39 protein-coding genes and 1 riboswitch (1 of these 40 running past the window's edge) are annotated in these 57,115 nt (G+C 37.6%); of the genes, 17 read left to right on the top strand and 22 right to left on the bottom strand.

All coding sequences use genetic code 11. From position 1 onward, the window contains the following. Nucleotides 1-107 precede the first annotated feature (107 nt). The 4 genes from hutI to hutH form a co-directional block, all read right to left on the bottom strand. A complete protein-coding gene (gene hutI, locus ACQKOG_RS18390; protein ID WP_427447822.1) occupies nt 108-1,394 on the bottom strand; it encodes an imidazolonepropionase in 1,287 nt (428 codons plus the stop codon). Continuing rightward, on the bottom strand, nt 1,391-3,061 hold the full coding sequence (gene hutU / locus ACQKOG_RS18385; RefSeq protein ID WP_370079682.1) for a urocanate hydratase: 1,671 nt from the start codon (nt 3,059-3,061) through the stop codon (nt 1,391-1,393). The genes hutI and hutU overlap by 4 nt, the downstream gene beginning before the upstream one ends. A 15-nt stretch (nt 3,062-3,076) precedes the next feature. Continuing rightward, the gene (locus ACQKOG_RS18380) at nt 3,077-4,405 is read right to left on the bottom strand and encodes a YjiH family protein (protein ID WP_370079680.1); all 1,329 of its coding nucleotides are present in this window, start codon (nt 4,403-4,405) and stop codon (nt 3,077-3,079) included. 102 nt (nt 4,406-4,507) lie between these two features. After that, nucleotides 4,508-6,022, bottom strand: a complete 1,515-nt coding sequence (hutH, locus tag ACQKOG_RS18375; protein WP_427447819.1) for a histidine ammonia-lyase — start codon at nt 6,020-6,022, stop codon at nt 4,508-4,510. A 229-nt stretch (nt 6,023-6,251) separates the two neighbouring features. Between hutH and ACQKOG_RS18370 the strand changes: the two genes are divergently transcribed. Continuing rightward, nucleotides 6,252-7,697, top strand: coding sequence for a helix-turn-helix domain-containing protein (locus ACQKOG_RS18370; protein ID WP_427447817.1), 1,446 nt, complete (start codon nt 6,252-6,254; stop codon nt 7,695-7,697). Nucleotides 7,698-8,154: 457 nt separating this feature from the next. After that, on the top strand, nt 8,155-9,660 hold the full coding sequence (locus tag ACQKOG_RS18365) for a catalase (protein ID WP_370079674.1): 1,506 nt from the start codon (nt 8,155-8,157) through the stop codon (nt 9,658-9,660). A gap of 169 nt (nt 9,661-9,829) precedes the next feature. Here the strand turns inward: ACQKOG_RS18365 and thiC are convergent, their stop codons facing one another. Both thiC and ACQKOG_RS18355 read right to left on the bottom strand, forming a co-directional pair. Beyond that, on the bottom strand, nt 9,830-11,608 hold the full coding sequence (gene thiC, locus ACQKOG_RS18360) for a phosphomethylpyrimidine synthase ThiC (RefSeq protein ID WP_402873902.1): 1,779 nt from the start codon (nt 11,606-11,608) through the stop codon (nt 9,830-9,832). Nucleotides 11,609-11,741: 133 nt separating this feature from the next. Then, nucleotides 11,742-11,856: riboswitch (TPP riboswitch) on the bottom strand. 414 nt (nt 11,857-12,270) lie between these two features. Continuing rightward, nucleotides 12,271-13,200: an AEC family transporter gene (locus tag ACQKOG_RS18355; protein WP_370079670.1), complete on the bottom strand. Its 930-nt coding sequence runs from the start codon at nt 13,198-13,200 to the stop codon at nt 12,271-12,273. A gap of 394 nt (nt 13,201-13,594) precedes the next feature. Between ACQKOG_RS18355 and ACQKOG_RS18350 the strand changes: the two genes are divergently transcribed. Further along, nucleotides 13,595-15,499, top strand: coding sequence for an S-layer protein (locus ACQKOG_RS18350; protein ID WP_427447813.1), 1,905 nt, complete (start codon nt 13,595-13,597; stop codon nt 15,497-15,499). Between the two features lie 125 nt (nt 15,500-15,624). Here the strand turns inward: ACQKOG_RS18350 and ACQKOG_RS18345 are convergent, their stop codons facing one another. Next, complete coding sequence (locus tag ACQKOG_RS18345; RefSeq protein WP_370079667.1) at nt 15,625-16,785, bottom strand: response regulator; 1,161 nt, start codon at nt 16,783-16,785, stop codon at nt 15,625-15,627. A gap of 209 nt (nt 16,786-16,994) precedes the next feature. Between ACQKOG_RS18345 and ACQKOG_RS18340 the strand changes: the two genes are divergently transcribed. After that, nucleotides 16,995-19,958 carry a hybrid sensor histidine kinase/response regulator gene (locus ACQKOG_RS18340; protein ID WP_370079665.1) on the top strand — a complete coding sequence of 988 codons (2,964 nt, stop codon included), beginning with the start codon at nt 16,995-16,997 and terminating at the stop codon, nt 19,956-19,958. Between the two features lie 76 nt (nt 19,959-20,034). Here ACQKOG_RS18340 and hepT read toward each other — a convergent pair whose 3' ends face one another. Then, on the bottom strand, nt 20,035-20,439 hold the full coding sequence (gene hepT, locus ACQKOG_RS18335; protein ID WP_370079698.1) for a type VII toxin-antitoxin system HepT family RNase toxin: 405 nt from the start codon (nt 20,437-20,439) through the stop codon (nt 20,035-20,037). Further along, complete coding sequence (gene mntA / locus ACQKOG_RS18330; protein ID WP_370079663.1) at nt 20,432-20,845, bottom strand: type VII toxin-antitoxin system MntA family adenylyltransferase antitoxin; 414 nt, start codon at nt 20,843-20,845, stop codon at nt 20,432-20,434. The genes hepT and mntA overlap by 8 nt, the downstream gene beginning before the upstream one ends. Before the next feature lie 717 nt (nt 20,846-21,562). Between mntA and ACQKOG_RS18325 the strand changes: the two genes are divergently transcribed. The 4 genes from ACQKOG_RS18325 (at nt 21,563) to ACQKOG_RS18310 (ending at nt 25,647) form a co-directional block, all read left to right on the top strand. Then, nucleotides 21,563-22,864, top strand: coding sequence for a hypothetical protein (locus ACQKOG_RS18325; RefSeq protein ID WP_427447810.1), 1,302 nt, complete (start codon nt 21,563-21,565; stop codon nt 22,862-22,864). Nucleotides 22,865-23,298: 434 nt separating this feature from the next. After that, entirely contained in the window at nt 23,299-23,559 is a 261-nt protein-coding gene (locus tag ACQKOG_RS18320) for a FeoA family protein (RefSeq protein ID WP_370079657.1), read from the top strand. Beyond that, nucleotides 23,556-24,281, top strand: coding sequence for a FeoB small GTPase domain-containing protein (locus ACQKOG_RS18315; RefSeq protein ID WP_427447808.1), 726 nt, complete (start codon nt 23,556-23,558; stop codon nt 24,279-24,281). The genes ACQKOG_RS18320 and ACQKOG_RS18315 overlap by 4 nt, the downstream gene beginning before the upstream one ends. Further along, a complete protein-coding gene (locus ACQKOG_RS18310; RefSeq protein WP_427447806.1) occupies nt 24,253-25,647 on the top strand; it encodes a nucleoside recognition domain-containing protein in 1,395 nt (464 codons plus the stop codon). Before ACQKOG_RS18315 ends, ACQKOG_RS18310 begins: the two co-directional genes overlap by 29 nt. 205 nt (nt 25,648-25,852) lie before the next feature. Here the strand turns inward: ACQKOG_RS18310 and ACQKOG_RS18305 are convergent, their stop codons facing one another. From ACQKOG_RS18305 to ACQKOG_RS18290, 4 genes are all read right to left on the bottom strand, one after another. Next, nucleotides 25,853-26,833, bottom strand: coding sequence for a helix-turn-helix transcriptional regulator (locus ACQKOG_RS18305; RefSeq protein ID WP_427447804.1), 981 nt, complete (start codon nt 26,831-26,833; stop codon nt 25,853-25,855). Nucleotides 26,834-26,903: 70 nt separating this feature from the next. Then, nucleotides 26,904-28,067, bottom strand: a complete 1,164-nt coding sequence (locus ACQKOG_RS18300; RefSeq protein ID WP_402873953.1) for an MFS transporter — start codon at nt 28,065-28,067, stop codon at nt 26,904-26,906. A 406-nt stretch (nt 28,068-28,473) separates the two neighbouring features. Further along, nucleotides 28,474-29,229: a DeoR/GlpR family DNA-binding transcription regulator gene (locus tag ACQKOG_RS18295; RefSeq protein WP_370079649.1), complete on the bottom strand. Its 756-nt coding sequence runs from the start codon at nt 29,227-29,229 to the stop codon at nt 28,474-28,476. Nucleotides 29,230-29,723: 494 nt separating this feature from the next. Beyond that, nucleotides 29,724-31,148 (bottom strand): rhamnulokinase, encoded by a 1,425-nt coding sequence (locus tag ACQKOG_RS18290; RefSeq protein ID WP_427447801.1) that lies wholly within the window; start codon nt 31,146-31,148, stop codon nt 29,724-29,726. 160 nt (nt 31,149-31,308) lie between these two features. Between ACQKOG_RS18290 and ACQKOG_RS18285 the strand changes: the two genes are divergently transcribed. The 5 genes from ACQKOG_RS18285 to ACQKOG_RS18265 all read left to right on the top strand — a co-directional run bounded on the left by ACQKOG_RS18285 (nt 31,309) and on the right by ACQKOG_RS18265 (nt 37,074). After that, entirely contained in the window at nt 31,309-31,998 is a 690-nt protein-coding gene (locus ACQKOG_RS18285; protein ID WP_370079645.1) for a class II aldolase/adducin family protein, read from the top strand. 71 nt (nt 31,999-32,069) lie between these two features. After that, nucleotides 32,070-33,518, top strand: coding sequence for an aldehyde dehydrogenase (gene aldA, locus ACQKOG_RS18280; protein ID WP_370079643.1), 1,449 nt, complete (start codon nt 32,070-32,072; stop codon nt 33,516-33,518). A gap of 80 nt (nt 33,519-33,598) precedes the next feature. After that, a complete protein-coding gene (locus ACQKOG_RS18275) occupies nt 33,599-34,654 on the top strand; it encodes an alcohol dehydrogenase catalytic domain-containing protein (RefSeq protein ID WP_370079696.1) in 1,056 nt (351 codons plus the stop codon). A gap of 298 nt (nt 34,655-34,952) precedes the next feature. Continuing rightward, nucleotides 34,953-36,239 carry an MFS transporter gene (locus ACQKOG_RS18270; protein WP_427447799.1) on the top strand — a complete coding sequence of 429 codons (1,287 nt, stop codon included), beginning with the start codon at nt 34,953-34,955 and terminating at the stop codon, nt 36,237-36,239. Between the two features lie 55 nt (nt 36,240-36,294). After that, nucleotides 36,295-37,074 (top strand): SDR family NAD(P)-dependent oxidoreductase, encoded by a 780-nt coding sequence (locus tag ACQKOG_RS18265; RefSeq protein WP_370079639.1) that lies wholly within the window; start codon nt 36,295-36,297, stop codon nt 37,072-37,074. 66 nt (nt 37,075-37,140) lie between these two features. Here ACQKOG_RS18265 and ACQKOG_RS18260 read toward each other — a convergent pair whose 3' ends face one another. From ACQKOG_RS18260 to ACQKOG_RS18250, 3 genes are all read right to left on the bottom strand, one after another. After that, a complete protein-coding gene (locus ACQKOG_RS18260; protein WP_427447796.1) occupies nt 37,141-41,550 on the bottom strand; it encodes an S-layer homology domain-containing protein in 4,410 nt (1,469 codons plus the stop codon). A 652-nt stretch (nt 41,551-42,202) separates the two neighbouring features. Then, a complete protein-coding gene (locus ACQKOG_RS18255) occupies nt 42,203-43,789 on the bottom strand; it encodes a diguanylate cyclase (protein WP_370079635.1) in 1,587 nt (528 codons plus the stop codon). An 82-nt stretch (nt 43,790-43,871) separates the two neighbouring features. Further along, nucleotides 43,872-44,156, bottom strand: a complete 285-nt coding sequence (locus tag ACQKOG_RS18250; RefSeq protein ID WP_427447794.1) for a hypothetical protein — start codon at nt 44,154-44,156, stop codon at nt 43,872-43,874. 230 nt (nt 44,157-44,386) lie between these two features. On the opposite strand from ACQKOG_RS18250, the gene ACQKOG_RS18245 reads away from it, so the two are divergent. Together ACQKOG_RS18245 and ACQKOG_RS18240 are read left to right on the top strand one after the other, a co-directional pair. Then, nucleotides 44,387-45,298 carry a CAP-associated domain-containing protein gene (locus ACQKOG_RS18245; protein ID WP_427447792.1) on the top strand — a complete coding sequence of 304 codons (912 nt, stop codon included), beginning with the start codon at nt 44,387-44,389 and terminating at the stop codon, nt 45,296-45,298. A 446-nt stretch (nt 45,299-45,744) separates the two neighbouring features. Beyond that, nucleotides 45,745-46,929 carry a CaiB/BaiF CoA transferase family protein gene (locus ACQKOG_RS18240; protein WP_370079631.1) on the top strand — a complete coding sequence of 395 codons (1,185 nt, stop codon included), beginning with the start codon at nt 45,745-45,747 and terminating at the stop codon, nt 46,927-46,929. Between the two features lie 378 nt (nt 46,930-47,307). On the opposite strand, the gene ACQKOG_RS18235 is transcribed toward ACQKOG_RS18240, so the two are convergent. From ACQKOG_RS18235 to ACQKOG_RS18220, 4 genes are all read right to left on the bottom strand, one after another. Beyond that, entirely contained in the window at nt 47,308-48,753 is a 1,446-nt protein-coding gene (locus ACQKOG_RS18235) for a hypothetical protein (RefSeq protein WP_370079629.1), read from the bottom strand. Nucleotides 48,754-49,384: 631 nt separating this feature from the next. Beyond that, complete coding sequence (locus ACQKOG_RS18230) at nt 49,385-50,725, bottom strand: acetamidase/formamidase family protein (RefSeq protein WP_370079695.1); 1,341 nt, start codon at nt 50,723-50,725, stop codon at nt 49,385-49,387. Nucleotides 50,726-51,216: 491 nt separating this feature from the next. Beyond that, a complete protein-coding gene (locus ACQKOG_RS18225) occupies nt 51,217-52,251 on the bottom strand; it encodes a DUF4179 domain-containing protein (RefSeq protein ID WP_427447789.1) in 1,035 nt (344 codons plus the stop codon). Next, nucleotides 52,248-52,814 carry a sigma-70 family RNA polymerase sigma factor gene (locus ACQKOG_RS18220; protein WP_427447787.1) on the bottom strand — a complete coding sequence of 189 codons (567 nt, stop codon included), beginning with the start codon at nt 52,812-52,814 and terminating at the stop codon, nt 52,248-52,250. The genes ACQKOG_RS18225 and ACQKOG_RS18220 overlap by 4 nt, the downstream gene beginning before the upstream one ends. A 615-nt stretch (nt 52,815-53,429) precedes the next feature. Here ACQKOG_RS18220 and ACQKOG_RS18215 point away from each other — a divergent pair. Together ACQKOG_RS18215 and ACQKOG_RS18210 are read left to right on the top strand one after the other, a co-directional pair. Beyond that, nucleotides 53,430-54,152 (top strand): response regulator transcription factor, encoded by a 723-nt coding sequence (locus tag ACQKOG_RS18215; RefSeq protein WP_370079624.1) that lies wholly within the window; start codon nt 53,430-53,432, stop codon nt 54,150-54,152. Next, nucleotides 54,149-55,540: a sensor histidine kinase gene (locus tag ACQKOG_RS18210; protein WP_427447785.1), complete on the top strand. Its 1,392-nt coding sequence runs from the start codon at nt 54,149-54,151 to the stop codon at nt 55,538-55,540. The genes ACQKOG_RS18215 and ACQKOG_RS18210 overlap by 4 nt, the downstream gene beginning before the upstream one ends. A gap of 27 nt (nt 55,541-55,567) precedes the next feature. Here ACQKOG_RS18210 and ACQKOG_RS18205 read toward each other — a convergent pair whose 3' ends face one another. Together ACQKOG_RS18205 and ACQKOG_RS18200 are read right to left on the bottom strand one after the other, a co-directional pair. Continuing rightward, the gene (locus tag ACQKOG_RS18205; protein WP_427447783.1) at nt 55,568-55,930 is read right to left on the bottom strand and encodes a YxeA family protein; all 363 of its coding nucleotides are present in this window, start codon (nt 55,928-55,930) and stop codon (nt 55,568-55,570) included. A 1-nt stretch (nt 55,931) separates the two neighbouring features. Continuing rightward, nucleotides 55,932-57,115, bottom strand: partial view of an ABC transporter permease gene (locus tag ACQKOG_RS18200; RefSeq protein ID WP_427447781.1) — the 3' portion only. 685 nt of this gene lie beyond the right edge of the window; the window shows 1,184 of its 1,869 coding nt (coding positions 686-1,869); the start codon falls outside the window, past its right edge — the gene reads right to left on this strand; the stop codon is at nt 55,932-55,934.

The raw sequence follows: 57,115 nt of genomic DNA, 5'->3' as shown, positions 1-57,115 counted from the left end.
TATTTTTTATGAAAAAAATTGAAAGCCGGTGAAATTTTACTGATCGTAAAATTTCGCCGGCTTTTTAGTTTAGAGATGGGTTTTGTCCCAGCCTCCTTTCATATTATTTAATTTACTAGTTGATTTTTCAAAAGAATTCCATCCTGTACGACAACTCGCCCATTTTTAATGACAGTATTCGTATGATTCATGCCATAGAAATATTGTAACTGCTTGTAGTTGGCAACATCCAATACAATGACATCAGCTTGTTTGCCTGCTTCAAGAGAGCCGATTTGATGTCCACGGTTAAGTGCATATGCTGCATTAATAGTTGTCGCCGTTAACACTTCCTCTAATGTCATCCCCATATGCATACAAGCTAAATTCATGATAAATGGCAGACTCAGCGTTGGGGATGAGCCAGGGTTAAAGTCAGTTGAAATGGCTACAGGTACCCCTTCATCAATCATTAGGCGTCCCCTTGCAAATGGCGCACGTAGGAAGAATGCTGTTCCAGGTAGCAATACCGCAATCGTGCCGGCTTCAGCCATTTTTTGTATACCCTCATCAGAAGCGACTAGTAAATGCTCCGCCGAAATTGCCCCTACTTCCGCAGCAAGCTCTGCTCCCTTATAAGGCTCAATTTCATCTGCATGAATTTTCGGTGTTAACCCTAACGCTTTCCCGGCCTCTAAAATGCGTCGTGATTGCTCTGGCGTAAATACACCTTTTTCACAAAATACATCATTGAATTCGGCAAGGTTTAGCTCAGCTACTTTCGGCAGCATGTCATGAATGACTACATCGACAAATTCATCCTCACGTCCCTTAAAGTCACGCGGCACCGCATGCGCCCCCATAAAGGTACTAACGACATCAATGTCATGTGTAGCTTGTAATTCCTTAGCTACCTCAAGCTGTTTCTTTTCAGTTTCCCAATCTAAACCATAGCCTGATTTTGCCTCAACCGTTGTAACACCATGCTTTAAAAACACATCTAAATGATTCATCGTTTTTCCATATAAATCACCAAAGCTAGTTTCTCGTGTCCGGTTTGTTGTGGCATGAATCCCGCCACCCGCATTCATAATTTCCATGTATGTGGCACCATTGAGTCGCATATTAAACTCCTGCTCACGTGTACCGCCATGAACTAAATGCGTATGGCAATCGACGAGACCCGGCATAACAATCTTACCCGAGGCGTCAATAACCTCAGCCACCTTTACTAGATCAGGAAAATCCGCTTCTAGTTGTGCAATTGACCCTACCGCTATAATGCTATTGCCCTCCATTAAAACACTGCCATTTTCCACTACTGCGATGTCACGCATTTGTTCCTTTGTACGAGGACCTTGTACGGCACTTTTTAACGTGATCACTTCATTGGCGTTTTTGATTAAAATTGTCACTTCGCATCATCCTTTAACATTGGTATACGCACACCTTTGTTCTTTGCTGTATTAATAGCAATTTCATAACCCGCATCTGCGTGACGCACAACACCCATTCCTGGATCCGAAATTAACACTCGTGCAATCTTCTCTGCGGCTAGCTCAGAACCATCCGCTACTAGCACTTGGCCAGCATGCTGAGAATAACCCATACCTACACCACCACCGTGATGCACACTTACCCAACTGGCACCACTTGCTGTATTAACAAGTGCATTTAGAATTGGCCAATCTGATACTGCGTCAGAGCCATCCATCATACCCTCTGTTTCACGATTTGGCGATGCAACTGAACCTGAGTCTAGATGATCTCGACCAAAGACAATCGGTCCTGAAAGCTCACCATTGGCAACCATTTCATTAACCTTCAATGCAAAACGATGACGATCACCATAGCCTAACCAGCAAATTCGTGCCGGTAACCCCTGCCATTTAACCATTTTTTGCGCCATATCAATCCAATTCACAAGACCTTCATCTTCAGCAAACATTTCTTTGGCAAGTGCATCTGTTTTATAAATGTCCTCAGGGTCACCCGAAAGCGCAGCCCAACGGAATGGACCTTTCCCCTCACAGAATAAAGGACGAATATACGCCGGAACAAAACCAGGGAAATCAAAGGCATTCGTTACACCCATCTCTTTCGCATAAGCACGAATATTATTACCGTAATCAAATACTTCTGCACCTGCCTGTTGGAATTCAAGCATTGTACGAACATGCTCAGCCATCGTCTCTTTTGCTCTTCGCTCATATGTTTTTACGTCACTTTTACGCAGTTCAAGTGCTTCCTCAAACGTCAAACCATTTGGAACATAGCCATTGATTGGATCATGGGCAGATGTTTGGTCAGTAACAAAATCAGGGATAATTCCTCGGTTCAATAGCTCACGATTAACATCTGCACAGTTGCCAACAAGACCAATTGACGCAGGCTCTTTTTTATCACGTAGTTTATTAACCAATTCAATCGCTTCATCTACCGTTTCCACAAGGTAATCACAGTAGCCCTCTTTTATTTTACGTTCAATTCGAGCACGCTCTACTTCGACTACTAAAATGACAGCGCCAGCCATTTTCCCCGCTAAAGGCTGAGCACCACTCATACCACCCATACCACCTGTAAGGATGAACTTACCACGTAAATCCGCTGTGCCGAATACTTTTTTACCGGCCTCTACGAATGATAAATACGTTCCTTGTAAAATGCCTTGTGCGCCAATATAAATCCAGCTACCAGCTGTCATTTGACCGTACATCATTAAATCACGGTCCTCTAACTCATAGAAATGCTCCCAATTCGCCCACGACGGTACTAAATTAGAATTCGCAATTAATACACGTGGTGCATGTTCATGCGTACGGAATACAGCTACTGGTTTCCCTGATTGAATCAGAAGTGTTTCATCATTCTCTAATTCTTTTAATGACGCAATAATTTGCTCATAGCTCTCCCAATTACGCGCCGCTTTACCGATTCCACCATAGACGATTAGCTCGTCTGGATTTTCTGCTACTTCAGGATCTAGATTGTTCATTAACATACGCATTGCAGCTTCTTGCGTCCAACCTTTACAAGATAATTCATTTCCACGTGGTGCACGAATATTTGTTTTGACTACCATAAAAAACACGCTCCTTTAAAATAGTAAAAATGCTATTGGCGTTACGATGATTAAAGTTAATACGACACGTTCAAACCAAATAAGTATAATTTGGCGCAATGTCAATGGAATTTCAGATGATAAAATAAGTGGTATAACGGCCGAAAAGAACAAAATTGCCGATATCGATACGACCGCCACAATAAATTTCGTTACAAGTGTTGCTTGTGTGACAACAAGCGCTGGTAAAAATACTTCTGCTAATGATAATGACAGCGCTTTTGCAGCTAAATACGGTTCTGGAACTTGTAACAAATATGTGAATGGTACAAAAATATACGAAAGCCAATCAAAAATCGGTGTATATGTTGCAAGTACAAGCCCTAGCAAACCAATTGATAGAATCGACGGAATAACACCCATCGCCATGATGAAGCCATCCTTTAAATTCATCCATAAAATTTTAGATAACGGCGGATTTTGCTCAACTGCATCCATCGCTTGACGCCATGCTTCTTTAAAACGGTCCTTCTTAACAATCTTTTCTGGCATCGGCGTCGTGCCCTTGTAGTACTCATCCTTCATCGAACGAAGTGGATAAATACGCGCCGTTAACGCAGTGACCACGAATGTTACAACGAGAGACACCCAGAAAAACGCATTCCAATGCTGCATAATATCCAGCGTACTTGCAATGACAACCATAAACGTTGCAGAAACAGTCGAGAAACCCGTTGCAATAATCGCGGCTTCCTTTGCTGTGTAGCGACCTTCCATATATACACGGTTCGTTAACAGTAACCCAACCGAATAACTACCGACAAACGAGGCAACAGCATCCACTGCTGAACGTCCCGGCGTTTTAAAAATAGGCTTCATAAACGGTTGTGTTAAAACACCGATATACTCAAGCAACCCATAGCTTACTAGAAGTGCTAAAAACAAAGATCCGATTGGAATTAGAATCCCTACTGGCTTAACAAGCTTCTCCAGTAAATACGGGCCGATACTTTCATCCGCTAACCATGCAGGAGCTACATTGAAAATTAACATAATCCCCGCAATCATACCGCCCACTTTAAAGATTGACATCACGATATTGACGATTGACTTATTCCATTTCTTAGTAAGGAATGGATGAATCGCTCCACCTACCAGCATTATGAGTACATATGCAGTTACAAGCAGTGGTGCTTCGGCACGGATAAAGTTCACAATGTGATCAATTAAAATTGTATTCTTACCTTGCCATTCAAACGAGATAAAAAAACTAAATATTCCGACTAAGCTGCAGATAATCATCTTGAAAGCAGAGGAGACTCGAAAATCCGAGTCTTGCCTCAGCTCTTGTTGTTGAATTTCCATCCTATCCCCCCATGCAAGTGCTCTTTTTGAAAGAAATCCACATCACCCGACCAAGCTGAAGCATTTTTTAGATTTTCTTCTAGGAAGTTAACGTCTTATGGTTTACACATACTCATTCAACAGAACATCACTCGTTAATAAATACTCTGAAAGCGCTTCAATTTCATCACCAATTGGCTGATCCGCTAACAACGGCGGGCAAAATTCGCGCACTTTTTCTAAAAACTTTCGCGTCGTTGGAGATAACTGCTCTTCTGCCTTGTCTAAATGGATAGCCTGCGAAGCACAAATCATTTCTATCGCAATAACACGAGCAGCATTGTGTACGATTTGACGTACTTGGCGAGCAGATGTTGTACCCATGCTCACATGATCCTCCTGGTTACCTGACGTCGGTATAGAATCCACACTTGAAGGATGTGCCAATACTTTGTTTTCAGATACGATAGAGGCTGCTGTATATTGAGCGATCATTAGTCCACATTCAATACCAGGATTTGTCGCTAAAAATGGTGGCAAACCTTCGTTAAGCTGCGGATTTACCATGCGTTCTGTACGTCTCTCTGAAATATTAGCCCACTCACATACACCAACTTTTAAAAAGTCCATGGCTAATGCAATTGGTTGACCGTGGAAATGCCCACCAGACAATACTTCTCCATTTTCTAAAACAATCGGATTATCTGTCGTTGCATTCATTTCAATTTGCACACGGTCCTCCGCATAGAAAAATGACTGCCATGAAGCACCATGTACTTGCGGAATGCAACGTAGTGAATAGGCATCCTGCATCCGGATTTCACCTTGCTTTGTCACACGTTTACTTCCATCAAGCCACTTACGGATTCGTCCACCAACAAGCTCTAATTCCGGGTGTGGCCTTACCGCCAAAAGCGCTGGATCAAATGCGGAAGTAATACCCTTCAGTGACTCCAGCGTTAAACTTGCTGCCATATCTGCCGCTAGCCCAATACGCTCTGCCTCGTTCACTGTTAAAACCCCAATACCTGTCATTGCTTGTGTACCATTAACAAGCGCTAGCCCTTCCTTAGCTTGTAGTCGGACAGGCGTTAGCCCAGCTTGCTGTAACGCCGCACTGCCGCTCATAACCTCTCCATTAAACTCCGCCTTACCTTCACCTACTAGCACTAAAGCCAAATGTGACAACGGCGCTAAATCTCCGCTAGCTCCAACTGAACCTTGAGACGGTACAATCGGATGGACTCCCTTATTTATAAGATTCAATAGCAGCTGCACTGTTTCTAGGCGAATCCCCGAAAAACCACGTGCTAAAGCATTGGTACGTAAAACCATCATTGCACGTACAACATCTGTTGGGAACGGCGCACCAACACCAGTTGCATCTGATCGTAATAAATTTAACTGTAAAAGCTCAATGTCTTCTTCTTCAATCTTTATATTACTTAGCTTTCCAAAGCCTGTATTCACACCATAAATGGTTTGTCCCTCAGCTAAGCGTTTTTCAATTCGTTCCCTACTTAAACGGATACGCTCCACACTGTCTGTAGATAGCGCAACCGTAGCAAGACCGTTCACAATTTCCCCTATTTGCTGTCTCGTTAACGTCTTGCCATCAAGCTCGATAATAGACTTCATAATGCCATCCCCCTGTTCCCTCTATAACTATGTAAAAATGCGCGTAATCAATTTAGTTATCGCTACAAAAGATAAATAACAATTACTCTATCTACATTGTACTAACTACTTTTTTCAGAAAATAGGGAATTTTAAAAGAGAAAACATGAATTATTTCAGAATTTTTGTTATTTTAATAATATAACAGTATTTTTTTACGAAACTAGATAATTTTAAGGGGGTTGCAGTTGTGAAATTGTTATTAATTGATAGGGATTCCACTGATCTTTCAGGCATTCAATGGTTTTTACATACATATTTCCCCGGCGATGTAACTATCGAAATAAGTACCACTATTAATGAGGCACTTCAAAGTATCCAGCAATTCGAGCCTGAGGTGATACTACTCAATATCGACCTATTCTCGAATAATCGTTTAACTGCGCTTTATCGTGCTTTACAAAAACATTCAGGGACTATATTAGCTATGACGACAGAGCCATTGTTTAAAAATGCATTAAAAGCAATCGATTTACAGGTCGCACACCTTTTCGTCAAACCAATTGATTTAGAAGTATTAAAGCAAAAGCTCACTACCATCTCCCTTCGGACACCAAAAGAAGAAGCAGCGTATCAAGAAACTACAGATGAATCCTTTTACTATCAACTATTTTTAGATAGTAAAACAAGTTCCCTAGAGTCAAATATACATTTCGCAATGATCGAGCCTGAGCATTCCGAAATGTTTAACAAACTATACAACTGGCTTCAGCAAACTCCTATTTATTCTAGTATGAGGATTTATCCTTTATCGGAAAAAATCGTATGTTTATTCCAAACAAATGATTTAGAGAAGGATGTTCGTACATTAATGAAGGAATGGAGATTAACAAATAATAGTTCTTTAAATATCGGGGTTTATGATGGAGAGCCGACCACCATGAAGAATATGTATACCTTAACGAAACGTGCACTTCATCAAAGCTTTTACGAAGGCTATGGACATATTTTTTATGCGAGCAAACAATTGGAGACACAGCCATTCGATCCATTACTAACACCTGAAGAGCAGCAATTGCTAATAAGTAGCTTAGAGGATGGGAATATCGAAGCCGTCAAAACATTTTTATATCGACTATCTAATGAAGGAATTTATTACAAGCAAGATGATTTACGTATTCATCTAACGAGTGTTTTGGCGCAAATTAGGCGCTTTATGCTGAAGTATAAATTACATGAGAAAGCTGCAATTGAGCAAAATTATCGTCAGCTTTTTCATTTAATTATTGAATATCCAATATTTTATACCATTCTAAATGGCATCATATCATTTACACAAAGACTAATTGAATTAGCTCGTGAAGCACGAATGGAAAAACGGGCTGACTATGTAGAACTGGCCATAGAAATTATCGACCAACAATTTCAGGATAGCGGGTTATCTTTACCTTACGTTGCTCATAAATTAGGGATTAGCCCTAATTATTTAAGTACGATTTTTTCAAAGAAGCAAGGCTTGCCATTGAAACGCTACCTACAGCAGGTCCGAATTCAAAATGCCACAAAAATGCTTGTAGAAACGGATTTTGCTATTAGTGAAATTGCCTATTTAAATGGTTTTGATGATTCGAATTACTTCATTAAAATTTTCAAACAACACATCGGAATTACTCCTCATCGTTATCGAAAAGCTTAAAGTTTCATTAAGTAACATGGAGTTGATTTTGTTCCAACTGGGAACTTGTGCGTAAGCGTAGCGGAGATGAAGGCTTTATCCTCGCGAGATCACATCGATATCTGATTATCAAGAGGTGGCCAAGCCTTCACTGCAATCAAGTATTATTTTCAATTATCATATCCTATTTTCAATAAGAATAAATAAACAAAGGAGTTCATTTTAATTTCTTTTATTCTTAAGCTCCCTCTTCTTCATAACTTATTTTTAAGTAATTCTCGAAAATGTTTAAAAAACCTAAATTAGTGGTAAAGGTTAATCATAATCCTTTTAAGTCTAGCATATATTTATAATTTATATATTACTATAAAAATTCTTTAACAATAATGATTATAATTTACTAGCAATTCTAGTTTGCGTTTGTTATAGTTATTGATGAAGAGTTTGACTCACAATTTTTCTTAGGAGGTAAACTAATATGACAAATGAAAATAATCGTAGCCGTCGTTTTACAACAGCAGGTGGTGCTCCAGTAGTAAGCAACCACGATTCTATGTCAGCAGGTCCTCGTGGTCCTCTATTACTTCAGGATGTATGGCTAATTGAAAAATTAGCGAACTTCAACCGTGAAGTTATTCCTGAACGTCGTATGCACGCTAAAGGTTCAGGTGCATTCGGTACTCTCACTGTAACGCATGATATTACTAAATATACAAAAGCAAAAATCTTCTCAGAAGTTGGAAAAAAGACTGAGATGTTTGCACGCTTCTCAACAGTTGCAGGTGAGCGTGGTGCAGCGGATGCTGAGCGCGATATTCGTGGCTTCGCACTTAAGTTCTATACTGAAGAAGGTAACTGGGATTTAGTTGGTAACAACACACCTGTATTCTTCTTCCGTGATCCTTTACACTTCACAGATTTAAACCACGTGGTAAAACGCGACCCACGCACAAATATGAAAAACGCTAATTCAAACTGGGATTTCTGGACTTCATTACCAGAGGCGCTTCACCAAGTAACAATTGTTATGTCTGACCGTGGTATTCCGACTGGATACCGCAATATGCATGGTTTCGGTTCTCACACTTATAGCTTTATTAATGCTGAAAATGAGCGCGTATGGGTTAAATTCCACTTCCGTACAGAGCAAGACATTAAAAACTTCACTGGTGCTGAGGCTGCTGAAGTAATCAGTAACGACCGCGAATCTTCACAACGCGATCTATATGAGGCAATTGAAAAAGGCGATTTCCCTAAATGGAAAATGTACATTCAAGTAATGACAGAGGAACAAGCTCGTGAGTTACCATATAACCCATTTGATTTAACAAAAGTATGGTATAAAAAAGACTTCCCATTAATTCCTGTGGGTGAATTCGAGTTAAACAAAAATGCGGACAACTACTTCGCGGAAGTTGAGCAAGCTGCCTTTGCACCATCTAACATTATCCCTGGTATTAGCTTCTCGCCAGACAAAATGTTACAAGCTCGTATCTTTGCGTATGCAGATGCACAACGCTACCGTTTAGGTGTGAACCACTACGCGCTTCCTGTAAATGCACCAAAATGTCCATTCCGTACGTTCCACCGCGACGGTGCTATGCGTTTCGATGGCAATCTTGGTTCAACTTTGGGCTATGAACCAAATAGCTATGGTGAATGGGAGCATAATTTAGACTATAAAGAGCCTGAATTACGTATTGACGGTAATGCCGGTATCCACGACTTCCGTGAAGACGACAACAACTACTTCGAGCAGCCGGGTAAATTATTCCGCCTAATGACTGCCGAAGAACAACAACGCCTATTCGAAAATACTGCTAATGATATGGCACCAGTTGAAGAGTTCATCAAACGTCGTCATATCCTGCACTGCTATTTAGCTGATCCAGCATATGGTGAAGGTGTAGCAAAAGCTATGGGTCTTTCATTGGAAGGTATGGATCTTTCAAACCCATACGAAAAACAACCAACAAACGTTTAATTTATTTCAGCAAACAAACATTTGCTGAGGCATAATTGATTTTTTCCACTTATTATTGATATCCAAATCCAACTTTTTACTCCATGTGAAGGGCAACTTCACATGGAGCTTTTTTATCTTAATGACCAAAAAAGGCTTGTGTCTAGTAGACACAAGCCCGCTCTAATAATTATTGATAAATTTGACTGCCTGCCTTTTTAAATTCCTTTGCCTTTTCCTGCATACCTTGGTGGATCGCTTCAGTCGTATTTAAATCTTGATCTTTTGCATAATTACGAATATCTTGTGAGATTCTCATACTACAAAACTTAGGTCCACACATTGAACAGAAGTGCGCAGTTTTCGCTCCTTCTGCAGGCAACGTTTCATCGTGGTATTCGACCGCACGCTCTGGATCTAACGAAAGATTGAATTGATCGCGCCAGCGGAATTCAAATCGTGCCTTAGATAGTGCATCGTCACGCTGCTGTGCTCCCGGATGCCCTTTCGCCAAATCTGCCGCGTGTGCAGCAATTTTATACGTAATAACCCCTACGCGAACATCCTCACGATTTGGTAAGCCGAGATGCTCTTTAGGCGTCACATAACATAGCATCGCTGTACCATACCAACCGATCATCGCAGCACCGATAGCTGATGTAATATGGTCATAGCCAGGAGCAATATCTGTTGTTAACGGCCCTAAAGTATAGAAAGGTGCTTCCTTACACACCTCTAACTGCTTATCCATATTTTCTTTAATAAGATGCATTGGAACATGTCCCGGTCCTTCTACCATCACCTGTACATCATGCTTCCAGGCAATTTGCGTTAATTCCCCTAGCGTATCTAGCTCCGCAAATTGAGCCTCATCATTTGCATCTGCTATAGAACCCGGACGTAAACCATCACCTAAAGAGAAGGCTACATCATAGGTTTTCATAATTTCACAGATTTCTTCAAAATGAGTATATAAAAAGCTCTCTTGATGGTGATATAAACACCACTGCGCCATAATCGAGCCTCCACGGGACACTATGCCTGTTACACGATTAGCCGTTAATGGCACATAGCGCAGTAATACCCCTGCATGAATCGTGAAGTAATCAACACCTTGCTCAGCCTGTTCGATTAACGTATCACGATACACTTCCCACGTTAAATCCTCTGCCACACCATTTACTTTTTCTAGCGCTTGATAAATCGGCACCGTTCCTACTGGCACCGCGGCATTACGGATAATCCATTCACGTGTCGTATGAATATGCTTACCAGTAGATAAATCCATAATGTTATCAGCACCCCAGCGTGTAGCCCACGTCATTTTTTCTACCTCTTCTGCAATAGAGGATGACACTGCTGAATTGCCAATATTGGCGTTAATTTTCACGTGGAAGTTACGTCCAATAATCATCGGCTCTGCCTCAGGGTGATTAATATTAGATGGCAAAATAGCACGTCCTGCAGCGATTTCTGAGCGCACAAATTCCGGGTCCATATTTTCACGTATCGCTACAAATTCCATTTCTGGAGTAATAATTCCCTTTCGTGCATAGTGAAGCTGTGTTACATTTTTACCTTTCTTCGCGCGTAAAGGCTTTCTAGATAATTCCGGAAAAACATTTTCATTCATTCGCGGATCATCAGCTTTACGGAATCCATTATCTTCTGGCTTGATAGTACGACCTTCGTATTCTTCAACATCACCGCGTTCTTTGATCCATGCACTACATAAAGCTGGCAATCCTTTCGTAATATCCACCTTATACGCAGGATCAGTGTACGGGCCGCTCGTATCATAAACACGTACTGGCGCATTTTCCTCTTCACCAAAGCTTCCTGTCGTTGGACTTAGAGCAATTTCACGCATTGGCACTAAAATATCTGATTGAGATCCTTCTACGTAAACTTTTTTACTTCCTTCAAAACTGGACATAATCGTAATATTCTTGTCGCTAACTGTTGTCATAAACTACTTCGCTCCCTTTTACATTTATATAAGGACCGAATCTAGCTCACCCAAACAAAGACAAAAGCCGAATCCAAAAAATTTTGGATCCGGCTAAGAATGTAAAGGTATAGTTATTGCAAATAACATTGAGTGCAATAATGGTTAACTTTCCCACGCTGGTATGAGCCAGATCAGGTCCAAAGGGTCAAGAAACCTCTATGCGTTTCCCTCTCAGCCTGACTCATCAGACTCCCCTAGTTAATGCTATTAAGTTTGATGATAGTGTAGCAGATATTGCTAATAGATGGAAGCTTCATTTGATTATTTTTGGCACATTCATCAAGAATCAGCTTCTGATTAGACTTCGGAGCGTATGCGAAACAGCTCATCGGACGCCCCCAGGAAGCTTTGCTCTGCGCAAAAGCGAAGCGTCAGCTACAAATGTTTTCTGTAGCGAAAGCAAAGCGTCAGCTACAAAGCGCACAGCCGGAACGGAATTCAACTTCACGTTATTCGATGAATTCATATACTTTGAAGATTTATCGGAACAAAATCTCATTTTATCGGAACAATTTTAACTTTTATCGGAATATTATCTTGTTTTATCGGAACAATTTTAACTTTTATCAGAACAATTTCAGTTTTTATCAACTATGGGCAATCAAATGAGCACCTAGCCATTAGGTAAACAACAGTTCCGCTACATAAATCACGATTGTCACTGTAATACAGCTTACAATCGTTGAAAATAAAACTGTTTGTGCAGCAGTTGCCGATTCTACGTCATATTCTAATGCCAAACTTGAGCTATTTCGCGACGTCGGGAACGAACTAGCTATAAAAAGTGATTGTGCCACGACACCGTCAAGACCAAGCGCAAAAATGATAAACAATGCTACGGTTGGCCCTATGACTAGTCGCGTAAAACAGCTAATGAATACCACTTTATTGAACATGGATTTGATTTCAAGCTGGGATAGTTGTGCCCCTAAAGTTATTAATGCTACAGCGATAAAGCCATCTGCCACATGATCTATCGGAATTCTTACAAACTGTGGAATAGCAATATTAAAATAGTTCATTGCCACACCAATAATAAGTGCATGAATAATAGGCATTTTGAGGAAGTCTTTCACAATAGACATGCCCGATTTTGTTGAAGAGATTAAATTATACAAGCCGTAAGTGTAGGTCGTCATATTTTGAAATATTACAAGAATGACCTGAATTGCTACTCCAATCGGCTGGGTCACAAAAATCATCTGTGCAACCGGAATACCATAGTTACCTGAATTAATTAGGACAACACTATTTTTAAACACTGCCGCCTCTGTTTTTACTAAACCGAGTCCCTTTGCTAGAAAGTGACTAAGCACCATTTGGCTTCCGATAAAGAGTAGGATAAATAACGCAACTTCCCCAAGTACAGACAGCTCTATACTCGTTTCATATAAATTCACAAAAACAGCTGCTGGCATGAAACAATATGTAATAAGTTGGGATAACGCCTTTAAATTAAAGCGAAATTTCTTTTGTAAAACTGCGCCAAGTACTAGAAGCACTAAAATCGGAGCTACAATTTGAAAAAATATCATACCGAGATACACCATAGTGATGTCCCCCTTCCCTCTCCTATAGTAGTGCTGTTTTTATGCTTGGTCAATGTACTTCAAAATCAACTCACCGCTCATATCAAGGCATTTTTTCTGAACACACTGAACTAATACAGTGTCTTTAATAGATGGTAAAAGTTATCTTTCGGAACGTTATAGCGCTTGAAATGAGCGTGATTTCCGCACCAAATTACCAAGTTTCGCGCAAAAAAAAACCGCACTTCACTTTCAGATTTTCTGAAATAATTAAGGATTCTTAAAAACGAACGATACAGAAAAAGGGACTACATTTCATTTAAGAATAATAAATAGTAAAATATACCCTTTATGTACTAAATTAGAGAAATATATGATATATTATCCATTAAATACGATGATCGGAGTGACTAAAATGAAGAATAAAGTATTAACGACTTTTATGGCAACTGCTATTACAGCAACCCTAGTATCACCAATGTCAACTGCAGATGCCGCTTCAAATGATTCATCTTTAAACCACTCAATTCAAATGGATGGGCAGGTAGCTGCAGCCAAAACAAAGGGGCAAACTGTTACCATTAACAACGTCACTAAAGAGAAAGTACTTACATCCAATGGCCAATTTAAAATTAGTCAGTCGCTGAAACCTCTCTTTAAAACAGCGAATAGCACTGCATTGAAGAATGCCCAAGCTACAATTGTAGTAAAAAACGGCGAAATTACGAGCATTACAGAACTAACATTAACTAAAGCTGGCACTGACAATAAAGCGGTATATTTTGATGGTGGTGACGCACAAATTGAAGGAAGCCTAACTGTAAATGCGGATTATGTAAAGGTTCAAAATGTAAACATTAAAGATAAGCTTATTGTAACTAATCTTGTGAAGAAGGCCATTACAATTGATAACGTTGCTATTGGGGATACAATTACTTTTAAGCCTTTATTGACTAGAAATATTAATTGGTTAAATGTTTCCCTAAAAGATATTAAATCTCCAAACATTAACTTGGAGCGCACTAAAGTAAATGTGACTTCTGACAAAGCTATTTCAAAAATCGATGTAGTTGGTAAAGTTGCAGCATTTGAAGTTACAGCCAATGTTGATAAGCTTACAATCGATGTTGAGAATGATTTTAGCCTTTACGGAGAAGGTAAAATTGAACAAGTGATCGTCAAACACGGGGCAAAGGTGGCATTAGATTCAGGACACCTAATTAACAAGGTGCAGGTGGATGATAAAAAAGCCTCTGTGATATTACCTGTGGTGAATAAAAATGAGCTTAGTAATTTAGTAGCTATACCTCCGTACGTTGCCGTATCCGTTAATGGATATGACGTTTTAACAACTGAAAGATGGACGACGCAGGCTGAACGTACAGCATTCGAATATGCCTTAAGCAGCGCAAGAGCAGTAGCTAATAATTCCAACGCCTCTCAGGAACAAGTAAACAATGCTATTACACAATACAGAATTGCATTAACCGTTTATCAAGCTGTGCAAAAAACTGGAACAAAATATGGTTATAGCGATAAGTCTTCATTACAATCAACGATTAATTCTATTCAGTATGTAACGGTTTCTTGGAACAATGGTAATGATATAGCATCATATGTACCTTGGACGACGCAAAGTGAGAAGGATGCTCTTACCTCTGCCGTTTCATCGGCTCAGTACGTTGTAAATAATAGCCATGCAACGCAGTCTGATATCACCAATGCTATTAGCAATTTAAACTACGCTATCACTGTTTATAAGAGCGCTCAAAAATATGGTACTTATCAATACAATGCCGATCGATCTGACCTTTTATCACTTATTAACTCTGTTCAGTATGTAACCGTCTCTGTGAATGGATCTGAACTATCCTCCAATGTAATTTGGACGACGCAAAGTGAAAAAGACGCTCTAGTTTCTGCTGTTTCATACGCACAAAGTACTGCAAATAATAGTTCTTCGTCTCAATCAGATATTTCGTATGCATATAGTTACTTATATAATGCCATTTCAACATATAGGGGTAATTATAAATCAGGTGCGAATTATGGGAATTACGTTGATAAATCTTGGCTAAAGTCACTCATTAATTCTGTTCAGTACGTAAAAGTTTCTGCGAATGGAGATGGCTCTGATATCCCCTATTATGAAAGGTGGACAACAGCACGAGAAAAACAGGACCTAGAAAAAGCAGTTGATTATGCCCAATCTGTTGTTAATAACTCCTATGCATCTTCGTACGAGGTGACAGATGCTATTAACAGTTTAGACAGGGCCATCAAAATCTATAAAGATGTCCAACGTTCAGGTAAACAATAAAAATTGAAAGGACTTGGCACAATGCCGAGTCCTTTCATGTTGAGGAAAAACAACTATTGTATGAATAAAATTAAGTTGTCCTATTAAATATAATATGGTTCTTCAATCTCATATAAAATCAAATCTCAACCCAAAATATCTACCGGCGAAATCATACTCATTTTTCTCCAGTCTTTATACCATTCTTCAATTTCCTCTCTAGGCTCCATCGCTAATTGCTCCTGCAGCATTTTTTTTAATAGCCAATATTGCTCCTCTACTGCAGCAACGTTGTTCAGTAAATCATAGAGCTTCATCAAGGTGAAATAGCTTTCTTCCTCATCAGGTGAAAATAATTGAACTTTTTCTTGCACCTTCACAGCAGCTTGATAGTCTTTATTTTTTATATAGAACTCACTTAATTGTTGAGCATGGCGCAACCACAATCGTCTTAGTCGCTCTTTTTCACTTTCTGACCATATATAACCGTCATCACCTAAATAATCGCCTGTATAAGCTTGGAATACACACTCATACTCCTCTATCGTTCCCTGATCAAGTGGAGGCAAAGATTTTAATTGAGTTAGCCATTGCTCTACATCAATTACCACATTTTCTAGCAATACTCTATAGCCTGAATTTAGTAATGGACTAGAGATCTTCACACCATCTAGTCCATAATTTTTTAAAGTTTGTCGGACGGTGTAAATAGCTGTATATAGCTGCTTGGAGGCCTTATCTATATCGGATTCTGGCCAAAACAACTCCAAAATGGTGTCTCGATAAATCATTTCATTGCGATGGCTAAGCATATAAGTAAACAATCCTTTTGCTTTCGATGTACGCCATTTCATTAATTGTGTATTACCATCAGGCGTAACTACCTTCAGGCCCCCTAATAGCTGAATCGTTTTTTTCTTAGTTGGAATTGGTGGATTTTTTTCGATAATCCGTTGTAATCGTTCCAATGCTTTATGCAAACGAGGCTTTTGCACAGGCTTTAATAAATAATCTATAGCATGCAAATTGAAAGCATCTATAGCATATTGGTCAAATCCTGTAGTAAAAACAATTTCTACGTTTGGCAATAGTTCTTGAATTTTTTCCCCGAGCGCAAGTCCATCCATATTAGGCATTACTATATCTAAAAATACAACATCAGGTTGTAAACTTTGTATTTGAGCAATCGCTTCTAAAGAATCTGTATAATCTCCAACTATGTCAATTTCCGGGATACTACTTTTTTCAATTAAGGTTTTTAGTCTCATTAATGGCAAATATTCATCATCGACTATTACAATTCTCATAACATCCCCTCCTAAAAAGCTAGTCATATATCATTAATATCGTTCATTTATATTAATTTTGATAAAAAATGTTACTTTTGAAGGAGTTTTTGAGAATCTGTCGAAAAATATCATCTATGATAAAAACAAAAACTCTTTCAAAAAAAATAAAAATTTTCCTGATTGCTAGTATATTCTTTACCTTGCTTACATTACTGCGATTCGCCTGGATGGATTTCATTAATGTCCCAGAAGGATTAGTTGCGAAACAAGGGACTATCGATTTAAGAGGTATTGAAACTAGTAAAGATTTTCAAAGAAAACTACAGGGTGAATGGGCGTTTTACCCAAATACCCTACTCGTTTCCAAAAACCAAAAACCATCTGAACAGAATGATCATGAAATTTATTCCGCTTTACCAGAATCTTGGGATCAATACTTTAACAACGGAAAAAACATTCATTTTGGTTCTTATCGCTTAACTATTTTGAAAGATCACAAAAAGCCTCAACTATATGGCATTACTATACCCGAAGGACTGTCACCATATGAGCTTTATGTTGATGGACAGCTTATTGGTGGTCTAGGAGACATGACATTAGATAATGAAAAAACTGCCCCCATCGGTAGACCTATCACCTATTATTTTACACTAGATTCCAGTGAGAGTGAGATCATCATACAAGGCTTCCAAACAAATCGCTATGCACAAGGTGGTTTTACAAAAGAAATAATTTTTGGCGATTTACAGTCTATGGAACAATCCAAGTTTTTTTCATTTACAACGCAAATTGTAGTTTGTCTAGTGTTTATAATTTACTTACTTTTCACGATTTTACTTTATGGAATAGGAATTCGAAGTAACTCACTTATTTACTTCACAATGCACATTATTTCGACATGTATAACTATTCTTGCTTCAAGCAATAGAATTTTATATATTTACATGCCCATTAACTGGATTTGGGCGAATAAAATATATTACTTCTTTTATATTAGTACCATGCTATTTCTCTTTTTATTTTTACGCGATCTGGTCAAGGAGTATTCCAAACCCAAAATATTAAATGTTATTCCAATACTATTAGCTGCATACTTACTGTTTATTGTCATAGCTCCTATCGAGTATATTGTTAGTACTAAAATTATTTTCATAATACTCCTTATTGTTTCACCTATTATTATAACCATTTTCATGCTAATTATAGTAATTAAAGGAGACAACGGAGTAACATTTTTATTATTAATGGGTGCTGCGGTTGTAAATAATTCGTTATTTTTCTCATTTGGCCAGAAAAATTACCCATTCGATATATTGATTGCTATCAATGCCTTATCAGCATTTTGGATTACTCGTTATTTCCAAACAACGCAGCAAACTGAAAAGCTTTCCGTGAAGCTGCAAAAAGAGATAAATACAAAGGATGATTTTCTTGCAAATACCTCACATGAGCTTCGCAATCCACTGCACGGCATGATGAGTATTGCACAAACACTCTTAGTGAAGCAGGATCATCAACTCGCTGAAAATAATAATGACGATTTAAAGCTTTTGCTAACAATCGGTAATCATATGTCCTATATGCTAGATGATTTACTTGATTTAGTAAATTTAAAGGAAAAAACTATTCGTCTTCAGCTAAAGCCGATCAATGCTTATAATCTAGCAAGCGGTGTAAGCAATATATTTCTTTTTATGTTAAAAGGTAAACCTGTAGAGGTAATAATAGACATCCCTAAAGATTTACCACCTGTGTTGGCAGACGAGACTCGGCTTATTCAAATTTTTACGAACTTACTTCATAATGCTATTAAATTTACCGAAAAAGGTTCTATTACTTTCGATGCCGAAGTGGTCGGCAAAAAACTATATATTTCTATTACGGATACAGGGATTGGCATTGAAAAGGACATGCAAGAAAAAATATTTGAGCCCTATGAGCAAGTTGATTCAAGTATGACATCTATCGGTGGTGGACTTGGTCTAGGATTAAGTATCTGCCAAGAACTCGTTACCTTACATGGAGGCACAATGTCGCTGTCATCCACTGTTGGCAAAGGCTCTACGTTTACTTTCTCATTACCGATAGCTAAAGACTTGGCGGTGGATGAAGCCGACTTAAACGCTGAACATGATGCTTCTCTTTCAAAATACGTTTCATTATTAAACAACCTTTCTATGATTGAAGGTGAAATTACTGCAGCTACTGAACAAGGGTCCCTTGTGACAAGTCATTCGCGTGTTTTAATTGTTGATGATGACGCTGTGAACTTACAGGTGCTTGTTAATGTGCTGTCAACGGAGCCATACGAAATTGAAACGGCAATAAGTGGTGCAGAGGCTCTAAAAAAACTACAGGAAAGCAACTTTGATTTAGTCATTTCTGATATTATGATGCCGTATATGTCAGGCTATGATTTAGCAAAATGGATTCGTGAGCGATTCTCTATTTCCGAGCTACCTATTCTTTTCTTAACAGCTCGTCAGCAAAGAGAGGATATACAGCTTGCTTTTTTAAGTGGTGCAAATGATTATGTAAAGAAACCAGTGGAATATGTGGAGCTTAAATCAAGGGTCCATGCACTCGTTCGTGTTAAGCAATCCAGTGAAGAACGTCTACGCATCGAAGCAGCATGGCTACAAGCTCAGATTCAGCCCCACTTTTTCTTTAACACACTTAACTCTATTATTTCTCTACACGGAGTAGACGATGAGCAAATGGAGGAATTACTGCTTGCTTTTAGTGATTATTTACAGATGAGCTTTGATTTCCAAAATGCTGACTTAGTTGTGCCTCTTAACTATGAATTAAAGCTGGTCCGCTCCTACATAGCCATAGAGCAAATACGCTTTGGCAATAGAGTTCAAGTAGAATGGGACATCCCTGAAATAATAGAGTTATCCGTCCCACCACTGTCGATTCAAACACTGGTTGAAAACGCCATCCAGCATGGGATTTTACCTAAACAACAAGGAGGAACCATCACAATTCGCATTATAGAGGTCGACGAGTACTTTACAATCTCCATTTCCGATAATGGCGTTGGCTTCGATAACACTGACCCTAAAAAGAAAGCAAGTATCGGTCTCGTTAATACTGAACAACGCCTAAAGCAATTATTTGGCGCGCAATTAACGATCGAAAGTGTGATTGGACAAGGCACGACCATCTCTTTCCCAATTCCTAAATAAGGGTAGGATCATCGGGTTCTATCCGTTCTACAAATTAAAAAACAACAGGCTAGATCCCTAAAGCCTGTTGTTTCTTTTATATAAGCAATATTGCCTCTGCATAGGTTTTAAAATCACCTAAATGATTCTCAATAATTGCTTGGAGTATATTTAATTCGATTGCTTGATAATCGCGCACAGCAATATTTCGGAACCCAATCATATTTATTAATGTTTTTGCTAATGCATGGTCTATAATGTTATTTTCCTCAAGAAACTTGAATGCTTCTCTACTCGTTTTAGGTAAACCAAGCTTTAAATCACTAACAATATGCATTGCCAAATCAATACTAGCTTCACACGCACGTTGAATATTCAAAACGATACTGTCCTGCTTCGTAAAATCTTGCAAATTTTCAGGATTACCACCATACACCTCGTTGACACGGCTCACACAGCGTTCAATTGTAGCAATCTTATTTAGAATAACATCATTATTCACCATAGACACTACCCCTCTCTTCAATTGCCTTCAGAATTCCCGCACGTTGTTCATTTAACGTCACATACATTGATAGAGCCCTCATTCGTTCTTTAACAAAGGCGTTTTCATCTTGGCAATCAATGACCATACCACTTGAAAAAATTTGTGCTGCAAACACTGTATCAACCGTCTTCATATCGACTAAATCAACATCAATATTACAAGCATGTGCAATTTCTCCGGCTAATAGAAAACGTTCATAACCCGAGAGAGGCTTATTTGCATAATACGCTATATCTAAATCACTATCTTCACGTGCCGAACCCCGCGCATAAGAACCAAAAACAATAACAAAGGCTGGATTAACAGCTGATGCTAGTTTTTCAACAACTACCTTCTGCCAGTTTTGTTGCAAATCAAACACCCCCGCTCCTTCTTAGGATCATTATAACAAAATCTATCTTTGTATGAGGGTTCTAACCGTTTGTTTCGGGATTCTATCTTGCAGTTTTGCAGTTCTATCCATCATTCTTACGATTCTATCCATCACTTTGCGGGTTCTACCCACCATTCTTGCGATTCTATCCATCTTATCCATCTCTATTGAAAAGCGACCCTTACCTGTCATATTCCCATAAGTACATAAGACACAAAATGTTTTAAAAGAATGCACTACCTATCTACCTATTCACTCAAAATATACATAAAATAATCCTAATATATGATAAAATTGGTTTATCTTACTCAGCAGAAGTCCCCACCTCAAAAGTTGTGGTATGAATCGGATGTAGTTCCATTTCAATAAGTGCCCAAGCACCTGCTGAAAATAGAGGAACTCAGTCTAAGAACGCCACGTCCTGTGGCAACGACTGAGTGACCAACATCATGCTGACGCTACGTTGCACTGCGCTTTCGCACAAAAAACATCATGTTGGCCTAAAGTTTCCGGCGGATGTCACTGATTTTGAAAGGAGTGAATTGTGCGGGCACGATTCAAAATCCGGACTCAATTACGCCAAGGCGAAATTGATCAACATATATTAGGATATTCTCAAGGCAATCAAAGATTTCATCTAGGACAAAAATCCCGATGAATTACTATGACACTTATGAAAAAACCAATTAGGAGGTTTCCCGTATTATGAAAAACAAAAGAAAACTAGCCTTCCTCGCCCTAGTTGCGGCCCCTTCACTAATCTATGCTGCACCTACTATGTCAGCATCGGCTGCTGATATTACAGGACAGGTAAAAACTGCTTACATATACGATAATACTTATTACTACAACTCTAAGGTTTCGAATGTTGTTCGACTTATTTCGAATATTAATGATACAACCGCTTCATTCCAAGCAAATTTAGAGACAGCTAGCAAAGCATACGATGAGTTGACTGCAACGGAACAACAGTACGTGACGAATTATTCAACGCTGTCCAATCATAAACAGACGAAAGTAGCGTATCGTAAGCTTGCTGATCAAATTGAAGAGAAATTAGCATCGGTGGAATCGACTTCCGTTAATTACTACCAAAATGTTATGGAAACGAAAGATTGGTACAATACGTTAAATGCAGCGCAAAAGACCTTTGTAAGTGCGGAATCACAAAGAATATTGACATCCTATATTTCACCAAACACATCTATCGATAAAGTGGTCAATAAAATCCAATTATTAAACTCTTCTCGCATTACCTTTCATCAAGATGTAGCTGATGCTAGAGCTGAGCTTAATGCACTACGCAGACATACAAACGTCTCATTACCTGCTGGTGTCGAAAAGATGTTGTTAGATGCTGAACAGCTTGTTGTAAAGGATAAGGCGGCAGCTAAGGAAGTAGAAAATGCCATTGCCGATTTATCGCCTAAAACGTCCACTGCCCAAGATGTACAGGCAGTGAAAACAGCCTTCGAAGCTTTAACACCTGTGCAACAGCAGCTTGTGCCAAACGTTTGGACTTTAGTAGACTTTGTAAATGGAAAATATGATCTACCGACTAAAGGAAACGGGACTAAAACTCCAGTTTTATCGGATACGACAGCCGTACCTGGTAAGATCACTGCTATGACTAGAAACAAAAATACCTATACAGCAAAAATAAACGTTGCAGACTCAGAAAATAGTACAGAGCGCTTCGTTTTAACAACAAAATCCAATATGACTGTTATTATTCCACCACTAGGAACTCTTCTTAATGAGGATACTGGTGTTATGGAAATTCAAATTACACGAAATTTGAATCGTATCACATTCCAGGCAACATTAAATAAAAAACCAGTTGAATTCGAAGGAGATATGGAAATCATTATCAATAACCTATCACCGAATGCCTCCATCGTTCGTACCTATGACTTTGGCGAACAAGAACCTGCTGATTACACAGTAGAAGGAAATCGTCATTTCATTCAAACAAAGACATCTGGTTCATTCCAAATTGTTAGATAGTAATCCACTAATGATCTTCAGTAAAAAAATCATAGCCCTCTGCCAATTTTATTATTTGCGGAGGGTTATGATTTTTTCTGCTCTGCTTTTGCTTCTTCACAGTCAACCTCTTCTTTCAAAAATTCAATGGGCACCTGTAACGAAATCCCTCTTATATTAATACATCATAAAGAGGACCTTTTCATATCATTACACCAACAACTTTGCTCTACTTGGTATTTCAAACAGCCCCCTTTATCAACATTTCTTGGTCCAACAACTGATTAGGCAATGCGCTTTCATTCCCTTCATAAGAACGCTCTTTTATCGCGTTCTTTCAAAGAAAAATCAGAAAACTATTGACAATTGTCATAAAACGGGGATAATCATTAATAAAGTTTCCTTAGAGAAACAATATGAAGTTCAGGAAATATTATTATAGAGAGGAATAAAAAATGCGTATGGAAAAAACATTGAAACCACTTTCTGAATGCTCATTTGGAGATTGCTTTTTAATAAAAGAAATTAATATTAAGGGTCCACTTAGAAGAAGATTATTAGATTTAGGCTTTGTGAAAGAAGCAGAAATCTCTGTTCTTCGTAAAAGTCCTTTAGGCGACCCTGTTGCTTATCGCGTAAGTAATACGACGATTGCATTACGTAATGATGAAAGCTCTATGATTTTAGGCGAAATTGTTAGGGGGAATACAAAATGAGCGTAAATAGAATAGCTTTAGCAGGAAATCCAAATACCGGTAAAAGTACATTGTTTAATACATTAACAGGATTGAAGCAACATACTGGGAACTGGCCAGGGAAAACGGTTGTTCATGCAGAAGGATCTTTTGAACACAAAGGAGAGCAATATGTACTCGTGGATTTACCCGGGACCTATTCTCTATTTTCCAATTCAGCAGATGAAGAAGTTGCAAGAGACCATATTGTTTTTGACCAACCGGATGCAACGATTGTTGTGCTTGATGCAACATCATTAGAGAGAAATTTAAATCTTGCGCTCCAAGTTTTAGAAATGACTGATAATGTCATCATTTGTATCAATTTAATTGATGAAGCGGAGAAAAAAGGTATCCGAATTGATGAAAAGAGATTAGCTCGTGAACTAGGAGTCCCAGTTGTAAAAATATCGGCAAGAAATAAAAAAGGCATTAATCGATTGCTGGATACATTAAATCAACTGGTGAATGGGACAATTGTGACAACTCCGTATCGCATGAAATACTCGAAAGATATAGAGGACGCCATTACAAAGATAGAATCGAAATTAGAAGGTTATTTTGATGAAAAATATCCATCGAGATGGGTTGCCCTTCGCTTACTTGATGGTGATGAGGAATTGATCTTAAAACTGCAAAATCATAAGAATAATAAACAGCACGAGGTGAGAACGAATGGAGTCCCAGTCAGTGTTAAATCATAATTCACTTAAGGGTATTTTAGCTAAAGTGAACGAGGTTTCGAATGAGGATATTCGAGATGAAATCGTTAGTGATATTTATACTAAAAGCAAATCTTTATGTAAAAAAGTAGTATCGCAGCAACCTGCAATGTACAGATCTGATAAATTAGATGAAATTTTCACATCCCGCATTTGGGGATTCCCTATTATGCTTATCTTGCTTGGGACTGTCTTTTACATTACTATTGCTGGCGCAAACGTACCATCAGATATGTTAGCAAACTTATTCGGCTATCTAGAAGGTAAGCTAACCATTCTTTTTGAAGCAATGCACGCACCAGAATGGCTACACGGTATTTTAATTCTTGGGCTATTTAGAGGTACCGGTTGGGTTATTAGTGTTATGCTACCTCCAATGGCTATATTCTTCCCTATGTTCGCTCTATTAGAAAACTACGGTTATCTACCACGTGTAGCATTTAATATGGACCGTTTATTTAAACGAGCAGGTGGACACGGAAAACAATCATTAACAATGGCAATGGGCTTTGGCTGTAATGCTGCTGCTATTCTGTCAACGAGAATTATAGAATCCCCTCGTGAACGAATGTTAGCCATTTTAACGAACAATTTTGTTCCTTGTAATGGGAGATGGCCAACACTTATTTTATTAGCATCCTTATTTATGGTAACTGGTTTTTCAGGTGCAACAAGTACACTTGTAACATCGGCCATTTTAATAGGATTTGTTATGTTGGGCGTCGTTGTAACATTATCTGTTTCATGGGTCCTTTCTAAAACAGCTTTAAAGGGTGTACCAACCCATTACACATTAGAGCTTCCACCATTCCGAAAACCAAAGTTCTGGGATACAATTTTAAGAGCAAGTATTGATAAAGCATGGAATGTACTAAAAAGAGCAGTTATCGTTGCAGCTCCTGCCTCTATTTTGACTTGGGTATTCGCCAATATTTACGTTGGTGATACAAGTATTCTAATGCACTTTATTAACTTTTTAGAGCCGTTTGGTCACGCTCTTGGTATGGATGGTTTTATTATGGCTGCATTTATTCTTGGGCTTCCAGCCAATGAAATTGTTATCCCTATCCTGATCATGGCGTATTTATCCCAAGGAGCTATGCTAGAAATTGAGGATTTATCGAAGCTAAAACAAGTGTTTATCGACCAAGGTTGGACATGGCTAACAGCTTTAAATATGATGTTATTCTCACTGCTACACTTCCCTTGTGGAACGACTTTAGTCAATATTTATAAAGAAACAAAAAGTGCAAAGTGGACATTTATGTCGTTTTTAATTCCAACGGTTATTGCCATTGGCGTAACATTGCTAACAGCAACAATTGCTCGAGCGTTTGGTTGGGTGTGATGATGAAAGGGCTGGTCTAAAACCAGATACCCCTTATTTGATATCACATACGTATTTACACCGCATAAGGGCTTAATTTTTCATAAAACGATAGAGCAAGAAACTATAAATGGAAAGGCAGCTTACAAGTTATCCTTTTGATATTCCCATAATAAACACCTTAAATTGATTTACTCAATTTAAGGTGTTTTTATAATCTAGGACGCTACATTCGACTATGGTCTCTTAATATTTCTCTAGGATTAATTCCAAATCTCTCTTTAAAAATCTCTGCAAAATAGCTAGGATTAGAATATCCCACTGCATTCGCAATGTCTGTTACATTCATAGTTCCCTCTTGTAATAAAAGAAATGCCTTCTCTAACCTTTTTTCTCGTAAATATCCAAACACTGTTTTTCCGAACATCTCTTTAAATCCCTTTTTTAATTTGTAATCGTTTAAACCAACTAAACGTGATAGTTCAATAAGTGTAGGAGGATTAGACATACGTTCTGTAATAATTGATTGAGCTTGCTGTATTTTGGTTCTATCACTTTTTGAAAACATAACAGGGCTAAGAGAATTATCAACTAGTTGAGAACGAAATGTCATTGATAATAGCTGTAATGCTCGACATTCTAGCTCTAAATTGGTCATGTTCTTACCTGCTATAGCATCTAACATTTGCTGAACAATAATTAAGGAAGATGCGTTAATTCTCTCTTGAAAGAGTCTATATCGTTTCCCACCAAGAATTTTAGAGAAATTTGGGGATTCCTCACTAGTTTTACTAGTTTCACTCATAAAATGATTAAAAGTTGAAACCGGAATACCAATTCCAACCATTTGATAGGATTGGTTTTTATGAAACATAAAATTTGCCCCCACCTGCTCTATAAATTGAAGCGAGCATGTTCCTGAAGAAATTTCATATTCTGAGCCTGAGATGTAAACACCTCTATTACCTTGTAAGCAAAGACTAAGCTCAACCATAGGCTGTTTTGTAACTATTTGCATTTGGTGCTCTCGATAAAATGAGTAATCAGATATAACCACTTCTAAATCTCGACGGGGAATAAAACGATGTATAGCTCCTTCCTGCATATTTGGTTGGAATACAAACGGGCATTCATGTACCTTTGATATTTCCAATGCATGAAAAAATTCATTAAAATTATCATGGAAATTAGTATTCAACGTGTTCATCACCACCCTTCAGTTTATTGAGAATGATTATCAATTATAACCAAAGTATAGCAAATGAACTGCGATTTAGCTATTCTTCTTTAGTTGTAAGTGCCATTGATAGCAGTAAACACAAAAAGAAGATAGTAGCTCCAAAACCATAAGCAGTAACATATCCCCCAGCATATTCTATAAGCCATCCTGCAAGTCCAGGCCCAATCATTTGACCGATAGCATAAAAGATAGAAATAAAGCCGATCGCTGATGCCACATATTTTACCGATACCTCCTGGCTTGCCTTCATTTGAATGAGCACAAGGACACCTCCAAGCGACGAGCCCCATATAATAGCAGACACGATAAATCCAACTACATTAGGAAATAGCATTGGAAAAACATCTCCAACAATTGATAAAAGCAACGCTGCCATTAATGCTTTTTTTACGCCTATCTTATCCGCTAGCATTCCCCATAATGGCGCACCACCAATAGAAACGATCCCTGCAACAGCATAAATTGAGCCTGCCACTGCATTAGAAAGCCCGATGTCTCTCATATAGCTTGTTTGATATAAATTCGGAATAAGATAAACAAGTCCAACGGCAAAATAAATTCCAGCTATGAGGTATAGCTCTTTACTTCTCCAGACTTTAGTTTTTTCTTGTACAGAACTCTTTTCTGCCGAGTGTGGTGTCTTTATCACAAAAAATGCCACTAATACGACTATGATTGTGATTACTTCAAATACTAACCACACTCCTCGCCAGCCAAGCTCAGGAAAATGCTGAAGCATAAAGGGCACGATTAATCCAGACAATAACATCCCTACTCCCGCACCACTCATTAGTAATCCCATCACCGTCCCTCTCTTCTTTGGGAATGAGATAACTGCTATTGATAGTAGTGGTGTATAGACGAGAGCACTACCAGCACCAGCTAAAAATAAAGCTATAGCAGCCCACCAAAAGTTCGGGCTAAATATAAGACCTCCTAAACCCGCAATAACTAAGCCTCCACCTACCAACAGCACATTTTTCGCCCCAATACGCATCGTCAGCATTCCAGACAGACCTACCGTAAGTAAATAACCTAAAAAGAGCATCGTACCTAATAAACCTGACTGTGATGTAGTTAATAACAGCCCTTCCTGCATAAAAGGTAATACAATTCCGTAAGCCATACGGGCAAATCCCGTAGTTGTAACGATTAATAGCATTCCAGTCATAACAAATGCCCAAAAATTTTTCATTTTTATTCCCCTTTCATTAATGAATGCCTATGACTCTTAAATTAAAGAAACTATTTAATATGTTTATCTAAGATCTCCTTTTTGATAATTTTTCTCATTTAGAAATATAGTTATCTTAATTTTTTTAGTCCTACTTCTCTACCAATAGACGGATAATAATGCGGTATAACGGATTTTATTTTCTTCTAAACATAAAAAGAGACATCTCAATTGAGACGTCTCTTTTGGGTACTGTATGTTTTATTAGTAATTCTATAAATTATTCGGCCAGCTCTTTATTGAAAAAATGGCAAGCTGAGCAGGCACTCCAAAATTAAAGAACATTAACTTTTGATGATGACTTACTATGAAGTCTTACTTCTCACATCTGGATTGATGATAGAATTCGTTTTATTTAATCAATATTAGTGATTCAATAAATTAGCTGTACATTATTTGCTTTCAGTCTCTCTATCCATTCAGCGGATGGTTTTTTATCTGTTACAAGAACATCGATATCACTAAAATCAAATAGCTTTAAAAATGCTGCTTTATCAAATTTAGTGTGATCTACTAGTAAGAGATTGACCTTAGAATTTTTAAGCATTATTTTTTTTAATTCCGCTTCTGGCTCATTAGATTCCATAATACCATGTTCTAGCGATATCCCCTTGCAGCTAAATACATGAATATCTGCAAAATATCTATTAACAGTAGCTTCTGCAGCAGGTCCAACTAAGGAAAGTGATTTTTTTCGTAATTCTCCCCCTGTTGAAATAATTTGAAAGTGCGAATCGCTAAATTCATTTAATATTTTTATGGAATTAGTGATTAACGTTAAATCTTGTTTATCATACAATGCTTTGACCAATTCAAAAGTTGTTGAACTAGGGTCAACCATTAATTTATCGCCATTTTTAATCAGATGATGTATTTTCGAAACTATTGATTTTTTCAATTCTATATTAAGAGATGTCCTTGTATTAAAAGGTAAATCCTCTGAGCTGTTCCGGTTTATTACAGCCCCTCCATAAGTTCTTGATACAATTCCCTTTTTATCTAATTTTTCAAGATCTCTTCGAATGGTTTCTTCTGTAACTGAAAATTTCTGGCTTAGTTCAGAGACATAAACTTTCTTTTCAATTTGGATTAAATCTATTATTTTTTGCAATCGTTCTTTTGGTAACATAATAAATCCCCATCTTCCTTTTATTTTCCCCTTCTAAAATCGAGACGATAATTCCCAAGCAAGAACAGAGGAAATATCCTCGTTTTGATATTAGTATCACCTCATAAGAAAACTGATAAAAAATCAATCAGATTTATAAGTGCTATCGCCCATTCTCTGGGAAGTAATAAAATTATTTCACAGTACATATGATGGTTTTCGCCTTGTATAACATTGTACTTAGAAAAAAAAATAATCACAAAAATTAGTAGCAGTAGTATCGATTATAAAAATGACAAGATCAAAGCGAAAACTCCTTATCGTGTTATTACCTAGTAACAATAACGATACGTGAGTTTTCGCTTTTTTCATAGTGTCTTCTCTTTAAACTATTCAATTTTCATTCTTCCGTAGATATTTTTGTTAGAGAAAGTGAATCTCCATACGAAGTCAAGCAGATTGGATGCTACTTGATTTAGAGGAAATATGCTAAGAACGGTGACTATTTACAACCTTCAAGATTGTGGTTCGTATACTTTTAAAGAAACAGACCTTTTTATGACCTGTCTTATTTCTGAAAGAGTTGAGACCTCTCCTAAAGCATATAGTTGAATCATAATATTTCCTAGAACACTAGATTCAACGGGACCAGCTACTACTTTCTTGCTTGTCACATTGGCAGCCATTTGGCATAATAATTCGTCTTGAATACCGCCTCCAACCATATGAATCTGCTTTATCTTTTTACCAGTAATACTCTCAAGGTTACGTAATTGATTTTTAAATTCATTTGTTAATCCGTTATAGATCGCAATTGCCCACTCACCTAGATTATCGGGTTTGCCTTGTTTTGTAGAAATGCAATAGGCATTAATAGACTCCAAAACATTATCTGGTGATAAGAATAAAGCATGATTTGGGTTAATATAAAAGTTTTTATTCGATAATTTTGCAGCATTAATAATATCAACAAAATCTATTTTTCTTGTAAACATTTCATTATAGTGCTTTTTTAATTGTTGCAATAAAAACATACCATTAATATTTTTAAGAAATCTGATAGTATTTAATACCCCACCCTCATTGCTGAAAGACTCTTTCAAAGATTGTTCATTAACTATAGGATTTTGAATTTCAAGTCCTAATAATGACCAAGATCCACAAATTAAATATGCACTATCTTCATGTTCTAAAGGTATTCCAGCAACAGCACTAGCAGTATCATGACTTCCTACTGAGATAACCGGAACTGAATTACTCATACCAATTTTTTTCATATGTTTTTTATCTAACATTCCGTAAATCTCGCCAGGAAAAATGATTTCCTGAAAAAGGTGTTTAGAAAATCCTAATCGCTTAATGATGTCAAAATCCCATTGCTTACTCTCTACATTCAATAGTTGACTAGTTGATGCAATTGTATATTCCGTCTTTTTGTTTCCTGTTAAAAAATGATTAAATAAATCAGGCATAAATAATAAGTGTTTTGCCTGTTGATTTAGATCTGGGTTATCTCGGAATCCAGCGAATAGTTGATAAACTGTATTAAAGGGTAAAAATTGTATGCCCGTTTTAGAATAGAATTCTTCAAATTGAATTGGCAATTGTGAAGAGATACCATCTGTCCTAGTATCCCGATAATGGAATGGCCAATGCATAGGTTTTCCTTCTTTATCTAAAAGACAATAATCAACTCCCCAAGTATCAATTCCGATACTATCAAATTCCACCTTATCCTTTGAAGCCACTTCTAACCCCATTAGTATGTGTTTATACAAAAGTTCAAGATTCCAATGTAAATGATTTTCTATTGTAACTGGTTCATTTTTAAAACGATAAACCTCTTCTAAAATGACCTTATCCCCATCATAAACCCCCGCTATTAGTCTTCCGCTTGATGCACCAAAATCAAAAGCTAGGCATTTTCTGTATTTAGTCATCGTAATCTCACCATCCCTATTTCATTTTACTCCACACTCTATCTCAAAAACAACATAAACAGACATTAATAAAGAAATTCATTTTTGTTTATGTTGACAAAGAAGAATTAAAGACATAGAATCTAAGCTAAGATTTGAAATTAGTAAGGAGAGATTTTTAATGAATATTTCAGAGCAAGTATTGAAAGAGCAAATATGCGATATAGGGAAAAGAATGTATACGAAAGACATGGGGGCTGCAAATGATGGAAACATTTCCGTTAAAATTTCAGAAAATTCTTTCTTATGCACCCCGACAGGAGTTTCTAAAGGGTTTATGACCCCCGATATGATATGCAAGATTAATAGTCAAGGAGAGGTAATTGAGGACAATCTATTAAACACAAAGCCATCCTCAGAAATTAAGATGCATTTACGTGTTTATAAGGAACGTCCCGATGTAACATCAGTTATCCATGCTCATCCCTTATATGCCACTGCCTTTGCTATTTGTGGCATGCCGCTTAAAAAACAAATAATGCCAGAATCGACTATTTTCTTAGGAGAGGTTCCTATAGCAGAATATGGGACGCCCTCCACTGAAGAATTACCTAATTCAATCGTTCCTTATCTTCAAAATCATGATGCCATTTTATTAGCTAACCATGGTGCACTAACTTGTGGGATTGATTTAATGAGCGCGTATTTCAAGATGGAGTCCATGGAATTTTATGCGAAGCTTCTTTATCTAACTTCAGTAATCGGAGAACCAAAGGAATTAACGAAAGAACAAGTAGCTACATTGGTTCAATTACGTGAGGAAAAATTCAAAGTTCCTGGTCGTTTTCCTGATTTAGGGGTACATGAATAACATCTTATTAAGTTATCAAATTTAATAAGATGTTATTTTTTAAAATACATTAGTGGGGAGATGTAAAAATCATGGCAACTATAAGAAAGTATCAAATGTACATTAATGGGCAATTTGTTAGTTCTAGCTCAGGTGAGCAAACACAAGTCATTAATCCAGCAACAGAAGAGATTATTTCAGAGGTTCCTAAAGGGACTGTGGAGGATGTACAACTAGCAATTCATTCTGCTGAAAAGGCTCAAAAAGATTGGGCAAAACTTCCTTCCGTTGAGAGAGGAAAGTACTTACAAGCAATTTCTAAAGAAATACGTGAAAATATTCCGATCTTAGCACGCACAATATCAGAGGAAATGGGAAAGACTCTTTCCCTTGCTGAAACAGAAGTTAACTTTACTGCTGACTATATTGATTATATGGCAGGTTGGGCAAGACGCTATGAAGGAGAAATCATACAAAGTGATCGACCAAATGAGCAAATTTTTATTCATAAAGAACCGATCGGTGTTATAGCTGGTATTTTACCATGGAATTTCCCATTTTTCTTAATTGCTCGTAAAGCAGCACCTGCTTTAATCACAGGTAATACCATTGTGCTAAAACCAAGTAATTTATCCCCTAACAATGCACTAGAGTTTGCAAAAATCATTGATAAAGTAGGCTTGCCTAAAGGAGTTATCAATATCGTAACGGGTAACGGAACGACCCTTGGACAAGAGTTGGCTGGCAGTTCAAAGGTAGGAATGATTAGTTTAACGGGAAGCTACAATGCTGGTGCCGCTGTTATGCGGGCAGCGGCAGAAAATATTACAAAGGTTTCCTTAGAGTTAGGAGGAAAAGCTCCAGCTATCGTAATGGATGATGCGGATATAGATTTAGCAGTCCGTTCAATTGTCGCCTCTCGTATCATTAATACAGGACAAGTATGCAACTGCACAGAACGTGTTTATGTTCATAAAGACATTGCAGACGATTTTATTACAAAGGTAACAAAGGCAATGTCCGAGGTAACCTATGGAGATCCATTAATTAAAAAAGAGATTGATATGGGACCCCTTTCTAGTAAAGAGGCACTTGAATCGGTAGAGAAGATGGTACAGGAAGCAGTTGCTAAAGGCGCAACTATTTTAACAGGTGGTAATCGCTCTTCCAAGGAAAAAGGTTATTTTTATGATCCAACAGTACTTGTAAATGTAAATAATGAAATGGAAATTATGCGTCAGGAAATTTTCGGTCCTGTACTTCCGATTGCTACTTTCAATGACTTAGATGAAGCACTTGAATTAGCAAATGATTGTGAGTACGGTCTAACATCCTCTATTTTCACCCAAAACTTAGATGTAACAATACGTGCAAGTAAGGAATTAGAGTTTGGAGAAACGTATGTTAATCGTGAAAATTTTGAAGCTATACAAGGTTTCCATGCTGGATGGAAAAAGTCAGGTATCGGTGGTGCCGATGGAAGACATGGTCTAGAAGAATATTTGCAAACCCATGTTGTCTATCTACAAAGTAACCTTTAAATATAGCTGTAGATGTTTAGTTTTCAGAAAATACAGATAACTATAAAGGAGGATAATTCGTGTTAAATGTAGCTAGTAAAATGAAAGCGGTTGTATGCCATGGTCCCGGCGAATATTTACTTGAAACTGTGGATGTACCATCTCCGGAAGCAGGTGAAGTCCTGATTAAAGTAGAAGCCTGTGGTATTTGTGCAGGCGATGTAAAGGCTTGGGATGGAGCACCAATGTTTTGGGGAGGAGAAGATGGTCAACCTAGTTATGTAAAAACTCCAGTCATCCCAGGCCATGAATTTGTAGGAACGGTTGTCAAGATTGGTCATGGCGTGACAGAATTTTCTATTGGAGACCGCCTTATTTCAGAACAAATTGTACCTTGTAATACTTGTCGATATTGTAAACGTGGTCAATACTGGATGTGCGAAAAGCATGATATATACGGTTTTCAGTTCAATGTGAATGGTGGAATGGCCGAATATATGAAATTTCCGGTAAATGCTATTAACCATAAAGTTCCTCATGATTTACCTATTGAAAAAGCTATTCTAATTGAACCTTATGCTTGTTCTATGCATGCAGTAAATCGAGGTAATATTCAAATAGGAGATTTTGTTGTCATCTCAGGTGCTGGAACGCTTGGACTAGGAATGGTAGCAGCTGCGAAACTACGAAGTCCTGGTACATTAGTAGTTTTAGATATACGAGATGATCGATTGGAACTTGCCAAACAATTTGGGGCAGATATTGTTCTCAACCCTTCAAAGGTCAATGTAGTGGAGGAAATTAAAAATATGACAGAGGGTTATGGATGTGATGTTTATATAGAAGCAACTGGTGCACCCACTAGTGTTATTCAGGGCTTACATGCCATCCGGAAGCTTGGGCGCTTTGTGGAGTTCAGTGTATTTTCAAGTCCGGTAACCGTCGATTGGAGTATTATAGGCGATCGTAAAGAGCTTGATATTTTAGGTGCACACTTAGGACCTTACTGTTATCCAAATGTTATTAATGGAATTGCATCTGGTGCACTCCCTACCGAGGGGGTAGTTACTCATAAACTTCCTCTAGAAGAGTTTAAGAAAGGCTTTGAAATGGTAAAAAGCGGAGACGGCTCTTTAAAGGTTATTTTAATACCGTAGATAAAAAAGGTTTCTTATTCAAATAAAATGTTTGACCAAAAAGAATTAGGAACCCTCTTAAAAAGCACTTCGAAGTTTGCAATTTAGCACATGCTCTTTGTTGCAGAATGTCGGCCATTATATAGATGGCTAAATAATATTTAGTAAACTAGAATGCCATGTCTTCTGGTCACGAGGGTAATTAATCTGTCTGAACAAATAGCTGACTCCCCTACACTTTGTAGGTTTTTAGCACATTCAAAACTGTAAGGCAATAATGTCAAAGCGTAATGATAAAAAGGATTAAGGAGGAAACATTATGAATCACAGCTTAACTGCATCTCCTTCAAAGCAAATTTTTGGTTTACCAATTGCATTAATTTGGGGATATATTGCTATTGCGTTCTTTATGACAGGCGATGGAATTGAACAAGCGTTTTTATCAAAATATATAGTTGATTTAGGGTTTTCTACTCAACAAGCCTCATTAGTCTTTACAGTATATGGACTCACTGTTGCCATAGCTTCTTGGCTTTCAGGAGTATTGGCAGAAATAACTGGGCCACGTCGTACTATGATCATCGGTTTTGTACTTTGGATTATTTTCCATATTGGCTTTTTAACATTAGGCCTTGAACCAAAAAACTATTCTATGATGCTAATCATGTATGGAATACGAGGAATTGCCTATCCGATGTTTATTTACGGCTTTGTAGTTTGGATTGCATATGCCGCTCCAAAACAAAGATTAGCTTCTGCAATGGGTTGGTTTTGGTGTATGTATTCTGTGGGGGTAGGAGTTTTTGGTACATACTTGCCAAGCTTTTCAATTCCTGCAATCGGGTTTATGGGTACATTATGGTCGGCAATTCTCTTTATTGCCATTGGTGGCTTGATGGCGATGTTTTTAATAAAAGATGACTTTAATAGTTATAAGCAAAATACGACAAATGAAGGACCACTTCGAGAATTACTAAGAGGGATTACAATCGCGAAAAACCCACAAATCGTAATAGCTTCAGCTGTACGTATTATTAACCAAATCTCCCTCTTTGGTTTTGTCGTTATACTACCAATTGTTTTTACAGAGCAAATCGGATTTACGATGTCCGAATGGCTACGCATTTGGGGAGCTGTCTATGCAACAACGATTTTCACAAACTTAATGTGGGGTATTCTTGGAGGTAAACTTGGATGGGTTAGACAAGTAAGATGGTTTGGCTGTATAGGTATGGCTATCGCTACATTAATTTTTTACTATTTACCAATATCCTATGGACCAAATATTTGGGTTGGCTTATTTGTAGCTATATTCTTTGGATTTGCCATTGCTGCGTTCGTACCAATGTCGGCTATTTTCCCAACACTGGAACCATCTCATAAAGGTGCAGCAGTGTCCATGCACAATTTATCAGCAGGTTTAAGTAACTTTGTTGGACCAGCAATTGTAACAGCAATTGTGCCGATCGCTGGTGTTGAAGGGGCTATATGGACACTTACTATATTATATATAGTTGGCTTTATACTGACATTCTTCATGAAGGTTGATCAAAACATCGGCAAATCATCTACAGATGACAGTCAAACAATCGAAATTGCACATTAAATTTAGATGTATCCCTATTTATGAAAGCGGTAACATCAAATAAGGAGTGTAAATAATGAGTATTTTAAATAGATTTAGTCTTAAAGATAAGGTTTCTATTGTGACTGGAGGTGCTATGGGATTAGGAAAAGCAATGGCTCTTGCTTTAGCACAAGCCGGCTCGCATATCGTCATAGCAGATGTAAATCTGGAGGCAGCTCAGAAAACAGCTGATCAATTCATGCGTAATGAAGGAATAGACGCTCTTGCGATCAAAATGGATGTAACCAATGAAAAGCAAGTCAATGATATGGTAACCAAGGTAATGGACCATTTCGGTAAAATTGATGTTCTATTCAATAACGCTGGCATCACAATTCATGAAAAAGCCGAAGAGATGTCATTTGAAAATTGGAATAAAGTAATCAATATCAATTTAAATGGAGTTTTTCTAGTATCAAAAGCTGTTGGCAAAGTAATGATTGACCAAAAACGAGGATCTATCGTGAATATCTCCTCTATGTCTGGCATCATTGCTAATACTCCACAATGCCAATCTTCTTATAACGCATCAAAAGCCGGTGTGATTATGCTTACGAAAAGTTTAGCAATGGAATGGGCAAAGCATCATATAAAAGTGAATACAATTGCTCCAGGATACATGAAAACAGAGCTGACAAAGCCCTATTTTGAACAAGGTGGAGACATGATTGATACTTGGATGAACCTAACCCCTATGAGCAGACCTGGGACACCAGATGAATTAGGTGGAATAGCGTTATACCTAGCTTCAGAGGCTTCTTCTTTTGTTACAGGAGGCGTGTTTACTGTGGATGGTGGGTATACTGCTTTGTAGTTGTTAATATTTGATGAAAAAAAGCTAGGGAATTCAACATAAGAATTCTCTAGCTTTTCCTCTTTTTTATGGTTTAGGTGAATACTGAATTTCCACATATTGTTGTGGGGTATGGCCTGTACCATTTGTCTCTTTTTGATAAGCCCAAACAATATTTCCATATTGATCTTTTGTGAATAAGAATACTCTTTGACCCGTTTTAAACACATTCTTAATCGCTGGATCAGTTGATGGATTAGCTACAAGAGGTAAAATTGCACTACCATCTGCTGCTTTTTTTACTGATCCTTTACCAAATGATAATATTCCATTATCGGCTGGTTTATTGTTTTTAACACTATCTAATATTAATTGTGGATCTAATGTTGTTTTATTCGCAGCAGTAACCGCATAGAAATATTCTTGGTTTAATTCAAGCAGTGTCAGAATATTTATAGAAACATCCATTGTTGTTGAATTATATTCTGATGGTACGCCGCCAATATTTCCTGTTAAGTTAGCATAACTCATCGTGTTATATGCATCTTTACCTTGATATACATACTTACCGAAGTCAGCTAAATCAAACTTATTACCTTTATCATTGAAAATGAAATCACGTGCTTCATCTTTCATCTTAACGGTAAATGTTTTATCCGCCGTACCTGAGGCAGTTGGTTTAATAATTAACTGGCTTTCATTAGTTGTTTTTTCACCTTGTGTATACTTAACAAACTGATATTGTGAAGTTATATCTTGACCGGACTCGTCAGTAATTGTTAATAAACTTAGATCTTTTATTGAAGAATCGCCTTTTTCATCACGCATGATAGCTTCACTGAATGAAATCGTAAATGTACTATCTGGATTACGATAGACAATATTTTTTTTCTTTTCTTTATCGACTGTCATTTCAAAACGTGGCGGTGTGCCATCGGAATAGAAATCTTGTCTCATCCAACCAGTATTCGTTTCATCATGATTGTCTCCGGTTGTATTGGCTTTATAAACAGTAAAGTTACCATACGTATCCTCTGCGCCTAAATAAACAACATATTCAGTATGTGGTGTTAAAGTAACTCCTGTCATATCTAAAGTTCCTGACTCGCCTTTTCCACTTTTTGTGACTGAAGGACTTGCTTTAAGTTTGTCTTCTAATGTTTTTCTTTCTGCTGCCGTGTCAATAGTTAAATTTGCATCTGGATTATCTGTTCCGTCAGCTTTTTTCTTAGGTACGAACCAATAATGAAGCTTTGTTGTCTCATCTGTACTGAAACTTACAGTAGCTTTCGTATCATCAGGACCTTCTTTTGCAGTCCCAGACTTCACTTCTAAACGAGAAATTAACGGTGCTTTCGTGTCACCAATAATTTCTTTCGACGTTATTTTCGAAATCTCTCCGCCACGATCCTTTAATACCATATAAACAGAATAGCTTGAAAATGGATTAAGCTTGTCTTTGGAAATAGTAATTGGGAATTTCTTTGTAGGTTCCTCTAAATCTGCCGGACCAGAGCCAATTTCAATATAAATATCTTTTCCACCTATTTGGAAGTAGCCTGATTTTAGCGCTGGATTAGATGCAAATTCATTAACAAAATCACGTTCTGTAATGCCTTTATCGTCTAGATATTGCTTAAACGTTTTTGTTTCTCCCGCGTCTACGACAGTATCAGGTAAAACCATATAATAATACGTACCAGCCTTATTTGGCTTGAATTCAACTTCAACTCGTTTAAAATTATCAGATTCGTCTGGTTTATTAATTACATTTTCAATCTTAATAACAGGCATATCAAGTTTTTCATGTAAGTATTCTGCATAGTTTCGAACATTTTTACCAGGTTCAACAGTATTGGCATTTTCAAATTCATTGTCTGCTAAGTCCTTAACACCTGGTAATACGGTTACACGTAATGTATCACCATAGACAAAACCTGTTTCAGATGGGATTGTTAATAATACTTTCTTATCGCCTTCTTTATACTCTACAGCAGAAGGTTTAATTTTATTCTGTCCTGTCGTATTGACGATAACTGTTCCTGATAAATCATAGTTATTTACATTTCGTGCGCTTTCAGGATCTAATGCTTCATTTAAATAAATGTAGAATTGATTTTCCTTTCCAGCAGGTTCAAGCTTTGTCTTTTCAACGTATGGATTGATATTATCAAGTAAGTCCGTTTTAAATTCCTTCACTGCAGCAGGATCTTTTGAATAGTTGCCTGAATCATCCTTCATCACTACATAAAGTTGATACTCTGTTTCAGCTTCTAAGCCTGTTAGAATTTCAGTAATTCCAAGTTTCCCTGCGACTGCCTTGCCCTTACCTGTTGGTTTAGCAACAATATCTGCTGTTGTTGGGTCAGCTGCAGTTGTCTTTTTACGTACATAGTAGTAATAGTCCCCTGGTTCACTCGCTGTAAATGTAAACTCTGCACGTTTACCACCGTGTAAAGGTGTAACTGTTAAAGATTTAACAACTGGCGGTGTTCCATCTTTCATTTGGAATGATTGTGATTTAATATCCGAAACATTTTTCGCCCCGTCAACAACCATCACATAAACGACATATTCTTTTTTCTCACCTAAATTAGTGATTTTAATAGTGTTTTTGCCATTCACCGCTGCGCCTGTTCCATTTGCCGCATTGTCAGTAGAAATACGATTCACCATTTCTTTTTTCGTTGGTGCTTCAGCGTCTTTTTCACGAACAATATAGTAGTAAGTTCCAACTTTATCTGAAGTGAAGTCTACCTGAACATCACTACCATTTAGAACTGTTACATTCGTAATGTCGATTAAAGGTTTTGTTTTATCAGCCGGTTTTTGATTATCGATATCGTCTTTATCGACTGGTTTACCGTCTTCATCTACAATATTGCCAATATTATCTTTATCCTCTAAGAAGTCGTCGAAGATATTATTCGGTCCCTCGCCCTTCGGTATAATCACTTTGTCAATATACGTGTAATCTCCAATATCAACCCAACCGTATACATTATCAACATACAGAACACCTACACGACCATCTAGATATAGCTCTAAATCTGTATAGCTATTGTAGTTAATCCAGTCGATGTTGCCGTCTCCGTAAATTGTCAGCTTCGTTTCTGTATCAAGGTTTAGTGTACCGATATTTCCTTGAATCTCAAATTCACGAACAGTCCCGATGATGTCTACACGTGGTAGCTTCATATTTGTTTCGATTTTTGTACCACTTTGAGAGACAACTAGGCGTGATACAGTGCTGTTATAAAATTCAATATGTTTTTCAACATTTTTCATCGTCACTTTATCTTTAGACCAGTTCACAAATGGTTTGTTTTTATCAGGATTCTTGTCGGAATTCTGATCTGTCCAATTTTGAAGATCTGTTGTCGGACCGTTATTGGACGAGGACGAGCCTTCATCAGTTGGATTATCTGGATTAGACCAATTGATAAATGCCGTATTTGTGCTTGCTATAGGGCCAAGCGATAATGGCTTATAGTAGGAAACGCCTAATTGTAAAGGTGGACGTACTGTTTCATTAACAAGCATTGTACCAGTCAATGTAACATTTGAAAATTCAATATAGTTCCCATTGACAACGATTGTCGCACCAAAGGACCCATGATTACCATCAAACTCTAGAAATCTTGAGCTTGTCCCGCTAGCGTTCAATGTTAGCTTCGAAACAGAGCGAATGGTTTTGCCTGAAAGATCCCCTTCAATAAGTGCACCTTTTAATACCGCGGCATTATCTTCGTTAAAAATATCCGAGAGACTTTTCGGTACTGAGTAAGGCTCACCATTTATGTAGACATAATCGTCTTCAACACCTGTAATTTTAAAAGATGTGGCATTGCCCTTTTTCTCTTGTGAACGCACAATAAAGGATGCAATTTGTCCACGTGTTACCGCATTATATGGTGAGAAAGTGACAGGTGTTGTCCCTTCTGTAATCTTTAAATCTACTAAAGTTTGAATATAAATAGCGTTGCTTGTTTGGCTAGTTACATCTTTGAAACTATGGTTGTAATTAGATGCTACTTCAAACTTAAAGCCAAGCACTAAAATTTTCGCTAATTGCCCACGCGTAATTACTTCATTAGGCATAAATGTACCATTTGAATATCCACCCATGATTCCTGCATTTTGTAATGCGGCTATATACTTGTAGTATTCACTGCTTTTTGGGACATCTTTAAAGTATGGATCTTGTACATTTTTTAAATCTAAGTTTAAAACAGTTGCCAGCATTTTTGCTGCTTGACCACGTGTTACATTTTGATCTGGCCGAAAGGTTTTATCTGCATACCCACTAATCGCACCTTGTGAGTATAATTTTAAAATATTGTCGTAATGGCTTGAATATTGGTCAATATCCGTGAATGGTGAATTAGCCGCAGCAGCTGCTTTTTGTGGTGGTGGCACTACAACAGCAATCCCACTAGTAGCAAACACAGTTGCTATAAGTGCTTTATTCACTTTTTGGACTTTTGTTTTATCCATTCCACTCTTCCTTTCATCTATGTATTTGATACGTTCAAAATATCATTTTCATCATACCCTTTATATCGACAGGTATATAGTGAACCTTCATAGATAATTCTAAAATTCTGGAAGAAAATCGTTAACAAAAATCGGTAATAAAAAGTTTGTTATCAAAGTTAGGAGTGAAGACTAGGCGACTCATTGGGGATATTAGACCCTGGAGCGCAGCGGATGTTTTCTGTGCGAAAGCGAAGCGACAGCAACAACGAAGCGACTCGGTCGGAACGTTATTGTGATGAATTCATTTTTATATGTATACTTTGAAGATTTATCGGAACAAAATATCATTTTATCGGAACAATTTTGGCTTTTATCGGAATAATTTCTCGTTTTATCGGAACAATTTCAGTTTTTATCCCCATATAAAAAAGCCAAGGAGCATCGGTGCTTACTTGGCCTTAACGATATATAGGCGTACATCTAGTCGTACTTGCGATGTCATAAGGGAAAGGGGGATAACCTTACATCTTGTCAAGTCGATCGAGAGATGTGTCCCGAGTTTACGTATCATTTGAACAGGAAATACAAGTCATATAGGGAATGACTTAAAAGTAGCTTGCCCAAATGATCGTTCCATTAATCATGTACCCCAAAAATTAGAAATGTATGCTTATTTTAAAACATTTTTTAATTTATTTTCTTGCTCTGCTACCATGACTCTATTCCGTCCAGCTTGTTTTGCAAGATACAGCGCATCGTCCGCTGCTTCAATTAACTTTTCTGTCGTGTCAGCCATTTGTGGATACACTGCAACTCCTGCTGATAATGTAACTGGGCGACCACAAGGACTTGTAGTATGTGCCAACATATCGCGGAGTTGTTCAGCCACCTGTGCCGCTTCCTCAGCAGTAGTGGTTGGCAATAACATCACAAATTCCTCACCACCGTATCGACAGCAAACATCTCCCTCACGAGCGACTGCTTTCATATTTTGAGCTAAAAATTGTAATACCTTATCACCTACTGCATGCCCATACGTATCATTGACACTTTTAAAATGGTCTAAATCAAGTAAAATTAGGGCATGTGGCAAATCGTTCTCAAGCCACTCAGCTAGCATCGCATCCATTGTGCGACGATTAGTTACACCCGTTAACGGATCTGTTGTAGATTGATCTTTAAAATAGGACACCTGGCCCTGTAAAAATGTTAAACTCCGAATGAGTGCACTTTTTAGATAGTGCGCTTCAAAATACCAACTACGTACAGATTTCAAGCCTTCTACATTTTTCGATTCCATGCTCTCCTCTGTTAAAGTAGCTAATTGCTGTAAGGGATTAGCTATACGTGCTGCCATCCAAAGGACAATAAAAACCGAAATTAGCATAAGCGGAATGGATTTTATAGCTACATCCTGCACTCTATCAAATGAAGGAGCCAATGCTACCTTTAACGGTCTTTGAGCAACTACTCCCCAGCTTGCTAAAGGTACAGCGCTATAACCCGCAAGCATTTCAACTCCTTTAGTATTCTTTACTTGCTGAGCCCCGCTTTTTCCAGAAACCACTGCTTGAACAACTTCATTATCAATAACGCTATCATTGATCCGACTTGGGTCCTGATGATAGATAACGCGCCCATCTGAATCAACTACGTACACATATGAACCATCATGATAATAATGCTCTCCGAGTAATTCATTAAAAACATTTCGTTCCTTTAAATAAATTGTCCCAGCTACCATTCCTAAATATTCATTTGTCCCTGAAAATATAGGATACGATATAAAAATAAGGAGACGCCCTGTAATTCCCTTATAAGGCTTCGAGACAAGAGGTTCCCTTTTAGATAAAGCCTCTTTCGCTCCAACTGAAGTTAATACTTTACCTTGAACCTCCTCAGATGGTGGTGAAATAGATAATACATGACCTTCTGCATTTGTAATAAGTACAGAGTTAAACATGTTATTTTGCTTTTTCAAACGCTCAGTTTCCTGAATCAATGCATTTTTATCATACATTTTCGTCTTTATCGTACTGGCACTATATCCTAAAGTCTGAAAAGCTTCTTCAAGATAGGAACTTGCGGTTGTTGCTAATTTTTGTGCATATACTCGATTCGTTTCAAGCGTATTTTCTTTAATCGAGTCAACATTCATACGGTAACCATTCCAAATACTACCGATTCCTGTTAAGAAAAAAGCAGCCATGGCAACACCCATGATTAAATACTTTAACTTTATTTGATTTGGCTTCATTTTCTATCTTTTACCCCTAGTTTATAATTTCCTCTATTATTCTATTAAAACACAAAAAAATTCCTTATTAAGAAAATTTCTTTTAATGAGAGAAAAGTATTTGTAAAAATAGTACTTTCATGGCCCTCTTATAACAAAAGCAATATAGTAGACTCAGCATAAAAATTCGAGAGAAAAATTTACCTTGTATATAAGTTGATTGGAGTGTCGGCTGGGCGACTCCTTGGGGATCAGCAAATTGAGGAACGAAGGCTAAAACCATCACGTTCTGTGATAACGCCTTCGTGACCAACATCGGTGCTGTTGCTGTCGCTTCGTTAGCACTACGCTTTCGCACAAAAAACATCTGTTGGCCCAACCGGCTCATCAGACGCCCCCAGGAAGCTTTGCTCTGTGTGAAAGCGTAGCGACGGCAACAACAAAGCGCCCAACCGGAACGGAAATCAACCCACGTTTAGATGGCAAGCCATATAGTAGGGAAAGTTCCAGGATTTTAGCATCGTTAACGAGACAAAAATATAGTATTTTATATCTATAGAACTTTTATTATTTTGATAGATTTTCATTATAAATTTATTATTAGAAGAGGGTTTAAATATGTTGTTACGTAAAGTAGCTCCAATAATGGTTGGTTTTAGTATGGCTCTATGGACGAATACTGCTCTCCATTCAAATAAGTCAGCTCGTACAAAAATAACAAATACACAAAAAACTTTGTCACTATCCAGCTTTCAAAGTGAATATAAAATGAAATGGCACCGAGTAGAGATGGACTACTCCCAATTTTCCCTCGTAGGAAGGCATAATTCCAACGAGGTCGGAGGATATGAAACACGCACTGGGCATAGCGTATTTGGTATTCCTATCGGTGCTAATCGAATAGATGTGAATAGAAAATACGGTCTTCCACTTAGAGCTATTCACTATCAAAATACAGGCTATTTGCTCGATTACAATGATTGCGACGGTAATACTACACACGGGACCTATTTGATAGCTGATCACTATGTTACTTTTTTCTATGATTTACACAAAAACAATATTGTTCGTTCTATTATTTGGATTAATGCCAAAACTGAAGTAAGTAAATATGGTTATTATGGTAAACCTTCCAATGAACTACGAACAGGACTTGAAGATTTAATGGTTGATCTTATTAACCATGAGCGGGTTATAGAAGGATTGCAACCACTCATTTATGATAAAAGATGTAACCCTATTGCACGGCAGCATAGTAGCAATATGATTACACACCAATTTTTTAGTCATGAAGATCATAAGGGTAATCATTCCAATGACCGCCTCACTGCTGGTAGAGTTAATCACTATTGGTATGGCGAAAATATAGCACAAGGTCAACCCAATAGTATATTTGCCCACGAAGCATTGATGAATTCAAAAGGACATCGTATAAATATTTTAAGAAAAGAATTTACACATATTTTTGTCGGTGTCTGCTTTAAGGATAACGGTGCACCCTATTATACAGTTAACTTTTATTCGAAGTAATTTGAATGATTGAAGTTGATTGACGATGACCAATATACACAAAAATCTCTATGCAGAAATCTATTGCATAGAGATTTTTTTAACTTTATCGCAGTCTGAAATTTGATAAAGATTTTCCATTCTCTCCAATTCCAAAAAATGAAAGTGAAATTTATTAAAACGTATGATTTTAGAATGAAAACTCCCCCTTATTATGGAGATATCCATACATTCTGAATTTTTTTACTTTTATTGTTATTCTGACATATGATTTTTCAACTAAATATTTTATAATAAAATTTAACATAGTCAAGCCATCAATTCTTCTGTTATAATACTGATAATTTATAACCACCCTGTATTAATACAGAGGTGATACATGCTTTTCACAAAATGGGGATTATGAGAAAAGCGCTACAATGCATTCTTGAATACAATGTAGCCTACACAAAAAGGGGTTGGGAGATTTGGGTATTTTAAAGGGGTTAAAAATTCTCGATTTTTCTGCATTACTACCGGGACCAATGGCGACAATGATATTTGCTGATCTTGGTGCCGAAGTTATTCACGTTGAATCATCAAAGCGCGTAGATTTAACACGTATTATGCCTCCTTACGACGATGATCATGAGGCGTATATTCATCAACATTTGAATCGTTCTAAAAAGTCATTAACATTAAATTTAAAATCGCCTGAAGCTATAGAAATTGTTAAGTCACTCGTGAAAGAGTACGACATAATTATCGAAGGATTTCGGCCTGGTGTCATGCAACGACTTGGCATCGGCTATGAAGCTCTAAAAGAAGTAAATCCTAAGGTTATTTATTGTGCTATTACAGGCTATGGACAAACTGGACCATATAGCAATCGGCCGGGACATGACAATAACTATTTATCATTAGCAGGCATACTTGATTATTCACGTCATAAAGATAAAAAACCTGTCTCAATGGGTATTCAGCTTGCTGATATGGCTGGGGGCACGATGCATTCAGCAATCGGAGTACTCGCTGCTGCTTTACATCGTGAAAAAACAGGTGAAGGACAATATATTGATATAAGCATGACCGATGCTGTATTTTCACTCAATGCTATGTATGGATCTGCCTATATTGGCGGTGGTCGTGTACCTCAGCCTGAGCAAGAAATTTTAAATGGTGGTAGCTACTATGACTTTTACAAAACAAAGGACGGCCGATTTTTCTCGGTAGGAAGTCTTGAGCCTCAATTCCGCAGATTACTCTGTGAAGCGCTTGATATTCCTGAGCTCATTGATAATACTTTTAATGATTCATACTACACACAAATTCGTTTTAAAGAAGCTGTCCATGATGCATTTTTATCGAAGACTTACGAAGAATGGCTTGAAGTATTTAACGAGGATTTCGAGGGATGTGTCGAACCAGTATTAACTTTCCCAGAAGCATGCGAGCATCCTCAGCTTAGGGCTCGTGATATGATTGTTGATATTCCCAAAAGCGACGGTACTACGCAAAAACAAATTGCATCTGCTTTTAAGTTTGACGGTGTTAAGCCTCAGTACAAGCATGTCGGTGCAAAGCTTGGAGAGCATAATGAAGAAGTGTTGTCTTCACTTGGCTATAGTGTCGAGCAAATTGCTGACTTAAAGGACAAAGGGGTTTTAGAATAATATCGTAGGCCAACTACACGAAATAAAAAAGGTGTCTAATGTTATAAAAAAAACACATTAGACACTTTTTTTATTTCTAATCAATTATGCCTCGGCAAGATGTTGGTCACTCAGTCGTGTGCTGTTGTTGTTGTTGTTGCTGTCGCTTCGCTTTCGCACAGATAAAACCGTGTTGCTGTCGCTTCGCTTTCGCACAGATAAAACCGTGTTGCTGTCGCTTCGCTTTCGCACAGATAAAACCATGTTGCTACTGCTTTCGTACAGATAAATTGCCACAGGACGTGGCGTTCTTAGACTGAGTTCCTCTATTTTAGCGGATGTTTTTTGTGCCGAAAGCGTAGCGACAGGTACGGATGTTTGTACACCCGCTGGAGTAAGTTAAACATATGCACTTATAAAGACTCGTAGCTTTTCAAAATGGTCATCAATAAGTAAATATTTTTTATAAATTTCCATTAATTTTTCAAACAGCTCATACTGTTCCGTCACAAATAAAACTTTTAAAATATTGAGCATATGCAAGGATGCGCTCTGTGCTACCAAATAGCAAGGCGTTTCTAGCTGACGATAATGTCGGCGCCATTCTTCCACAGACAAGCCAATATGCTGTAATGAGTTATTCACATGGAGAGCAATATCCTGCTGAACTGATGCCTCAATCGCAATAAATTGCTCATTACTATAGTTCCCCTGTACTAAAGAGGCATGTATTTTTTTATTGGATGCTAGTACATGTTCCTTTAAAAGCAGGAGCCCTTCTTGATAACGCCCCATTTTTACATAATGATCAAGCAATACTGCATACAAGTTTTCTAAAAAATTAAGTTCATAATTTTTAATAATGGCCGGAGGTGTTGGCTTACGATTCGGCAATAAGTCCTTATACTCCAACAAAATCTCTATCGCGTAATTATTAAGTCGTTCATCTTCTAATAAATACTCTCCGTAGTGAATAACAGTTTCAGGATTCTGCTCCTGATGTGCTATATGAAACAGAAGATAGGCAATGAGAACTTTTTCTTTCTCTGTCAGTGCATACATTGAATAACGCCAATCCGCTTCAAAGGAAGTAATTAGCGCTTTAACACAACGATAATCCCCTTGCGATAAACGATAGTACGTTACAATTTGATAAAGATGTAACTGTTTTTTAGCCAAGCAAGTAGAATTACGGTTATCCACATAAGTTATACACTTATCAAGAGTTTCTCTATAATTATTCACAAAGTTATCCACATGTACACAAGTTTTTCTTGTAGATTGCTCAATATGCCCCATCATTTCATGGATAAATGTGAATTGTTCTAATGGTTTGTGGATAAATAGTGAATAAACTTTTTTTATGAAAAGCCAATGCCAAAATTGGGCTTCTTCTTTATAAATCATATGCACAAAATATTCATTTTCAAATTTATATAAAAATATAGTTTGTAGTTCGTTAACTGGCATTGTAATTTGCATTCGTTTCCCGAAAATTAGCCAGATTAATCGCTCTAAGTCCATTGTATGCTGTGCAAAAAGCTGCTCAAAAAAGGTCTCCTTGCCTTTTTGCGTATAAAAAAAGGCATTGAGACGTTCATTAACAAATTTAGTATCCAAACCATGGTTATTAAAAAAAGTTTGCATATCTGTCGTTACACGACCCCAATATTTTCGTGCAGTTGAAAACGCAATATTCATCGCTGTTTCCTCATTCACTAAAAATAAACTCGGTGAAAGTGCAGTACCTAGAATTTTCGGGTCTACTGGTGAATCAATCTCTGCTTCTAACCATTTTGAAAGTAACTTTTCAGCACCCTTTTCACCACTTTGTTTATATGTCATGAATAACCGCTCATCACAATCCAACAGCATGCTACTGGAGCCCCCCATCAAATTCAACCAACAAAGATCTTCCCCTATCATGTAAAATACTTGCCTAAAAGTTTAATCACTCTTTCTTCAATATAACAAATCTTATCCAACATATGCTAAAGAAATCGTGATATGGATAAAAGAAATGACAACAAAAATATTCGCGTAAAATCGAAAACTTTAACTACAACGCATAAAAAAAGCCATCTAAAGGTCAAATACCTCAAGATGGGAAAGATTAAATTTGCTGTTTAAAAGGAGAGCAGCAAATGAGCCCTTTGGACAATCACTCATAAGTTGGTAGCCCATACGTATTGTCACAAATAGCTCATTGCCTACGCCAACCCAAAGCTAGCGCCATAGTACGCACAACTAAAAAAGCTATACATCATTCACCAATACAATCGAGAAAAAGCATTCTCACAACAGTAGACGAGCGACCAACAAAATAGTTACAAAAAAAATCCGTCAAAATTGACGGATTTTTTTCTGCATCGAAAGCGTAGCGGCAGATGCAAAAATAGTTTTTTCACCTATAACACAAAAAAGCAAACTATGAAATTTTCTAGTTTGCTTTCTTTTCGGACTTTTGGGCTTACATTTAATCATATTGTTTTTTCACTGGCTTATAAATTCGTGCTTTTTTCAGTGCTGTTTTAGGTACTTGGAAGGTTGCTGTTACAACTCCTGGATGACGGCCGATTTCAATCGAGCCTGTAATCGTCGCTCGATTCATAACCTCCGGCTCGCTCATCTCAAAAAGCCTTGCAGCACGACTTATAGCATTAGTTGTTGCTTCATTTAATGATGTTCCGGAGCCAACAATTGATACAGGGAATACTTCCTCCACTTGTTTCACGCCGAATTCCTCAGCAAGCTCACGTGCACGACGTTTTTCTTCCTTTGTAAAAGGTTTAGCCGTATAAGGTAAATCCTCTGTATTTGGCAATAAAACAGGGCCATCCAAAGCTACTTTTTTTAACACACTTACCTGAAGTTGAACAATACCAGCAACATCCGTTGTATGTCCTGCAATTTCTCCGTCCCCTTGCATTGCGTGCATATCACCAATATACACACCACCGCCCGGAACCTTTACTGGACAAATAATTGTTGCCCCCTCACGAACACGGCTTATATCCATATGGCCATCTGTACGATGTGTATCTAATTCAGTCTGCGTAAATGCATATTCATGTGGCGCACCGATTAAAAACGAACCAAAATCACCAGCATTATGGGAGTCTGGCATCGCCTTTGAAGGTGTCGTTCCAAGCTGCCCTAAAAAAGGTCGCATTCTTGCCATAACACCAATCAAATCACTTGGTGCTAATGCAACCGCAGGATTTTGCACAGAATTTTCAGGTGTACGCATATAATTTTTAGCATCAAGTGCAATACGGCGAGCCCCTTCTCGCCCAACAGTCACACCAATATTACCTTTATGATCTAACGCCATAGTATAACCATTCGTCATGTTAAAAGGTGATGTTTCTGTATCACATGTCGAACAGCGAATGGCCTGCCGACCTATCCCTTTGACAACTGTACTAGGATGAAGCTTACCACAGCCTGGACACTTTACTGATACGAACGGGTCCCCAATAAATCGATCCAAAATTGCCTCATCATGCCCAGATGCTGTTGCTATTGATGTTACCTGGATTGATTTAATCTTAATAACAATGGCGTCTCCTACCTCTGCCCCTTCTACAAATACAGGCTTTGTTACTTCATGCCCACCACGAATCGTTGGTGTTAGCATCGGGCCCCAGCAGCCTGGCGTCGTATTAGCAATAATTGTGCCACCGTCTTTGACAGGTCCAAGCATTTTCTGTTGTGGATCTAAAATACCATCTATGAACTCATTTACGAATAATGTTTCGACGGCTTGCGCCTGCTGTACAAGATCTTCGCTTTGTATTCCTTCTTTTTCTAGCATTTGCAATTCGCTTGTCATTTCTTTCGTCACGCTCCTGTTTTTTATTTTATGTATACGGATTTTTGTTAATGCTTTATATAAATTTTTGTAGTGATTTGTCGATTGTAAAACTTAATTTCGACATCAAGTTTGATAGTTCCTGCCATTTCGAGGAAAATGTCATTAATCGTATGTATGGAAAAATTGAAATCCGTCTTTCTCATTGTATTTTTTATATAACTAAATGCATGATTTTAGTCCAATAGAATGGTTATTGAGCACATGGAAAATTATGCCGTTTATTTTAAGCATTTTCAACCATTTAACATAAAAAAGCTCAGACTCGTACAAATGTATTTAAAATTTTAATGATAATTTACAATAATAAAGGGTCTTTGTGCTTTTTGATGGCACAAAAACCCTTTCGTCTATCTTTATTATATTTTGTGGATATTTAATATCTTAGTGCGAATTTCACATGGTCAATCTTCATACGTTTTCAACGGGTACTGTTAATTTAATGGGATTGTCACAGGATCCATCTCTTTTAATTCCGAGCCTTTTCCTGAGCCCAAGGAGAAATAAATAACAGGAACAAATGTAATGGATGTAGCAGTTGGATTGATAGCCTGGACAGTAGCACTTGATTTATAAGAAATACCACCGTCGCGACTTGAAGCACCATTTCCATTTACCACATACGTATTGCCTAAATTATCTCGTAGTTCATCAAATTGAACTGTAACTTCCGGCCACTTTTTTATAACTTCTGGGTTTGCTTCATAATCAAAATTAATAACAGTAGACATATCATTTTTTTCAAGGGCCGTAAATCGAGCTGTGACATCATAGTTTGAAACAGTTTCATTGACTAGCTGTAGCTCACCTGCTAACTTAGAAACCTTAAAATTAAATGCCCAATCCCCTTCCACTTTTGTATCGTTATTCACGTTTAGAAAAGCTTCTGGTTTCCATGTTACTTCTAATTCATCTGGTGCCTCTTTATCAAAATAAGGTGTTGTATTTGCTAATCCTACATATTTATTATCACTTATCTTTTCAAGTCGACTACTTCCTCCACCACCCACAGCTCCTTTGATATCCATGAAATCTCCTTCTATAAACGGAGAATCTCCTAAATCTTTATCTGTTTCAAGTGCAAAAGAAATTGTCAGTGATGTACCGTCATACACAGCATTTTCTATCATCATAGATAAGCCATTACTAGAATGAACCTGTCCAATTTCCGTTGCATAACTATCAAAATTCTCAAGCATAGTATTTTTATTATCAAAATAGCTAGCGATGTTTTTCATAAACGGAATTTGTGAAGCAAATGTTGGAAAAGCAATACTTACGGTAGTTACCATGCTGATGCCAATTATTGCTGCCGCTGCTATATGACGCACCCATTTTGGCATACGCTTTCTTGTTGCTTGCTTCTTTAAAACCGTTTGTTTAAGGTTCATTTTTCGTTGTCCAGATAATTCGATTGGTTCAATTTGATCCACATCCAGGTCCAGCCACTCTTTATAACTTTTAGTCATATAAATGCCTCCTTCAACTGTATTGTTGATGCTAGCTTCTTCTTCCCTCGATAAAGTCGGTTTTCTACGGCTGCTTTTGATAAATGTAGCGCTTCTGCTATCTCAGGATTCGTTAATTGCAAATAATACTTCATCATAAAAATATCTCGATCAATATTTTCCAAATGACTAATAGCCATTAGTAAATCGTTTCGTTGCTCCTTTTTCAAAAGCTCCTGCTGTATATCTTTTATATCAGGCTTTTGCAAGAGCTCCTCGTCTCCTTTTTCTCTTTGCTGTTGTTTTTCAAGCTTACGGAATAAATCTATGGCTTTATATTTTGTCAGCATCCCTATCCATTTTTTGAAATCCTCTGATTCGCCCTTAAATTGCTTTGCATTTTGCCAAATGGCTAGGAATACATCATTAACACAGTCATCAATAGAATCTTTATTAATACCGGAAAGAATTTTATATGCTATCGCATGTACGAAGCCAGAATAATGTTCAATTACATACTCAAGCGCATCTTCTTTTTGGCTTTGTAAACGGCTTATGAAGTTTTTAGATGTGCATCTCACCATTTCGCCCCCTTTATGTTTATTTGAAAAAGCTTCTTCACTAACTATATCGAAACTCAGTCACTAAAACTCTCAACTATTTCTGTGAAGAATGATGATTCCTTAAAAAACCTTCAGTAATGTTTCAATCTCCTCTTTCAAGCAAGTTTCATTTATAATGAGTCACATAAGGAACTTCAATCTGTTTGAAGATCCCAAGCTAAGATGGCCACTTCTTAAGGAAATTTATCACCCACGACTCTATTCTGATTAGTTAGATCAAACTTCTTTAGGACTCATCACAAAAAATCAGGGATGAAATTTGTTAAAACATGTACCATCTATATGAGTTGATTGGAATGAAGACTTGGCGACCAGTGTCACAAATGAGATCCTGGAGCGAGCAAGTAGAGGAACGAAGGCTAAGAAGATTACGTCCTGTGATAACGCCTTCGTGACCAACATCTTTTTGATCCAAGTGCTCATTCGGAACGGTAATCAACTCCACGTTATATTGAAGAATCTTTTTAGGGTTATAAGGAATTTTTTATCGCGCTACTGCTAAACTTATTAGCTATACACTATTCTTAAAATTCTAATGACGATTTACAATAATAAAAAAGAAAGGACGTGTGAACAATGCAAGAACCAACTATTCTAGTGGTGGATGATGAGGCAGATTTAGCAAACCTTCTAAAAGTCAGCCTACAAAAAGAAGGTTATAAGCAAATTCATACAGCTGGCTCCATTCAAGAAGCTTGGACGAGCTTTCAACAGACACAACCCGATATTGTACTTCTTGATGTGATGCTTCCTGATGGCGAGGGCTATGATTTATGTCGACGTATTCGAGAAGTGTCGCATGTGCCGGTGCTTTTCATGTCAGCGAAAAATGAGGAAATTGATAAAATTTTAGGACTTGCGATCGGAGGGGACGATTATATTACGAAACCTTTTAGTCCTAAAGAGGTCGCCTATCGTGTGAAAGCACAGCTTCGCAGAGCTGGTTATCAAACGCAGGAAGCAGCGCCAGTAACTTCCGCGAAATCGATTCAAGTTGGTCCATTCTTGCTTAATGGGGATGAAACGGAGGTACATAAGGACGGCATTTTATTAGAGCTAACGGCGAAGGAAATCGGCTTGATGGCTTGCTTTATGAACAATCCTAATCGAATTTTAAGTAAAGAAACTCTGTTTGAACGTGTATGGGGAGAGGACTTTTTCGGCTCAGACAATACCGTGATGGTGCATATTCGACGTCTGCGTGAAAAGGTTGAAAATGATGCATCAAAACCTATGTATATTACAACTGTAAAAGGGCTTGGCTATAAATTTGTCGTTCCAAAAGAGGAGCAAGCATGAAATGGAAATTAACAGCTAGATTCCTTCTGTCTGTGCTGTCTATTGTTATTATTGTCATTTTCGTCAATACGGCCATTCTAGTCGGGCTTCTCACTTATCAACTATCAAATGATTATGATGGTGTACAGGCAACTACAGAGGAAAGCTTTGTCCGGGACTTCCAGAAGTATATTGAAATTAATAATGGTACGCCTTCAGTAAATGAAGAGGGGCTGCAACACTTACATCAGCGAAATGCTTGGATTCAATTACTTGATGTTAATGGTCAGGTCCTTGAATCTCATTTTGCACCAGATGAGGCTCAATCCCATTATGCACCCATCGATTTAATTCAAGTATATAAATATAAAGAGTTTGATGGTGACACTACGGTGTATGTAGGCAGTAAAGATGATGTTAGTTATCTTATTGGTATTAAGGGTAGTGGTATTACAAGATTAGTCATGCACTTTTCTGGCTCATCAGTATTACAATTTATTGGCAAGTTTGGATTATTCATTGTTATTGCCGACCTATTAGTAGCTACACTAGTTGGATGGCTTTTCGGTCGTACGTTGACCAAACCTCTACATGCAATGATTGAACGTATTCGTCATTTAAAGAATCGTGAGCATATGCCTAGTAAAATGCCTGGTGGTGTTTACAAACCAGTTTTTGAAAATTTAAATGAAGTATCGAGAGAGCTTGCTGCACATGAGCAGGAACGTAAAAGATTAGAGATGATGCGCGAGGAATGGATCAGTAATGTGTCACACGATATGAAAACACCTCTTGCCTCAATTCGTGGTTATGCGGAGCTACTGAATGATGGAAAATCAACTCCTTATGAACAAACGGAATATGCTCAGATTATCGAAAAACAATCATTGCATATGCAAGATTTATTGGATGATTTAAATTTAACTATGCGATTAAGACATCAGCAGCTTCCCCTAAGCTTAACCGAGGTAAATATGGTGCAATTTATTCGCGAAATCGTTATTGATACACTTAATACTCCACAATATGAGCAGGCTAATATTGAATTTAATGCAACTAAAGAAGTCATCAAGCATCACATTGACGAGCACTTTATGCGAAGAGCGGTGATGAATTTTTTACACAATGCATTGCTCCATAATCCTTCTGATGTTGCAGTCAATGTTCTTGTTGATGATCGTTCTATTACGATTTCTGATAACGGTAACGGCATTGCCGCAGATGATCTTGAACATATTTTTGAGCGCTATTATCGAGGTACAAATACTGAGCAAACACATGGTACTGGGTTAGGTACTGCTATTGCTAGAGATATTATTGAAGCGCACGGAGGAACTGTAAATATTACCTCTGAAGAACAACAAGGGACAACTGTCAGCATTCAATTACAAGAAGAAAAAAAGGAGTAGCCCGATACTAGGGACTACTCCTTCTTGTTATTTCTTCATTAGCTCCTGTACTTTTGCAGGTAGCTCGTCGAATTTCACTTCATCATATGAAGTAACTTCCGTTTCTTTTTTTACATAAAGCTTCATGTAAGCATCTTGTCGTAAATTTTTCTGAGCTGAAAACTTTAATGTTTGCTCTTTACCGTTTTCGTCATAAGCAGGTATCTCGTACCAATACGATTTCATAATTTCTCCACTATCTAACTTATATTCCTTTACTTCACCATCAGTAGTGATATGAACATAGTATGCTTCTTTATTTAAACGGTTAAAATCAACGGTCATCAGAACAACAAGTCCTGCTACGAACAATAAGAACAATGCTCCTATACCTAAGAAAACCTTTTTCATATTAATTCCCCTGTCTAATAATTTTATAGAATGAACGAACTGTAAAGATATAATATATGCCGTAAATTGCTGAATACGCAATCATCCACAGTATTACTGGTTTAGTTATATCCATACTAAATAGCTGTGAAAAGGCTAGTAGCGCAAATGCACTATGGACGATGCCGACAACGAGTGGTGCACTAAAAATAACGGCAACCTGCCCTGCGACTGTTTTTAATATTTGTTTTTTGTTAACACCGATTTTATTTAAAATTGCATATTTAGGTTGATCTTCCTCTGCCTCGGTTAAAACTTTGAAGTAAATAATACTTCCTGTCGCTGCTAAAAATACTAATCCTAAAAAGCTTCCAACAAATAATAGTGATCCTACAGTAGCTAAACCTGCCTCATAACTTTGCGGAACACTTGAAAACCCTTCTTGCTGTTCAGTAGATAGTTGATTGTAAATTTCCTTTGAAATAGCCTGTTGCTTCAAGTCATTATCCATACCAACTACCTGTATTTTAACACCTTCTGCATTTGTTGCAGCGAACACTTTATCATTTACAACGAGGACTGTACCAGCTCCAACATAGTTTAATACACTCTCTGTATACATTTTATCAACATGGAATGATTCCCCGTTCTCCAATTTAAATTCTTCACCCGTAAAATCATGTGAAAAACGTTCATCGAAGCTTGCATCAAGTAAAACTGTTGAACCATTTGCAATGTGCAGTTGTTCATCTTTCCCCTGCAATTTTGCTAGACGATTATAGTCAGATTCCTTTAATAATGTATATTCAAAAAACGAAAATTCATTATCCACGCGTAAATTTTTTACAGAAAGCGATTCGTTGTATAAGACGTCTTCTTGAGAGAATTTTATCGTATCGCCCTTCCACATAAATGTATTAGGTAGCGCTTGACGTACACTGGCTTCCGCATTGTAGTACATTCCGAAAACGCCGCCACCTGCTGTGATCGTTGTCGCACTTAAAATAGCGATGATTGAAAGAGATTTAGCATTTGCTCGAATACGGTACAATAATTGTGATACACCAATTAAATTCAAGCCTTTCCATGACCAAGAAGTTGCTTTTTTCAACGCGGTTAACACAAATACGCTAACACTATGGAATAATAAATATGTCCCTGCAATTGTCACACCTATAACCATAAGTGGAGTACCTAGAACTGTGA

The sequence above is a fragment of the Lysinibacillus sp. NPDC093216 genome, assembly GCF_050280325.1.
Lineage (GTDB): Bacteria > Bacillota > Bacilli > Bacillales_A > Planococcaceae > Lysinibacillus.
The sequence above is the reverse complement of the archived record's forward strand: the minus strand, read 5'-3'. Positions and strand labels throughout refer to the sequence as shown.

Excerpts from the sequence above, each read along its gene's own strand:
- hutU (WP_370079682.1), bottom strand. The coding sequence starts at position 3,061 with ATGGTAGTCAAAACAAATATTCGTGCACCACGTGGAAATGAATTATCT.
- ACQKOG_RS18380 (WP_370079680.1), bottom strand. The coding sequence starts at position 4,405 with ATGGAAATTCAACAACAAGAGCTGAGGCAAGACTCGGATTTTCGAGTC.
- hutH (WP_427447819.1), bottom strand. The coding sequence starts at position 6,022 with ATGAAGTCTATTATCGAGCTTGATGGCAAGACGTTAACGAGACAGCAA.
- ACQKOG_RS18365 (WP_370079674.1), top strand. The coding sequence starts at position 8,155 with ATGACAAATGAAAATAATCGTAGCCGTCGTTTTACAACAGCAGGTGGT.
- thiC (WP_402873902.1), bottom strand. The coding sequence starts at position 11,608 with ATGACAACAGTTAGCGACAAGAATATTACGATTATGTCCAGTTTTGAA.
- ACQKOG_RS18355 (WP_370079670.1), bottom strand. The coding sequence starts at position 13,200 with ATGGTGTATCTCGGTATGATATTTTTTCAAATTGTAGCTCCGATTTTA.
- ACQKOG_RS18350 (WP_427447813.1), top strand. The coding sequence starts at position 13,595 with ATGAAGAATAAAGTATTAACGACTTTTATGGCAACTGCTATTACAGCA.
- ACQKOG_RS18345 (WP_370079667.1), bottom strand. The coding sequence starts at position 16,785 with ATGAGAATTGTAATAGTCGATGATGAATATTTGCCATTAATGAGACTA.
- ACQKOG_RS18340 (WP_370079665.1), top strand. The coding sequence starts at position 16,995 with ATGGATTTCATTAATGTCCCAGAAGGATTAGTTGCGAAACAAGGGACT.
- ACQKOG_RS18325 (WP_427447810.1), top strand. The coding sequence starts at position 21,563 with ATGAAAAACAAAAGAAAACTAGCCTTCCTCGCCCTAGTTGCGGCCCCT.
- ACQKOG_RS18320 (WP_370079657.1), top strand. The coding sequence starts at position 23,299 with ATGCGTATGGAAAAAACATTGAAACCACTTTCTGAATGCTCATTTGGA.
- ACQKOG_RS18315 (WP_427447808.1), top strand. The coding sequence starts at position 23,556 with ATGAGCGTAAATAGAATAGCTTTAGCAGGAAATCCAAATACCGGTAAA.
- ACQKOG_RS18310 (WP_427447806.1), top strand. The coding sequence starts at position 24,253 with ATGGAGTCCCAGTCAGTGTTAAATCATAATTCACTTAAGGGTATTTTA.
- ACQKOG_RS18305 (WP_427447804.1), bottom strand. The coding sequence starts at position 26,833 with ATGAACACGTTGAATACTAATTTCCATGATAATTTTAATGAATTTTTT.
- ACQKOG_RS18295 (WP_370079649.1), bottom strand. The coding sequence starts at position 29,229 with ATGTTACCAAAAGAACGATTGCAAAAAATAATAGATTTAATCCAAATT.
- ACQKOG_RS18290 (WP_427447801.1), bottom strand. The coding sequence starts at position 31,148 with ATGACTAAATACAGAAAATGCCTAGCTTTTGATTTTGGTGCATCAAGC.
- ACQKOG_RS18285 (WP_370079645.1), top strand. The coding sequence starts at position 31,309 with ATGAATATTTCAGAGCAAGTATTGAAAGAGCAAATATGCGATATAGGG.
- aldA (WP_370079643.1), top strand. The coding sequence starts at position 32,070 with ATGGCAACTATAAGAAAGTATCAAATGTACATTAATGGGCAATTTGTT.
- ACQKOG_RS18275 (WP_370079696.1), top strand. The coding sequence starts at position 33,599 with ATGAAAGCGGTTGTATGCCATGGTCCCGGCGAATATTTACTTGAAACT.
- ACQKOG_RS18270 (WP_427447799.1), top strand. The coding sequence starts at position 34,953 with ATGAATCACAGCTTAACTGCATCTCCTTCAAAGCAAATTTTTGGTTTA.
- ACQKOG_RS18265 (WP_370079639.1), top strand. The coding sequence starts at position 36,295 with ATGAGTATTTTAAATAGATTTAGTCTTAAAGATAAGGTTTCTATTGTG.
- ACQKOG_RS18260 (WP_427447796.1), bottom strand. The coding sequence starts at position 41,550 with ATGGATAAAACAAAAGTCCAAAAAGTGAATAAAGCACTTATAGCAACT.
- ACQKOG_RS18255 (WP_370079635.1), bottom strand. The coding sequence starts at position 43,789 with ATGAAGCCAAATCAAATAAAGTTAAAGTATTTAATCATGGGTGTTGCC.
- ACQKOG_RS18250 (WP_427447794.1), bottom strand. The coding sequence starts at position 44,156 with ATGAGCCGGTTGGGCCAACAGATGTTTTTTGTGCGAAAGCGTAGTGCT.
- ACQKOG_RS18245 (WP_427447792.1), top strand. The coding sequence starts at position 44,387 with ATGTTGTTACGTAAAGTAGCTCCAATAATGGTTGGTTTTAGTATGGCT.
- ACQKOG_RS18235 (WP_370079629.1), bottom strand. The coding sequence starts at position 48,753 with ATGACATATAAACAAAGTGGTGAAAAGGGTGCTGAAAAGTTACTTTCA.
- ACQKOG_RS18230 (WP_370079695.1), bottom strand. The coding sequence starts at position 50,725 with ATGCTAGAAAAAGAAGGAATACAAAGCGAAGATCTTGTACAGCAGGCG.
- ACQKOG_RS18225 (WP_427447789.1), bottom strand. The coding sequence starts at position 52,251 with ATGACTAAAAGTTATAAAGAGTGGCTGGACCTGGATGTGGATCAAATT.
- ACQKOG_RS18220 (WP_427447787.1), bottom strand. The coding sequence starts at position 52,814 with ATGGTGAGATGCACATCTAAAAACTTCATAAGCCGTTTACAAAGCCAA.
- ACQKOG_RS18215 (WP_370079624.1), top strand. The coding sequence starts at position 53,430 with ATGCAAGAACCAACTATTCTAGTGGTGGATGATGAGGCAGATTTAGCA.
- ACQKOG_RS18210 (WP_427447785.1), top strand. The coding sequence starts at position 54,149 with ATGAAATGGAAATTAACAGCTAGATTCCTTCTGTCTGTGCTGTCTATT.
- ACQKOG_RS18205 (WP_427447783.1), bottom strand. The coding sequence starts at position 55,930 with ATGAAAAAGGTTTTCTTAGGTATAGGAGCATTGTTCTTATTGTTCGTA.